This window comes from Thermus caldilimi (genome assembly GCF_004684245.1).
In the GTDB taxonomy this organism is placed as follows: Bacteria; Deinococcota; Deinococci; order Deinococcales; family Thermaceae; genus Thermus; species Thermus caldilimi.
Map to the genome: position 1 here is coordinate 57672 of NZ_CP038452.1, position 53471 is coordinate 111142.

Annotated in this window: 59 protein-coding genes and 1 tRNA gene (2 of these 60 cut by a window edge); 22 read left to right on the top strand and 38 right to left on the bottom strand. The window is 65.6% G+C overall.

Translation table 11 applies throughout. From position 1 onward, the window contains the following. The 7 genes from EBI04_RS13090 to EBI04_RS00320 form a co-directional block, all read right to left on the bottom strand. On the bottom strand, positions 1-69 hold the 5' portion of the coding sequence (locus EBI04_RS13090; protein WP_167481841.1) for a hypothetical protein. Its footprint begins 108 nt before the window's first position; 69 of the gene's 177 nt are visible here — the first part of the coding sequence; the start codon lies at positions 67-69; the stop codon falls past the left edge of the window. Next, positions 66-1814: a putative nucleotidyltransferase substrate binding domain-containing protein gene (locus EBI04_RS00295; RefSeq protein WP_135255549.1), complete on the bottom strand. Its 1749-nt coding sequence runs from the start codon at positions 1812-1814 to the stop codon at positions 66-68. The genes EBI04_RS13090 and EBI04_RS00295 overlap by 4 nt, the downstream gene beginning before the upstream one ends. Then, entirely contained in the window at positions 1768-2136 is a 369-nt protein-coding gene (locus EBI04_RS00300; protein WP_135255550.1) for a hypothetical protein, read from the bottom strand. The genes EBI04_RS00295 and EBI04_RS00300 overlap by 47 nt, the downstream gene beginning before the upstream one ends. Before the next feature lie 38 nt (positions 2137-2174). After that, the gene (locus EBI04_RS00305) at positions 2175-3917 is read right to left on the bottom strand and encodes a sodium:solute symporter family protein (RefSeq protein WP_135255551.1); all 1743 of its coding nucleotides are present in this window, start codon (positions 3915-3917) and stop codon (positions 2175-2177) included. A gap of 9 nt (positions 3918-3926) precedes the next feature. Continuing rightward, on the bottom strand, positions 3927-4175 hold the full coding sequence (locus EBI04_RS00310) for a DUF4212 domain-containing protein (protein ID WP_135255552.1): 249 nt from the start codon (positions 4173-4175) through the stop codon (positions 3927-3929). Positions 4176-4362: 187 nt separating this feature from the next. Next, positions 4363-6246 carry an acetate--CoA ligase gene (locus EBI04_RS00315; protein WP_135255553.1) on the bottom strand — a complete coding sequence of 628 codons (1884 nt, stop codon included), beginning with the start codon at positions 6244-6246 and terminating at the stop codon, positions 4363-4365. Continuing rightward, entirely contained in the window at positions 6224-8755 is a 2532-nt protein-coding gene (locus EBI04_RS00320) for an AMP-binding protein (RefSeq protein WP_135255554.1), read from the bottom strand. Before EBI04_RS00320 ends, EBI04_RS00315 begins: the two co-directional genes overlap by 23 nt. Before the next feature lie 128 nt (positions 8756-8883). On the opposite strand from EBI04_RS00320, the gene acs reads away from it, so the two are divergent. Next, complete coding sequence (acs, locus tag EBI04_RS00325; protein ID WP_135255555.1) at positions 8884-10830, top strand: acetate--CoA ligase; 1947 nt, start codon at positions 8884-8886, stop codon at positions 10828-10830. 83 nt (positions 10831-10913) lie between these two features. Here acs and EBI04_RS00330 read toward each other — a convergent pair whose 3' ends face one another. Genes EBI04_RS00330 through EBI04_RS13095 form a run of 3 tightly spaced genes read right to left on the bottom strand, consistent with a single transcriptional unit; the run spans position 10914 to position 12995 of the window. Then, complete coding sequence (locus EBI04_RS00330) at positions 10914-11300, bottom strand: nuclear transport factor 2 family protein (protein ID WP_135255556.1); 387 nt, start codon at positions 11298-11300, stop codon at positions 10914-10916. A gap of 3 nt (positions 11301-11303) precedes the next feature. Then, entirely contained in the window at positions 11304-12848 is a 1545-nt protein-coding gene (locus EBI04_RS00335) for an acyl-CoA mutase large subunit family protein (protein ID WP_135255557.1), read from the bottom strand. Between the two features lie 9 nt (positions 12849-12857). Further along, complete coding sequence (locus EBI04_RS13095) at positions 12858-12995, bottom strand: hypothetical protein (protein ID WP_167481842.1); 138 nt, start codon at positions 12993-12995, stop codon at positions 12858-12860. A gap of 103 nt (positions 12996-13098) precedes the next feature. On the opposite strand from EBI04_RS13095, the gene EBI04_RS00340 reads away from it, so the two are divergent. Genes EBI04_RS00340 through EBI04_RS00380 form a run of 9 tightly spaced genes read left to right on the top strand, consistent with a single transcriptional unit; the run spans position 13099 to position 19734 of the window. Continuing rightward, positions 13099-13407: a winged helix-turn-helix transcriptional regulator gene (locus EBI04_RS00340; protein WP_135255558.1), complete on the top strand. Its 309-nt coding sequence runs from the start codon at positions 13099-13101 to the stop codon at positions 13405-13407. Then, a complete protein-coding gene (minD, locus tag EBI04_RS00345; protein ID WP_135255559.1) occupies positions 13404-14207 on the top strand; it encodes a septum site-determining protein MinD in 804 nt (267 codons plus the stop codon). The genes EBI04_RS00340 and minD overlap by 4 nt, the downstream gene beginning before the upstream one ends. After that, positions 14207-14425, top strand: coding sequence for a cell division topological specificity factor MinE (gene minE, locus EBI04_RS00350; protein ID WP_015716659.1), 219 nt, complete (start codon positions 14207-14209; stop codon positions 14423-14425). Before minD ends, minE begins: the two co-directional genes overlap by 1 nt. A 6-nt stretch (positions 14426-14431) precedes the next feature. Continuing rightward, positions 14432-15511: a rod shape-determining protein RodA gene (gene rodA / locus EBI04_RS00355; protein ID WP_135255560.1), complete on the top strand. Its 1080-nt coding sequence runs from the start codon at positions 14432-14434 to the stop codon at positions 15509-15511. A 40-nt stretch (positions 15512-15551) separates the two neighbouring features. After that, the gene (locus EBI04_RS00360; RefSeq protein WP_167481843.1) at positions 15552-16622 is read left to right on the top strand and encodes an ABC transporter ATP-binding protein; all 1071 of its coding nucleotides are present in this window, start codon (positions 15552-15554) and stop codon (positions 16620-16622) included. After that, positions 16615-17475 (top strand): ABC transporter permease, encoded by an 861-nt coding sequence (locus tag EBI04_RS00365; protein ID WP_135255562.1) that lies wholly within the window; start codon positions 16615-16617, stop codon positions 17473-17475. Before EBI04_RS00360 ends, EBI04_RS00365 begins: the two co-directional genes overlap by 8 nt. After that, a complete protein-coding gene (locus tag EBI04_RS00370) occupies positions 17472-18251 on the top strand; it encodes an ABC transporter permease (protein WP_135255563.1) in 780 nt (259 codons plus the stop codon). The genes EBI04_RS00365 and EBI04_RS00370 overlap by 4 nt, the downstream gene beginning before the upstream one ends. Beyond that, on the top strand, positions 18248-19306 hold the full coding sequence (locus EBI04_RS00375; protein WP_135255564.1) for a polyamine ABC transporter substrate-binding protein: 1059 nt from the start codon (positions 18248-18250) through the stop codon (positions 19304-19306). Before EBI04_RS00370 ends, EBI04_RS00375 begins: the two co-directional genes overlap by 4 nt. Before the next feature lie 35 nt (positions 19307-19341). Further along, entirely contained in the window at positions 19342-19734 is a 393-nt protein-coding gene (locus EBI04_RS00380) for a c-type cytochrome (RefSeq protein WP_135255565.1), read from the top strand. On the opposite strand, the gene ilvD is transcribed toward EBI04_RS00380, so the two are convergent. Genes ilvD through leuC form a run of 7 tightly spaced genes read right to left on the bottom strand, consistent with a single transcriptional unit; the run spans position 19731 to position 26259 of the window. After that, complete coding sequence (ilvD, locus tag EBI04_RS00385) at positions 19731-21401, bottom strand: dihydroxy-acid dehydratase (protein ID WP_135255566.1); 1671 nt, start codon at positions 21399-21401, stop codon at positions 19731-19733. The two genes, EBI04_RS00380 and ilvD, sit on opposite strands and share 4 nt — an antisense overlap. Further along, entirely contained in the window at positions 21398-22132 is a 735-nt protein-coding gene (locus tag EBI04_RS00390) for an SDR family NAD(P)-dependent oxidoreductase (protein WP_135255567.1), read from the bottom strand. The genes ilvD and EBI04_RS00390 overlap by 4 nt, the downstream gene beginning before the upstream one ends. Further along, positions 22129-22662 carry a Uma2 family endonuclease gene (locus EBI04_RS00395; protein ID WP_135255568.1) on the bottom strand — a complete coding sequence of 178 codons (534 nt, stop codon included), beginning with the start codon at positions 22660-22662 and terminating at the stop codon, positions 22129-22131. The genes EBI04_RS00390 and EBI04_RS00395 overlap by 4 nt, the downstream gene beginning before the upstream one ends. Further along, entirely contained in the window at positions 22659-23198 is a 540-nt protein-coding gene (locus EBI04_RS00400) for a Uma2 family endonuclease (RefSeq protein ID WP_135255569.1), read from the bottom strand. The genes EBI04_RS00395 and EBI04_RS00400 overlap by 4 nt, the downstream gene beginning before the upstream one ends. 5 nt (positions 23199-23203) lie before the next feature. Then, positions 23204-24241 carry a 3-isopropylmalate dehydrogenase gene (leuB, locus tag EBI04_RS00405; RefSeq protein WP_135255570.1) on the bottom strand — a complete coding sequence of 346 codons (1038 nt, stop codon included), beginning with the start codon at positions 24239-24241 and terminating at the stop codon, positions 23204-23206. Then, positions 24238-24843: a 3-isopropylmalate dehydratase small subunit gene (leuD, locus tag EBI04_RS00410; protein ID WP_135255571.1), complete on the bottom strand. Its 606-nt coding sequence runs from the start codon at positions 24841-24843 to the stop codon at positions 24238-24240. The genes leuB and leuD overlap by 4 nt, the downstream gene beginning before the upstream one ends. A gap of 3 nt (positions 24844-24846) precedes the next feature. Beyond that, positions 24847-26259 carry a 3-isopropylmalate dehydratase large subunit gene (gene leuC / locus EBI04_RS00415; protein ID WP_135255572.1) on the bottom strand — a complete coding sequence of 471 codons (1413 nt, stop codon included), beginning with the start codon at positions 26257-26259 and terminating at the stop codon, positions 24847-24849. 168 nt (positions 26260-26427) lie between these two features. Between leuC and EBI04_RS00420 the strand changes: the two genes are divergently transcribed. The 4 genes from EBI04_RS00420 (at position 26428) to EBI04_RS00435 (ending at position 28810) form a co-directional block, all read left to right on the top strand. After that, on the top strand, positions 26428-26898 hold the full coding sequence (locus EBI04_RS00420; protein WP_135255573.1) for a DUF1640 domain-containing protein: 471 nt from the start codon (positions 26428-26430) through the stop codon (positions 26896-26898). 45 nt (positions 26899-26943) lie between these two features. Next, positions 26944-27030 (top strand) — tRNA-Leu (locus EBI04_RS00425). Between the two features lie 41 nt (positions 27031-27071). Continuing rightward, positions 27072-28085 (top strand): tryptophan--tRNA ligase, encoded by a 1014-nt coding sequence (gene trpS, locus EBI04_RS00430; RefSeq protein WP_135255574.1) that lies wholly within the window; start codon positions 27072-27074, stop codon positions 28083-28085. Continuing rightward, a complete protein-coding gene (locus tag EBI04_RS00435; RefSeq protein WP_240695326.1) occupies positions 28082-28810 on the top strand; it encodes a chromosome segregation protein ScpA in 729 nt (242 codons plus the stop codon). Before trpS ends, EBI04_RS00435 begins: the two co-directional genes overlap by 4 nt. Positions 28811-29139: 329 nt before the next feature. On the opposite strand, the gene EBI04_RS13695 is transcribed toward EBI04_RS00435, so the two are convergent. Both EBI04_RS13695 and EBI04_RS13700 read right to left on the bottom strand, forming a co-directional pair. Beyond that, entirely contained in the window at positions 29140-29475 is a 336-nt protein-coding gene (locus EBI04_RS13695) for a glycosyltransferase family 4 protein (protein ID WP_276605486.1), read from the bottom strand. Continuing rightward, entirely contained in the window at positions 29463-29702 is a 240-nt protein-coding gene (locus EBI04_RS13700) for a glycosyltransferase (RefSeq protein ID WP_276605487.1), read from the bottom strand. The genes EBI04_RS13695 and EBI04_RS13700 overlap by 13 nt, the downstream gene beginning before the upstream one ends. Before the next feature lie 151 nt (positions 29703-29853). On the opposite strand from EBI04_RS13700, the gene EBI04_RS00445 reads away from it, so the two are divergent. Genes EBI04_RS00445 through EBI04_RS00455 form a run of 3 tightly spaced genes read left to right on the top strand, consistent with a single transcriptional unit; the run spans position 29854 to position 33092 of the window. Continuing rightward, the gene (locus tag EBI04_RS00445; RefSeq protein ID WP_240695327.1) at positions 29854-30777 is read left to right on the top strand and encodes a glycosyltransferase; all 924 of its coding nucleotides are present in this window, start codon (positions 29854-29856) and stop codon (positions 30775-30777) included. Beyond that, positions 30752-31708, top strand: coding sequence for a glycosyltransferase family 2 protein (locus EBI04_RS00450; RefSeq protein WP_135255576.1), 957 nt, complete (start codon positions 30752-30754; stop codon positions 31706-31708). The genes EBI04_RS00445 and EBI04_RS00450 overlap by 26 nt, the downstream gene beginning before the upstream one ends. A 7-nt stretch (positions 31709-31715) precedes the next feature. Continuing rightward, positions 31716-33092 (top strand): oligosaccharide flippase family protein, encoded by a 1377-nt coding sequence (locus EBI04_RS00455; RefSeq protein ID WP_135255577.1) that lies wholly within the window; start codon positions 31716-31718, stop codon positions 33090-33092. A 4-nt stretch (positions 33093-33096) separates the two neighbouring features. Here EBI04_RS00455 and rfbB read toward each other — a convergent pair whose 3' ends face one another. The 8 genes from rfbB to EBI04_RS13340 are packed head-to-tail and all read right to left on the bottom strand — an operon-like array spanning position 33097 to position 39590. Next, entirely contained in the window at positions 33097-34122 is a 1026-nt protein-coding gene (rfbB, locus tag EBI04_RS00460) for a dTDP-glucose 4,6-dehydratase (protein WP_135255578.1), read from the bottom strand. Beyond that, positions 34119-34667 (bottom strand): dTDP-4-dehydrorhamnose 3,5-epimerase family protein, encoded by a 549-nt coding sequence (locus EBI04_RS00465; protein WP_135255579.1) that lies wholly within the window; start codon positions 34665-34667, stop codon positions 34119-34121. The genes rfbB and EBI04_RS00465 overlap by 4 nt, the downstream gene beginning before the upstream one ends. Next, positions 34655-35371, bottom strand: coding sequence for an SDR family oxidoreductase (locus tag EBI04_RS00470; protein ID WP_240695328.1), 717 nt, complete (start codon positions 35369-35371; stop codon positions 34655-34657). Before EBI04_RS00470 ends, EBI04_RS00465 begins: the two co-directional genes overlap by 13 nt. Positions 35372-35373: 2 nt before the next feature. Then, the gene (locus tag EBI04_RS00475; protein ID WP_135255581.1) at positions 35374-36444 is read right to left on the bottom strand and encodes a glucose-1-phosphate thymidylyltransferase; all 1071 of its coding nucleotides are present in this window, start codon (positions 36442-36444) and stop codon (positions 35374-35376) included. After that, positions 36441-37490 carry a glycosyltransferase gene (locus EBI04_RS00480; RefSeq protein ID WP_167481844.1) on the bottom strand — a complete coding sequence of 350 codons (1050 nt, stop codon included), beginning with the start codon at positions 37488-37490 and terminating at the stop codon, positions 36441-36443. The genes EBI04_RS00475 and EBI04_RS00480 overlap by 4 nt, the downstream gene beginning before the upstream one ends. Before the next feature lie 23 nt (positions 37491-37513). After that, positions 37514-38266 (bottom strand): class I SAM-dependent methyltransferase, encoded by a 753-nt coding sequence (locus tag EBI04_RS00485; protein ID WP_135255583.1) that lies wholly within the window; start codon positions 38264-38266, stop codon positions 37514-37516. Continuing rightward, a complete protein-coding gene (locus EBI04_RS13705) occupies positions 38266-39156 on the bottom strand; it encodes a sugar transferase (RefSeq protein WP_276605488.1) in 891 nt (296 codons plus the stop codon). Before EBI04_RS13705 ends, EBI04_RS00485 begins: the two co-directional genes overlap by 1 nt. Then, positions 39075-39590 (bottom strand): hypothetical protein, encoded by a 516-nt coding sequence (locus tag EBI04_RS13340; protein ID WP_240695329.1) that lies wholly within the window; start codon positions 39588-39590, stop codon positions 39075-39077. The genes EBI04_RS13705 and EBI04_RS13340 overlap by 82 nt, the downstream gene beginning before the upstream one ends. Before the next feature lie 11 nt (positions 39591-39601). On the opposite strand from EBI04_RS13340, the gene EBI04_RS00495 reads away from it, so the two are divergent. Beyond that, on the top strand, positions 39602-40942 hold the full coding sequence (locus EBI04_RS00495; protein WP_135255584.1) for an O-antigen ligase family protein: 1341 nt from the start codon (positions 39602-39604) through the stop codon (positions 40940-40942). On the opposite strand, the gene EBI04_RS13710 is transcribed toward EBI04_RS00495, so the two are convergent. From EBI04_RS13710 to EBI04_RS00530, 8 genes are all read right to left on the bottom strand, one after another. Further along, positions 40925-41056, bottom strand: a complete 132-nt coding sequence (locus EBI04_RS13710) for a hypothetical protein (RefSeq protein ID WP_276605489.1) — start codon at positions 41054-41056, stop codon at positions 40925-40927. The genes EBI04_RS00495 and EBI04_RS13710 overlap by 18 nt on opposite strands. Continuing rightward, the gene (locus tag EBI04_RS00500) at positions 41032-42366 is read right to left on the bottom strand and encodes an O-antigen ligase family protein (protein ID WP_135255585.1); all 1335 of its coding nucleotides are present in this window, start codon (positions 42364-42366) and stop codon (positions 41032-41034) included. The genes EBI04_RS13710 and EBI04_RS00500 overlap by 25 nt, the downstream gene beginning before the upstream one ends. 220 nt (positions 42367-42586) lie before the next feature. After that, on the bottom strand, positions 42587-42949 hold the full coding sequence (locus EBI04_RS13715; protein ID WP_135255586.1) for a type II secretion system protein: 363 nt from the start codon (positions 42947-42949) through the stop codon (positions 42587-42589). Between the two features lie 228 nt (positions 42950-43177). After that, complete coding sequence (locus tag EBI04_RS00510) at positions 43178-44908, bottom strand: hypothetical protein (protein ID WP_135255587.1); 1731 nt, start codon at positions 44906-44908, stop codon at positions 43178-43180. 10 nt (positions 44909-44918) lie between these two features. Continuing rightward, positions 44919-45668, bottom strand: a complete 750-nt coding sequence (locus EBI04_RS00515) for a prepilin-type N-terminal cleavage/methylation domain-containing protein (RefSeq protein ID WP_135255588.1) — start codon at positions 45666-45668, stop codon at positions 44919-44921. Continuing rightward, on the bottom strand, positions 45665-46192 hold the full coding sequence (locus EBI04_RS00520) for a type II secretion system protein (RefSeq protein WP_135255589.1): 528 nt from the start codon (positions 46190-46192) through the stop codon (positions 45665-45667). The genes EBI04_RS00515 and EBI04_RS00520 overlap by 4 nt, the downstream gene beginning before the upstream one ends. Beyond that, on the bottom strand, positions 46189-46662 hold the full coding sequence (locus EBI04_RS00525; RefSeq protein WP_135255590.1) for a GspH/FimT family pseudopilin: 474 nt from the start codon (positions 46660-46662) through the stop codon (positions 46189-46191). The genes EBI04_RS00520 and EBI04_RS00525 overlap by 4 nt, the downstream gene beginning before the upstream one ends. Before the next feature lie 54 nt (positions 46663-46716). Then, the gene (locus tag EBI04_RS00530) at positions 46717-47187 is read right to left on the bottom strand and encodes a GspH/FimT family protein (protein ID WP_135255591.1); all 471 of its coding nucleotides are present in this window, start codon (positions 47185-47187) and stop codon (positions 46717-46719) included. A 70-nt stretch (positions 47188-47257) separates the two neighbouring features. Here EBI04_RS00530 and EBI04_RS00535 point away from each other — a divergent pair, with 70 nt between their 5' ends. Then, a complete protein-coding gene (locus EBI04_RS00535; protein ID WP_135255592.1) occupies positions 47258-48448 on the top strand; it encodes a thiolase family protein in 1191 nt (396 codons plus the stop codon). On the opposite strand, the gene EBI04_RS00540 is transcribed toward EBI04_RS00535, so the two are convergent. Next, positions 48445-48753, bottom strand: a complete 309-nt coding sequence (locus tag EBI04_RS00540) for a DUF503 domain-containing protein (protein WP_135255593.1) — start codon at positions 48751-48753, stop codon at positions 48445-48447. The two genes, EBI04_RS00535 and EBI04_RS00540, sit on opposite strands and share 4 nt — an antisense overlap. Before the next feature lie 19 nt (positions 48754-48772). Continuing rightward, positions 48773-51238, bottom strand: a complete 2466-nt coding sequence (locus EBI04_RS00545) for a BamA/OMP85 family outer membrane protein (RefSeq protein ID WP_135255594.1) — start codon at positions 51236-51238, stop codon at positions 48773-48775. Positions 51239-51283: 45 nt separating this feature from the next. Here EBI04_RS00545 and EBI04_RS00550 point away from each other — a divergent pair, with 45 nt between their 5' ends. Genes EBI04_RS00550 through EBI04_RS00560 form a run of 3 tightly spaced genes read left to right on the top strand, consistent with a single transcriptional unit; the run spans position 51284 to position 53210 of the window. Next, entirely contained in the window at positions 51284-52111 is an 828-nt protein-coding gene (locus EBI04_RS00550; protein WP_135255595.1) for a purine-nucleoside phosphorylase, read from the top strand. 3 nt (positions 52112-52114) lie between these two features. Further along, positions 52115-52750: a YggS family pyridoxal phosphate-dependent enzyme gene (locus EBI04_RS00555; RefSeq protein ID WP_135255596.1), complete on the top strand. Its 636-nt coding sequence runs from the start codon at positions 52115-52117 to the stop codon at positions 52748-52750. Between the two features lie 7 nt (positions 52751-52757). Continuing rightward, entirely contained in the window at positions 52758-53210 is a 453-nt protein-coding gene (locus EBI04_RS00560) for a DivIVA domain-containing protein (RefSeq protein ID WP_135255597.1), read from the top strand. On the opposite strand, the gene EBI04_RS00565 is transcribed toward EBI04_RS00560, so the two are convergent. Next, positions 53152-53471, bottom strand: the 3' portion of a protein-coding gene (locus EBI04_RS00565) for a YdcF family protein (protein ID WP_135257824.1). The gene runs 217 nt beyond the window's last position; only the last 320 of its 537 coding nucleotides appear in the window; its start codon lies beyond the right edge, outside the window; the stop codon is at positions 53152-53154. The two genes, EBI04_RS00560 and EBI04_RS00565, sit on opposite strands and share 59 nt — an antisense overlap.

The window sequence follows — 53471 nt, forward strand, 5'->3', positions numbered from 1 at the left end:
GACCAGGCTTACGGGGAAGAGGAAAAGGAAAAGGGCCAGGAGGAAAAGGGCGAAGGACCTCTCCTTCATCGCAGCTGGAAGCGGCTTGCGGTGCTCTCCTGCACCTCGGCGATGGCCCGGAAGCCCTCGAGGGCCTTCCGCCGTTCCCCGGGGGATAGGCTGGACCAAAGCACCCGGTTGCTCACCTCCTTACTCTCTTCCAGGGCCCATAGCTGGTGTTTCAGGCGCAGGGCGAAGAAGAAGCGGAAGGCCTCCTCGAGGCGCTCCGCCCCCTCCTGGCTCAGGGTGCCGCCCTCCACCGCCGCCTTGAGCCTTTCCACCGTGCCCTTGGCTGGGCTTCCCGCCATGAGGGCGTGGAGCCGGGCCAGGGCCACGATGGGAGCGATGGCGTGGCGTTTGAGGTCCAAAAAGCCCTCCTCCGTGCGCACCCTCCCGAAGAGGCCAAGGGGGGGGCGGAACTCCAGGCTGGCCTGGGCCAGGTGGTAAAGGAAGACCCCCTTCCGGCTTCCCTCGAGGATGGTTTCCTCCAGGGGCTTTAGGGAAAGGCCTCCCGCCGCTTTGCGCAGGTCAAAGAAGATCTGGGTTTCCAGGAGGGGCTGGGGTTCGGGGGCCTCCATCCAGCGGCGGAAGGTTTCCTGCCATTCCCATAGGGTCTTGCGCCAGCGGGTGGCCATGTACCCCCCCTTGCACTCGGGGATCCCAGCCCGCAAGAGCCCCCCCACCACGTGCTCCGCCAGGGCCTGGAAGTAGGCCTCATGGCCGTTACTTTCCAAGGCCAAGGCGTTGTCCTGATCCGTCAGGAGGGCCTGCTCCCGCCTCCCCTCCGATCCGAAGACCAAAAAGGCGTGAGCCACGGGAGGAGGGCCTAAGGCGGCTTCCGCCTCCCGCACCAGGCGGCGGATGAGGGCGTCGTTGAGGGAGGCTACCACCCGGCCGATCTCCACCCCGCCCAGGCCCCTCTGGAAGAGGCTTGCCACCAAGGAGGCCACCTCGAGGCTATACCGCTCCAGTTCCAGCCTCTCGATGCGCCTCAAGAGGAGGAGAGGGCTTTGCGCCTGGTTCAGGAGGAGGTCGGTGTGGGTGACCACCCCCACCAGCCGTTCCCTCTCCGTGAGGGGCAGGTGGTGGATGCCCCGCTCCACCATGGCGGCCAGGGCCTCGTAGAGGGGGGTTTCCGCTGGGAGGGAGAAGAGGGGAGAGGTCATCACCTCCCCCACGGGGGTGGAAGGGGGGCGGCCTTCGGCCAGGACCCGGTTGCGGAGGTCCCGGTCGGTGAGGATGCCCGGGGGTTCGCCTTCCACCAGGAGGCTGGAGATGCCTTCCTGGCGCATCTTCTTGGCCGCTTCCTCCACGGTGGCGGAGGGTGGGATGAAGGCGGGTGGGCGGCGCACCAGCTGGCCCACCGGCGAGAAGAGGGAAGGGGTAGGGGAAAGCCGGAGCCGGACCCGTTCCACCAGGCCCTGCCCGAAAAAACGGGCTGCCTCTGGGTGCGCCAGAAGCCTTTGGAAAGCCTCCTTGGGGAAGGCCAGGACCTTAACCGGCGTTTTGGCCACCACGCTGAAGGCAGGGGGCTCGCCGGAAAGGAGGGAGGGGAAGCCGAAGAACTCCCCCGCCTCGAGGGTCCCCACCTCCTCCTCCCCGTCCAACAGGGCCACGGTTCCCTCCAAGAGCAGGTACAGGGCCTGCGCGGGCCCGCCCCCTTGTTCCAAGAGGAAGGCGCCAGAGGGATGCTCTTCCGCTTGGGCTTCCTTCAGCAGGGCTTCCCGCTCAGCCTCGGGGAGAGCGTTTAGGGGTGGAAGGGTTCTGGGATCCATACTCCGGGGTTAGCCAAGCCAGAAGGGGCACCAGGAGGTGAAGGGCCACCTGGGCCTGCAGGAGGATCAGAAGGCCAATGCCCAGCATGAAGGCCGGGGGGAGAAGCACCACCAGGCGGATCACCCGGCCTATCCCGGGCTCGGGTAAGGGCCAGATGCGGTGGTAAAGAATCCCAAGCCCCACCCCGGCCCCGGCTCCCAGGGCAATATGGAGCAGGGTAACCGGGGTGGGGAAGGGAAGGCCCAGGAGGTAGTGGCCCATGAGGTAGAAGCCGAAGAACACCACCAGGCTTCCCAGGTAAAACCGCAGGTAATGGAGCATGAAGATAGTTTAAGGGGGGCAGAAGCCCCCCTCGAGGTCTAGTGTTCCGCAGCCTGTCCTGCGCCTTTGGGGATGCGGATATCCTCCACCAAGCGCTGGATGGGCTCAGGGGGTGGGGGCGTGGCCCGGGAAACCAGGTAGGCTACCACGAAGTTCAGAATCATACCGATGACACCCACCCCCTCGGCGCTGATGCCGAAGAGGTTCGGGATCACCGGGGCCGGGGCCCCAAAGATCTGGGGTGCCCGCATCATCCCGATCATGACCGCGGTGAAGATGAGACCCACCAGGATGCCGGCGATGGCCCCCTCCCGGTTCATCCGCTTGTCAAAGATACCCAATAGGATGGCGGGGAAGAGGCTCGCCGCTGCCAGACCGAAGGCGAAGGCCACCACCTGGGCCACGAAGCCCGGGGGGTTCACCCCGAAGTACCCGGCCAGGATCACCGCCAAAAGGATCACGATGCGACCCGCCAAAAGGCGCTGGCCCTCGGTGGCGCCCGGGCGGAAGATGCGGTAGTAGATGTCGTGGGAGATGGCGCTGGACATGGCCAAGAGCAAGCCCGCAGCCGTGGAAAGGGCCGCGGCCAGACCCCCCGCCGCCACCAGGGCGATGACCCAGGGAGCCAGCCGGGCCACTTCCGGCGTGGAAAGCACGATGATGTCGTTGTCGATGTAGACCTCGTTCCGGCTCTTGGGGTTGGGCTCGTTGAAGTCGGGCTTCCCCCCCTTTATGACGAAGGCCGGCCCGGGGGCGAAGGTGATCCGGCCGTCCCCGTTTTTGTCCGCAAAGGCCAGGAGCTTGGTCTTCTCCCACTTGGCCACCCAGTCGATCTGGCGCACCTCCTCCAGGGTTTTGCCGTTCAGGGTGGTGATGAGGTTGTAGCGGGCGAAGGCGGCCAGGGCCGGAGCGGTGGTGTAGAGGAGGGCGATGAAGAGGAGGGCCCAGCCGGCGGAGTAGCGGGCGGAGCGCACGTCCGGCACGGTGTAAAACCGGATGATCACGTGGGGAAGCCCGGCGGTGCCCACCATTAGGGCCAGGGTAATGGCCAGGATGTCGATCATGGGCTTGCCCTGAAAGGGCTTGGTGTACTCGGTGAAGCCCAGGTCCACTTGGATCTGGTTGAGGCGGTTCACCAGGTCGCTGAAGGTGAAGGCCAGCTGGGGGATGGGGTTGCCGGTGAGGATGTTGGCGATGGCGATGGCCGGGATCAGGTAGGCGATGATCAAGACCGTGTACTGGGCCACCTGGGTCCAGGTGATTCCCTTCATGCCTCCCAGCACCGCAAAGAAGGCCACCACCGCCACGCCGATGATCACTCCGGTGGCGATGTCCACTTGCAGAAAGCGGCTGAACACGATGCCCACACCCCGCATCTGCCCGGCCACGTAGGTGAGGGAGATGAAAATGGTGGCGATGGCGGCCACGGCGCGGGCGGTGTGGGAGTAATAGCGGTCGCCGATGAAGTCGGGCACCGTGTACTTGCCGTACTTGCGCAGGTAGGGGGCGAGGAGAAGGGCCAGGAGCACGTACCCCCCGGTCCAACCCATGAGGTACACCGCCCCGTCGTAGCCCATGGTGGAGATGAGGCCCGCCATGGAGATGAAGCTGGCGGCGGACATCCAGTCGGCGGCGGTGGCGGCTCCGTTGGCGATGGCCGGCACGCCGCGGCCGGCCACGTAGAACCCTGCGGTTTCCCGAACCCGGCTGGCGTAGCCGATGTAGATGTAAAGGGCAAAGGTGAGGCCCACAAGGAGATACGTCCAGGCTTCAACGCTCATCTTGTCCTCCTACTCGTGCACGTCGTACTGGCGGTCCAGCTGGTCCATCTTCCAGGCGTAGTAGAAGATCAGGATGACGAAGACGTAGATGCTTCCCTGCTGGGCGAACCAGAACCCCAAGGGAAGTCCTCCTAGGCGGATGTTGTTCAAGGGCTCCACCAGGAGGATGCCAAAGACGTACGAAACCAAAGCCCAGACGATGAGCAGGTTTCGTATGAGGGATACGTTGGCCTTCCAGTACCCTTCCAGCTTGCTCATAACTCCCTCCCCCGCTAGGGAAGCGCCTTATGCGCTCCTTTTTTGCCTCCCTCGCGGTTAGGGGCAATCTTAGGGAAGGATGAAGGGGGTGTCAAGAAACGCTAACTTTGCGGGTATGCGCAAAAGGAGGGGTTTTCTCGGTGAGAAAAAGGGGCTGGGTGTTCCCAGCCCCAAAGGTAAGGCGGGGTTACTCCTCGAGGGTAGAGAGATCCCCGGGATCCTTGCCCAGCTCCTGGGCCTTGAGGAGGCGGCGCAGGATCTTGCCCGAGCGGGTCTTGGGAAGCTTGTCCAGGAAGGCGATCTCGGAAGGGGTGGCGATGGGGCCAAGCTCCCGGCGCACGTGGGCGATGAGGCTTTCCTTAAGCTCCTCCGAGGGAGCCTGGCCTAGCCGGAGCACCACGAAGGCCTTGATGGCCTCCCCCTTTAAGGGGTCGGGCACCCCGATCACGGCGGCCTCGGCCACCGCGGGATGGGAGACCAGGGCGCTTTCCACGTCCGCGGTGCCGATGCGGTGGCCGGCCACGTTCAGGACGTCGTCCGCCCGGCCCAGGACGCTAAAGTACCCATCCTCGTCCCGGCTGGCCACGTCGCCCGCCGCGTAGACGTTCCCCGGCACCTCCCGCCAGTACTGGAGGTAGCGGTCGTGGTTGCCCCAGACGGTGCGCATCATGTGGGGGAAGGGGCGCTTCAGAACCAAGAGCCCCCCTTGCCCTGGGGGTACCTCCCGCCCTTCCTCGTCCACCACTGCCGCCTCCACCCCCGGCAGGGCCACCCCGGCGAAGCCGGGTTTGGCGGGGAGGACGAGGGGGGTACCCAGGGTGGGGCCCCCGAGCTCCGTCTGCCACCAGTTGTCGGCCACAAAGCCCCGCCTGCCCCCGTCCACCAGGTGCTGGTAAGCCCAGCGCAGGGCCTCGGGGTTTAAGGGCTCCCCGGCCACGGCCACGAGGCGCAAAGAGGAAAGGTCGTATCGGGCAGGCCACTCGGGGCCGAACTTCATGAAAAGACGCACCGCGGTGGGGGCGGTGAACATCACGTTCACCCGGTAGTGCTCCACCGCCTGCCAGAAGGCCCCGGGGTCGGGGTAGTCGGGGGCTCCTTCCCGAAGGACGCTGGTAACTCCCTCCAGGAGGGGGGCGTAAACGATGTAGGAGTGGCCCACGATCCAGCCGATGTCGCTGGTGGCCCAGAAGAGGTCGTCGTCCTTTACGTCGAAGAAGGTGCGCAGGTGGTAGGTGGTGCCCACCATGTACCCCCCGTGCACGTGGACCACGCCCTTGGGCTTCCCCGTGGAGCCCGAGGTGTAGAGGATGAAGAGGGGGTGCTCCGCCTCCACCATCTCCGCCCGGGCCTCCGGGGGGCTTCCCCAGAGGAGTTCCTGGAAGTCGTAATGCCCCTCGGGAAGCTCCGCCTGGAAGGCCCGCTGGAACCAGACCACCTTTAGGGGCAGGTCCTGGATGGCCTCTTCCGCGATGGAGCGGAGGTCCACCCCCTTGCCCCGGCGGTAGCTCACATCCCCGGCGATGAGGAGCTTGGCCCCGGCGTCCAGGATGCGTTCCCGCAGGGCGCTCACCCCAAGCCCGGCGTAGACCACGCTGTGGATGGCCCCCAGGTAGGCGGTGGCCAGCATGGCCATCACCCCCTCCAGGGTCAGGGGCATGTAGATCACCACCCGGTCCCCCCGTTCCACCCCCAGGCGCCTGAGCCCCGTGGCCAAGCGCCGCACCCGGTCCAGGAGCTCCCCGTAGGTGAGCTTCTCCTCCCGGCCGTCCTCGGAGAGGTAGAGGAGGGCCACCTTGTTCCTCAGGCCCCTTTCCACATTGCGTTCCAGGGCGTTGTAGACGGCGTTGGTGGTGCCTCCTAAGAACCAGCGGTGCTCGGGAAGGTTCCACTCCAGGACCTTTTCAAAGGGCTTCTCCCAGTGGAACCTCCGGGCCCATTCCCCCCAGAAGCCCTCGGGGTCCTCGAGGCTTCGCCGGTACTCTTCAGGAAAATTCTGGAGATTTGCCTTAAGGCGCACCTCCTCCGGGGCCCAAAGCCGCTTTTCCGCCTTAAGAAGCTTTTGCACCGCCATACTCCTCCTCCAATGCCGAAACATCCCCAGGGTCTACGCCCAGGAGTTCTGCCTTTAGGAGCCGCCTAAGGATCTTGCCGCTTCGGGTACGGGGCAGGCGTTCCACGAAGACGATCCGGGGCGGGGGGACCGGCCCCAGATGCCGCAGGAGGTGGGCCTTGATCTTCTCGGCCAGGAGGGCCTTAAGCTCCTCGGGCACCTCCTTTTTGGGAACCGTAAAGACCACGATCTCCTCACCCTCCTCCCCGGGGATCCCGATGGCGGCTGCCTCCGCCACCTGGGGGTGGGTGAGGGCGGCCGCTTCCACCTCGGCGGTGCCGAGCCGGACCTCCCCCACCTTGATGACCTCCTCGGAGCGACCCAGGATGCGGAAGTAGCCCTCCTCGTCCCAGGTGGCGAGATCCCCCGTCCAGTAGAGCCCGCCCCACCAGGGGCTTTCCCCTCCCAGGAGATCCACCATGTGGGCCGGCCCTGCCCTCAGGAGCACCAGGTGGCCCTTGGCCCCTGGAGGGAGGACCTGGCCTTCCGCGTCCACCACCCTTGCCTCCACCCCCGGCAAGGGGACGCCCACGAAGCCCGGCTTGGCGGGGAGGGTGAGGGGGGTGGCCAGGGCAGGGGCTCCCAGCTCGGTCTGCCACCAGTTGTCCAGGGGCCAGGCCAGGTGCTCCCGGGTCCAGCGCCACACCTCGGGGGCCAAGGCCTCCCCCACGCTCCCCACCAGGCGTAAGGAGGTGGGCCGGGCTTCCCCGTGGCGACGCAGGGTGCGGAGCACCGTGGGGGAGGTGAGGAGCACGTCCACCCCGAACCGCCTCAGTCTTTCGTAGAAGGCGGCGGGGTTGGGGTGGTCCGGCCGGTCCTCCACCAGGAGGCTGGTGCCCCCCAGGAAGAGCGGGGCGTACAGGCCGAAGGAATGTCCCACCACCCAGAAGAGGTCGGCGGTGGTGTGGAACACTTCCCCTGGCTTCAGGTCAAAGAGGTAGCGGAGGGCCCAGCTTACCCCCACCATGTACCCGCCGTGGCCGTGGACCACCCCCTTGGGCCTGCCCGTGGAGCCTGAGGTGTGGAGGATGAAGAGGGGATGCTGGGCGGGAACGGGGACGGCGTCCGCGGGCTTTCCCTCCGAGGCCCTTTCCAGAAACTCTGTGGTGCCCCGGGTGTGCCAGAGCACGGGGAGATCCAACCCCGAAAGGGCTGCCTCCACCACCGGCCTTAAGGGGACGAGCTGGCCCCGGCGGAAGTAGCCGTCGGCGGCCACCAGAAGGCGGGCCTGGCTTTGGAGAAGCCGCTCCCTTAAGGCTTCTGGGCCAAGGCCCACGGGCAGGGCCACGTGCACTGCTCCGATCCGCCCCAAGGCCAGGAGGCTCAAGGCAGCCTCCTGCCCCGTGGGCAGGTAGAGGGCCACCCGGTCCCCCCGCTTCACTCCCAAGGCCTGGAAGACCCCGGCGAGGCGGCGGGAGAGGTCTAGGAGTTCCCGGTAGGTCCACTTTTCCAAGTGCCCATCCCCGTCCAGGGTGATGAGGGCCACCTGCTGGGCCTTTTCGGGCAGGTGGCGGTCTAAGGCGTTTAAGGCGGCGTTGGTGCGCCCTTCGCTGAACCAGGTGTGGGTGGCAGGGTCGTAGACCCTTTCCCAGGGGGTTTCCCAGTGGAATTCCCGGGCGAAGTTGCCGAAGAAGCTTTCGGGATCCTCGAGGCTTGCCCGGTAGGCCCCGGGGTAGTCCCGCAGGTTGGCCCGTTCCTTAAGGGGGCAGGGAGGTTCCACCACCTCCACCTGGAGGCTGGGCTCCAGGGGAGGGGCCAGGCTGGGGGGCTCCGGGGGGCGCAGGTGGGCGGACACCCGGGCCACCTCGGAAAGGGCCCGGGCCAGGCGGCTGAAGGCGAAGGGAAAGCGCCTTGTGGGCACCACCACCCCCAAAGCCCCCAAAAGCTCCCCTCTCGGGCTGAAAAGGGGAGCCGCCAGGGCAGAAAGACCCAGGGCGTACTCCTCCATCTCCGCTGCCAGGCCCGATTCCCGGACCCGGGCCAGTTCCGCTTCCAGGGCCAGGGGATCGGTCAGGGTGTAGGGGGTTCTGGGGACGAGGGGAGGCAGGGGCAGGGCCCCGTAGGACAGAAGAACCTTGCCCAGGGCCAGGGCGTGGGCCTCCTCCGGTAGGGTGTCCCCCAGGGGATGGGGCTGGCCCTGCCGGCCCCGGGTTTTGAGCCGGATCCCTTCCGGGGTCAGAAGGGCCAGGTAGCACCGCTCCCGGGTGCGGAGATAGAGTTCCTCCAGGGCCTCCTCGAGGGGTGTGGTTTCCAGCCGGAGGGGCTTGGCCTGGCCCAGGCGGTACCCCCGCTCCGTCTTCACCGCGAAGCCCTCCTCCGCCAGGCTGTTCAAAAGGGCGTAGGCGGTGGAGAGGCTCTTCCCCAGGAGGCGGGCCACCTCCTTCACCTCCACCCCTTCCGGGTGCTCGGCCAGGTAGGCCAGGATGCGCAGGGCCGCCTGGACCGTGGAGAGGCTCCTCTTCCTGGCCATTTGCGTTTATATTCCGTGGGCTAGGCCCCACCTGTCAAGAAAAGGAAGGTTTGGCAAATGGTGAAAAACCCCCTTTTTCTTGACCCCACCCGGGGGCCAGCCTATCCTTAGAGGCCAAGGGAGGGTATATGGACCGGATCGAAGGCGTTCTCAAGGAAGAGCGGGTGTTCTACCCCAGCGAGGAGTTCCGGAGCAAAGCCCACATCAAGAGCGAGGAAGAGTACCAGCGCCTCTACGAGGAAAGCCTGAAGGACCCCGAGGGCTTCTGGGGACGGGTGGCCTCCGAGCTCCACTGGTTCGAACCCTGGCAGAAGGTGCTGGAGGGGGACCTGCCCCATGCCAAGTGGTTCGTGGGGGGCAAGACCAATCTGTCCTACAATGCCCTGGACCGCCATGTCCAAACCTGGCGGCGCAACAAGGCGGCCCTCATCTGGGAGGGGGAGCCGGGGGAAGAGCGGGTCCTCACCTACCACGACCTCTGGCGGGAGGTGCAGAAGTTCGCCAACGCCCTGAAGCGCCTGGGGGTGCGGAAGGGGGACCGGGTCACCCTCTACCTTCCCATGATCCCTGAGGCGGCCATCGCCATGCTGGCCTCGGCCCGCATCGGGGCGGTGCACTCGGTGGTCTTCGGGGGCTTTTCCAGCGGCGCTTTGGCCGAGCGCATCAAGGACGCAGAGGCCAAGGTGCTCATTACCGCGGACGGGGGCTACCGCCGGGGGCAGGTGGTGCCCCTGAAGCAGAACGCCGACGAGGCCCTTAAGGAGGTCTCCACCGTGGAGCACGTGGTGGTGGTGCGGCGTACCGGGGAGGAGGTCCCCTGGACCCCGGGCCGGGACCACTGGTGGCACGAGCTCATGGAAGCGGTTTCCGATCGGTGCGACCCCGAGCCCATGGAGGCGGAGGAGCCCCTCTTCATCCTCTACACCTCGGGCTCCACCGGGAAGCCCAAGGGGGTCCTGCACACCCTGGGCGGCTACATGACCTACGTCTACCTCACCACCAAGCTGGTCTTCGACCTCAAGGACGAGGACGTCTACTGGTGCACCGCGGACGTGGGCTGGATCACCGGCCACTCCTACGTGGTCTATGGCCCCCTTCTGAACGGGGCCACCACGGTGATGTACGAGGGGGCCCCCAACTGGCCCGAGCCCGACCGCTTCTGGCAGATCGTGGACAAGTACGGGGTGAACATTCTCTACACTGCCCCCACCGCCATCCGCGCCTTCATGAAGTGGGGCGAGGGTTGGCCCTTGAAGCACCGCCTGGACACCCTGCGCCTTTTGGGCACCGTGGGCGAGCCCATTAACCCCGAGGCTTGGCTCTGGTACTACAACGTCATCGGTAAGGGGCGGTGCCCCATCGTGGACACCTGGTGGCAGACGGAGACCGGGGGCATCATGATCACCACCTTGCCCGGGGCGCACCCCATGAAGCCGGGCCACGCGGGGAAGCCCTTCTTCGGGGTGGTGCCGGAGATCCTGGACGCGGAGCACCGCCCCGTGGAGAACCCGGAAGAGGGCGGGCACCTCTGCATCGCCCGCCCCTGGCCCGGCATGCTCCGCACCGTCTGGGGGGACCCGGAGCGCTTCCTGCAACAGTACTTCAGCCAGCACCCCGGTAAGTACTTCACCGGAGACGGGGCCCGGCGGGATCAGGAGGGTTATTACCTGATCCTGGGCCGGGTGGACGACGTCTTGAACGTGGCCGGGCACCGGTTGGGCACCATGGAGATCGAGTCTGCTTTGGTGGCCCACCCCGCGGTGGCCGAGGCGGCGGTGGTGGGCCGCCCCGATCCCCTGAAGGGAGAGGCCATCGTGGCCTTCGTAACCCTGAAGGAGGGGCATGCGCCCTCGGAGGCCCTGCGGGACGAGCTCAAGGCCCACGTGGCCAAGGTGATCGGGCCCATCGCCCGCCCGGACGAGGTGCATTTCACGGATGCCCTGCCCAAGACCCGCTCCGGCAAGATCATGCGCCGCCTCCTGCGGCAGATCGCCGCCGGGGAGCAGGAGATCAAGGGGGATACCTCCACCCTCGAGGACCGCTCGGTGGTGGAGCGCCTCCGGCAGGGGGCCTAGCCCTGGGAAAAGGGGAGGGGCCGGGGAAACCCGGCCCCTTGTTATGCCACCCCACCCTGGCGAGAGCCGGGCGGGGACCTAGGCTATCCGGCCGGGCTCTTGTGCACGTGCACCACCTTCCAGCCCTCGGGGAAGCGCACCGCCACCCGGCTTTCGTTCACCGCCCGGTGCTTTAGCCCCCCTTCCGCCTCCACGGTGAGGAGCAGGGTGTAGGTGAAGATGGCCACCTCCCCGTAGCGCTGGAGGCGCTTTTCCAGGAGGTCTAAACGGTGAGGCCTTCCCGAGGTGGCCCAGTTGTGCTCGATCATGAAGCGGTGGAAGGCCAGGCCATCCAGGCGGTGGGGGGTCACGAACCACTCGTAAAGGGAAAGGTCGGGGTGGGTGGTGGCCTCATAGGTGGCCCAGTCCCCTTGGTAGATGCTGGTCAGGTGTTTTTCCAAAAACTCCCAAAGCTGGGCCTCGGTTTCCATGCCTTACCTCCCCGGCTGATACTCCCCCCACTCCTCCCTGAGCACCCCGCAGACCTCCCCTAGGGTGGCCCGGCGGCGGAAGGCCTCCAGCACGTAGGGGAAAAGGTTCTCGCTTCCCCGGGCCGCCTGGCGGAGGTTTTCCAGGCCGAGCCGGACGCTTTCCCCGTCCCGCCCGGCTTTGAAGGCGGCCAGCTCCCGCTTGCGCCGTTCGTGGAGCTCGGGGTCGATGCGCTGCACCGGGGTGGGCTCGTTCAGGGGGCTCTGGGGATCGGTGAAGCGGTTCACCCCCACGATGACCCGCTTGCCCTCCTCCACCTCCTTCTGGAACTGCCAGGCGGACTCCTCGATGGCCCGGCTGAAGTACCCCGCCTCCACCGCGGCCACCGCGCCCCCCAGGGCGTCGATCTCGGCGATGAGCCTTTCCGCCTCCCGCTCCAGCTCATCGGTGAGGTGTTCCACGTAGAAGCTTCCCCCCAAGGGGTCCACCGCCCGGGTGACCCCGCTTTCAAAGGCCAGGATCTGCTGGGTGCGGAGGGCGAGAAGGGCGCTTTTCTCCGTGGGGAGGCCCAGGGCCTCGTCGTAGGCGTTGGTGTGGAGGCTTTGAGTGCCCCCGAGCACCGCCGCCAGGGCCTGGTAGGCGGTGCGCACCACGTTGTTCAGGGGCTCCTGGGCGGTGAGGGTGGAGCCTCCCGTTTGCGTGTGGAAGCGGAGCATCCAGCTTCTCGGGTCCTTGGCCCCGAACTCCTCCCGCATGATGCGGGCCCAAAGCCTCCTGGCGGCCCGGAACTTGGCCGCCTCCTCAAAGATGTCCCCGTGGGCGGCGAAGAAGAAGGAAAGCCTAGGGGCAAACTCGTCCACCTTGAGGTCCCGTTCCAGGGCCGCCTTCACGTAGGCCTTGCCGTCCGCCAGGGTGAAGGCGATCTCCTGGGCGGCGGTGGCCCCCGCCTCGCGGATGTGGTAGCCGGAGATGGAGATGGTGTTCCACTTGGGCACCCGCTGGGCGCAGAACTCAAAGATATCGGTTACCAGACGCATGGAAGGGCCCGGAGGGTAGATGTAGGTGCCCCGGGCGAAGTACTCCTTGAGGATGTCGTTTTGCACGGTGCCCGAGACCTTGTCCCAAGGTACCCCCTGCTCCTCCGCCACCAGGAGGTAGAGGGCCAGGAGCATCATGGCGGGGGCGTTGATGGTCATGCTGGTGGAGACCCGGTCCAGGGGGATGCCGTCAAAGAGTTTGCGCATGTCCTCGAGGGTGGCGATGGACACCCCCACCCGGCCCACCTCCCCCACGCTCATGGGATGGTCGGGGTCCAGGCCCAGCTGGGTGGGGAGGTCGAAGGCCACGCTGAGGCCCGTCTGGCCCTGGGCGAGGAGGTATCGGTAGCGGGCGTTGGACTCCTCCGCGGTGGAGAAGCCCGCGTACTGCCGCATGGTCCAGAGCCTGTCCAGGTACATCCGGGGGTAGATGCCCCGGGTAAAGGGGTACTCCCCGGGGCGGCCAAGCCTTTCCCGGTAGCCTTCGGGTAGGGACTCAAAGAGACCTTCCATGCCTTAGTTTTACAGGAAAACGCGGACCAGGAGGAGGAAGAGGAATAGCACCCCGAGCACCAGGAAAAGGGGCGGCAACAGGAGGCTGTAGACCGCCAGCACGAGGGCTAGGAAGTCCTTCCAGTCGGGTGGGATGCTGTCCTTCATCCTCCCCTAGCATATTCTTTCCCGAGGCCCAAGGCTACCTTTGGCTTTGGCATCCATGGCTTTACCGGTACATAGCTATACCGTTTTTTGCTAGCATTGGGCCATGGCCCTGTCCAAGAACACCCGCAAGGTGCTCAAGGTGCTGGCACGGCGCGGGGCACCCGAGGTGCTCTTCGCCTTAAGCCGGGGAACCTCCCGCTTCTCCGACCTGGAGTCCTTCCTGGGCCTTTCCCCCCGCACCTTGGCGGAGCGGCTTCGGGAGCTTAACCTCTTGGGCTTCGTGCAGCGGCAGGCTTACCCCGAGGTTCCCCCCCGGGTAGAATACCTCTTGACCCCGCGGGGCAAGCGGGTTTTGGATTTCCTGAGCGAATTGGATGAGATATTGGATACGGTGCAGGAGGGGAAGCGGTGAAAGCGAAAGCCATCGTGGTGACGTCGGGTAAGGGCGGGGTGGGGAAGACCACCACCACCGCCAACCTGGGGGCGGCCTTGGCCAAACTAGGGGAGAAGGTGGTGGTGGTGGACGTGGACGTGGGCCTCAGGAACCTGGATGTGGTCATGGGCCTCGAGGGGCGGGTGGTCTTTGACTTGATCGACGTGCTGGAGGGGCGGGCCAAGGTGCGCCAGGCCTTGATCCGGGATAAGCGCATAGAAAACCTCTTCCTCCTCCCTGCCTCCCAGACCAAGGACAAGGAGGCCCTGGACCCCGCAAAGTTCCGGGAGTTGGTCCACCAGCTTTTGACGGAGGAGGGGTTTGACCGGGTGCTCATCGACTCCCCTGCCGGCATCGAGAAGGGTTTCCAGACCGCTGCCACCCCGGCGGAAGGGGCCTTGGTGGTGGTGAACCCGGAGGTTTCCAGTGTGCGCGACGCCGACCGCATCATCGGCCTCCTCGAGGCACGGGAGATCCGGGAGAACTACCTGGTCATCAACCGCCTAAGGCCCAGGATGGTGGCCCGGGGGGATATGCTCTCCGTAGAGGACGTGGTGGAGATCCTGGGGCTTAAGCCCATCGGCATCATCCCGGAGGACGAGCAGGTGCTCATTTCCACCAACCAGGGCGAGCCTCTGGTGCTGAAGGGGACCAGCCCCGCCGCCATCGCCTACATGGACACCGCCCGCCGCCTTAAGGGCGAGGAGGTGCCCTTCCGCAACCTGGAGGAGGCCCAGGGGCTGTTTTCGGTGATCCGCAGGCTCTTCGGAGGTCGCTGATGTGGTGGCGCAAACGGAGCAAGGAGAAGGCCAAGGAGAGGCTCAAGCTGGTCTTGGCCTACGACCGGGCCAAGCTTTCCCCGGGCCTGGTGGAGAGCCTGAAGCGGGACCTTCTGGAGGTGTTGCGCCGCTACTTCCCCGCCCAGGAGGAGGTCAATGTGGCCCTGGAGGAGCGGGGGGAGAAGATGGTGTTGATTGCCGATATCCCCTTGCGGTAGCCGCACATGGTTCTAAGGCGTCCGAACCTTCTGGCCTACGACTGGGGTTTAATCCTCCTGACCCTGGCCATAACCGTTCTGGGTTTGTTTAACCTCCGAAGCGCCGCCCCGGACCCGGGCCTCCTGAACCGCCAGCTTGTGGCCTTTCTCCTGGGCCTCCTCCTGGCGGTGGGGGTTCAGTTCTTTTCCCGCCGCACCGTCTTCGCCTTGGCCTACCCCCTTTACGCCCTTTCCCTTCTCCTTTTGGTGACCGTCTTGGCCGTCGGCCGGGAGATCAACGGGGCCAAGGCCTGGTTTGTGCTGGGCCCCGTGCAGTTCCAGCCCCTGGAGCTGGCCAAGCTGGGCTTGATCCTGGCCTTGTCCCGGCTCCTCGAGGGCCGGGAGGTGCGGCGGGTGTGGGATTATGTTCTGCCCGGGCTCCTGACGGCCCCCGTGATCCTCCTCCTCCTCCTCCAGCCGGATTTGGGGGGGAGCCTGGTGGTGCTCTTCGGCGTCTTTGCCATCTTGTTCGTGCGGGGCCTGCCCTGGAAGCACATCTTGGTGGGCCTTCTCGCCCTGGTCATCCTGGTACCCACCGTGGTCTGGCCCAACCTCAAGCCCTACCAGCGGGAGCGGGTCCTCATCGTTTTGGATCCCTACCGGGATCCCCTGGGCCAGGGCTTCCAGGTGATCCAGTCCACCATCGCCATCGGCTCGGGAGGACTCTTCGGCAAGGGGTATGGCCAGGGTACCCAGACCCAGCTGGGCTTCGTTCCCTTCCGCCACACGGACTTCGTCTTCGCCGTCTTTGCCGAGGAGTGGGGGTTTGTGGGCTCCGTGGCCCTCCTGGGGCTTTACGCCCTCCTTCTGGTGCGCCTTCTTAGCATGGCCCTGGAGTGTCCCCGCCTCTCCGACCGCCTCTTCCTGGCCGGGGTAGGGGGGATGCTGGGCTTCCAGGTGCTGGTGAACCTGGGGGTGGCGTTGGGGGTGATGCCGGTGACCGGGTTGACCCTTCCCCTTTTTTCCTACGGGGGTTCCAGCCTTGTGGCCACCCTGCTCTCCTTGGGTCTGGTCCTTTTGGTGCACCGGGACCGGGCGGCTCCCTAAAGGCTTGAGCCTGGGAGCCACTCCCCCTAAACTGGGCCCCGTGGCCGGGGAAGTGCTGGTTCGCCTCTTGGGGGTGCGGAAGGGTTTTGTCGGGGTGGTGGCCTTGGATGGCGTGGACCTCGAGGTCAAGCGGGGAGAGTTCTTCAGCCTTTTGGGGCCCTCGGGCTGCGGCAAGACCACCCTCCTCAGGCTTCTCGCCGGGTTTGACACCCCGGATGCGGGGCGGATCGAGATCGCCGGGAAGGACATGACCGGGGTTCCCCCCTACGCCCGCCCCGTGAACACCGTCTTTCAGAACTACGCCCTTTTTCCCCACATGACCGTGGAGGGAAACGTGGCCTTTGGCCTCCGCATGAAGGGGCTTCCCGCAGGGGAGGTTCGCAAAAAGGTGGCCTGGGCCCTGGAGCTGGTGGATCTCCTGGGCCTGGAGAAACGCTACCCCCGGGAGCTTTCCGGGGGGCAGAAGCAGCGGGTGGCCTTGGCCCGGGCCCTGGTGCTGGAGCCCGAGGTGCTCCTTTTGGACGAGCCCCTTTCCGCCTTGGACCTGAAGCTCCGCCAGGAGCTTAGGGTGGAGCTCATGCAGCTTCAGCGGAGGCTTGGCACCACCTTCATCTTCGTTACCCACGACCAGGAGGAGGCCTTGGTCATGTCCGACCGGATTGCGGTGATGCGCTCGGGGAGGGTTGAGCAGGTGGGCCTTCCCGACGAGGTCTACGAGCGGCCCAAAAACCGCTTCGTGGCGGATTTCCTCGGCCGTTCCAACTTCCTCTCCGCAAGGCCCCACCCAAAAGGGGCGGAAACCCCCCTTGGGATTTTGCGCCTGAAGGAGCCCCTTTCGCAGGAAGCCCACCTGGTGATCCGGCCGGAGAAGATCCGCCTTTACCCGGTGGGCAACGGGGCTCCTGCCCGGGAAAACCTGGTGCGGGCCAGGGTGGAGGAGATCGTCTACACGGGAGCGGAGAACCAGTACTACCTGCGGGCGGGGGAGGTGCGGCTTCTGGCCTATACCCTGAACCAGGACCTGCAGGAGCCTGGGGCCGAGGAGTTCACCTACGGGGAGGAGGTGTTCTGCTACCTTCCCCCGGAGAACCTGGTGGTGATCCATGAATGAGGCGGCTACTCCCTGGCAACGCGCCCTCCGGGTCCTGGTTACCGTGGGCCCTGGGGGCCTTTGGCTTTTGGTCTTCGTCCTTCTTCCCACCCTTTTGGTCCTTATGGCCTCCTTCCTCACCCGGGGGCCCTATGGGGAGCTTAGCGGGCCCTGGGGCTTCCACAACTACGCCAAGCTCCTCCACCCCGTCTACCTCGAGGCCTTCGCCCAAAGCCTTCTTGTGGGGGTCCTGGCCACCTTGATCTCTGCCTTGCTGGGTTATCCCCTGGCCTTCTACATCGCCCGCCATCCCCAGCGGGACCTCCTCCTTTTCCTTCTCCTCCTTCCCTTTCTCACCAACTTCCTGATCCGGGTCTACGCCTGGCTGGTGCTGTTGCAACGGGAAGGCCTGGTGAACGCCCTTCTTGGGACCTTCGTCCTGGGGCCCCTGGTCCTGTATCCCTCCTTCTTCGCCGTGCTCTTGGCCACGGTGTACACCTTTCTGCCCTTTTTCGTCCTGCCGGTGTACGCCAGCGTGGAGCGCCTCGACTGGCAGCTCTTGGAGGCGGCCTACGACCTGGGGGCTAGGCCTGTTAAGGCTTTCTTGCATGCGGTCTTGCCCCAAACCTACCCCGGGCTTTTTGCGGGAAGCGTCTTGGTCTTCATCCCCGCCATGGGCACCTTCGTGGTGGCGGACCTCCTGGGGGCGGGGCGGGTAGTTCTGATCGGGAACCTCATCCAACAGCAGTTCGGCATCACCCGGGACTGGGCCTTTGGGGCTGCTCTAAGCGTGTTCTTGATGGGGTTTGTGCTCCTTTCCCTCTACCTCTACGCCCGCCTGCAGGGGGAAAGGGGCCTAAAGGACCTGGTATGAGAAGGCTCCTTACCCTCCACGCCCTCCTCGTCTACCTCTTCCTCTACCTACCCATTCTGGTCATCGTGGCCCTCTCCTTCAACGAAAGCCGCCGGGGGGTGCGCTTTACCGGCTTCACCCTGGACTGGTACCGGGCCCTTTTCCAAGACCCCAGGGTGCTGGAGTACTTCCTGAATACCCTCCTGGTGGCCTTCTTCTCCACCCTGGTGGCCACGGTTTTGGGGACGCTTTTGGCCGTGGGCCTTGTCCGCTACCGCTTTCCCGGCAAAGGCTTCCTCTCCTACCTCCTTTACATCCCCGTGGTGGTGCCCGATGTGGTCATGGGGGTGTCCCTTCTCCTCCTCTTCGCCCTGGCCCGGGAGGTTTTGGGGTTTCCCCGCCTTTCCCTCCTCACGGTGACCCTGGGACACATCACCTTCCAGGTGGCCTTCGTGACCCTGGTGGTGCGCTCCCGCCTGCTTCTCCTGGACCCGGCCCTGGAGGAGGCCGCCCGCGACCTGGGGGCCCGGGGCTGGCAGACCTTCTGGCACGTGACCCTGCCCCTGGCCTGGCCGGGGGTGGCGGCGGGGGCGCTCCTCGCCCTCACCCTCTCCCTGGATGACTTCGTGGTCACCTTCTTCACCGCCGGTCCCGGGGCCACCACCCTTCCCCTTTACATCTATTCCAGTGTGAAGCTAGGGGTGAGCCCCAAGGTGCACGCCCTTTCCACCCTGATCATCGGCCTTAGCGCCCTCTTCCTGGCCTTGGGGTATGCTTTAACCCGGAGGAGGGTATGAAGCGTTGGGGCATTCTGCTTTTGGTTCTGGCCCTGGTGGTCGTGGGGTTCCTCCTTTTGCGGCCGAGGCCGGCTTCCCAGGCCGGCGGGACCCTCTACTTCCTCAACTGGGCGGACTACATTCCCGAGGAGCTCCTAAAGAAGTTTGAGGCGCAAACCGGGGCTAAAGTGGTCCTGGACACCTTCGAGTCCCCCGAGGCCATGCTGGCCAAGCTGAAGGCGGGGGCGGACCGGGAGTTCTCCCTGGTGGTAGCCCCCGACTACTACGTGCTCCAGATGGCCCGGGAGGGGCTCCTTGCTTCCCTGGAGAAGGGAAGACTTAAGAACCTGGCCAACCTGGATCCCTTCTTCCTGAACCCCCCCTATGACCCTGGCCTCCAGTACTCCGTTCCCTACCTCTGGGGCACCACGGGCCTGGCCTACCGGGGGGATTTGGTGAAGGGTCCGGTGGATTCCTTCGCCGTCTTCTTTGACCCTGCCAGGCAGGTGGGGCCCTTCCTCCTTCTGGACGAGATGCGGGAGACCATCGGGGCGGCCTTGAAGTACCTGGGCTACTCGGTGAACACCACGGATCCTAAGGCCCTGGAGAAGGCCAAGGAACTTCTCCTCGAGGCCAAGGGCCGCTCCGTGGGCTTCGCCGGGGGTGTGGAGGCCTTGAACCGCATCCTGGCGGGGGATGCCGCCCTCACCCTGGCCTACTCCGGGGATGTGCTCCAGGCCAGACGGGAGGATGAGAGGCTTCACTATGTCATTCCCAAGGAAGGCGGCACCCTTTGGACCGACGCCATGGTGGTCTTAAAAAGGGGTCCCGGCCAGGATCTCGCCTACCGCTTCATCGACTTTTTGCTGGAACCGGAAAACGCCGCCGCCTTAGCGGAGTACACCCGCTACGCCACCCCCGTGGCCAAGGCCCTTCCCCTTCTTCCCGAGGAGATGCGCCGGGATCCCACGGTTTTTCCCCCGGAAGAGGTGCGGGCCAAGCTTGAGTACCTCAAGGACCTGGGGCCGGACATCGCCCTTTACGACCGGGTCTGGACCGAGGTAAAGGCCCGCTAAAGGCCCTACAGGTCAGGGCCCCCTATACTGGTTTCATGAAGCGGCTCTTGCCCCTCCTCTTCCTTCTGGGCTTGGGGGCGGCCCTGGCCCAGGGGACGGAAGGGCTTTGGGCCAAGACCTGCGCCGTCTGCCATGGGGAGAAGGCCCAGGGGGTGCGCCCCTACCCCGGCCTTCAGGGGCTGGGCCCCTTTTTCGCCACCCCGGAGGGCCGGCGGTACCTGGTCCTGGTGGTCCTCTACGGCAAGAAGGGGGAGGCCGGGCTCATGCCCGGCTTCGCCCAGCTCAAGGACGACGAGCTTGCCGCTTTATTGAACCACCTAAAGGCCCTTCTCCAGGCCAAGGGAGACCCCTTCACCCCGGAGGAGATACGTAAGGGGCGAGGCTTGAACCTCACCCCCGATGCGGTCAAGCGGCCGGAGAAACCCTAGGCCTCGGGGTCCTTCAGCACTGCTCCTTGGTCCGCCTGCTCCACCAAGGCGGCGTAGCGGGCAAAGAGGCCGTGGCGGAAGGCGGGGGGCCTGGGTTGCCAGCGCTCCTGCCGCCTCCTCAGCTCCTCTTCGGGTAGGAGCACCTCCAAAAGGCGCTTCGCCACATCAATCCGCACCCGGTCCCCGTCCTCCAGAAGGGCGATGGGCCCTCCCACGAAGGCCTCGGGGGCGATGTGGCCGATCATGAGGCCGCGGGTGCCGCCGGAGAAGCGGCCGTCGGTGAGGAGGGCCACCTCGGGGCCCAGGCCCTCCCCCACGAGGGCGCTGGTGACGGAAAGCATCTCGGGCATCCCGGGAGCGCCCTTGGGGCCCACGTAGCGGATCACCACCACGTCACCGGGGCGGATCTCCTTGGCCAGCACCTTTTCCATGGCGGCTTCCTCGGAGTCGAAGACCCGGGCCGGGCCCTCGAAGTAGGTGCGCTCGGTGCCGGCCAGCTTCAAGACTGCCCCCCTCGGGGCCAGGTTCCCCTTGAGGACCACCAGGCCCCCTTGGGGCTTCAGGGCCTGTTCCACGGGGAAGACCACCTGCTGGCCTGGGCTTTCCCGGTAGGCCCGTTCCACCTCCTCGGCCAAGGTGTTGCCGGTGAGGGTCCTCTCCTCCCCGTAAAGAAGCCCTGCCTCCAGGAGCTTTTGGAAGACCAGGGCGGTGCCCCCGGCCTCGTAAAGCTCCCAGGCGGTGTAGGTACCCCAGGGGAGGAGGTCGGCGATCACCGGGGTTTTCCGGGAAACCTGGTCAAAGTCGTCCAGGCTCAGCTCCACCCCCACCTCCCGGGCGATGGCCAGGAGGTGGAGCACGGCGTTGGTGCTCCCCCCGGTGGCGGCCACGGCGGCGATGGCGTTGAGGAAGCTTCTGCGGGTGAGGAAATCCTGGGGTTTCCAGTTTCGCTCTATGGCCCGGGCCAGGATGTGGCCCGCCTCCCGGGTGGCCTTGGGCTTTTCCGGGTGCACGGCGGGGATGGCGTTGTAGCCGATGGGGGAGAGGCCGAGGGCCTCGAGGGCCATGGCCATGGTGTTGGCGGTGTACTGGCCGCCGCAGGCCCCGGGGCCGGGGATGGCGTGCCGCTCGATCTCCAAAAGCTCCTCGTCCGTGATCTTCCCCGCGGCCCGCTGCCCCACCGCCTCGAACACGGAGACGATGGTGAGCTTCCTGCCCCGCCACTCCCCGGGGGCGATGGTGCCGCCGTAGAGGACCACGCCGGGAACCCCACTGCGGATCACCCCCATGGCCCCGCCGGGGATGGTCTTGTCGCAGGCGGAGAGGACCACCATCCCGTCGTAGAGGTAGCCCTGGGCCACCAGTTCCACGCTGTCGGCGATCACCTCCCGGCTTATGAGGCTCGCCCGCATCCCGGGGGTGCCCATGCTGATGCCATCGGAGATGGCAGGGGCCCCGAACTCAAAGGGGAAGGCCCCGGCCTCCCTAAGCCCCGCCTTCACGTCCAGGGCCAGCTGGCGGAGGTGGTAGTTGCAGGGCATGCCGTCGGTGAAGGTGTTCACCACCCCCACGAAGGGCCTCTGGAAGTCCTCATCCCCCACGCCCACCGCCCGGAGCATGGAGCGGGCGGGGGCCTGTTGCAGTCCCTTTTTGATGCGGTCGGATCTCATGCGTCCCTCCAGGATGCGATCTTTCCATGGAACTGGCGCGCCTTGGGCAGAAGGCGCACCAGGGCCTGGGCCGCCTCCTTGGGGCTTAGGAGGCGGCCCTCCTCCTTGTACCCGCGGAAAACCTGGTGCAGCACGGGGGCAGCGCTCCCCTGGGCCTCCCGGGCCTGGCGCTGCATCTCCGTCTCCACCACCCCGGGGCGGTAGACGAAGCAGGCCACCTCCGGCACCTCCGCGGCCAGCTGCCGGGCCAGGTGCTCCTCCGCGGCCTTGGCCACCGCGTAGGCCCCGATCCCGGGAAGGTTGGACTCTGCGGCCCCGGAGCCCACGTAAATGGCCACCCCTTCCCCTTTTGGCCGCAGGAGGGGGTAGGCGAAGCGGGCGAGCTGGTAGCCCGCCAGGAGGTTGGCCTCCAGCACCTCCAGGAAAAGCGGCTCCGCCATCTCGTAGATCCAAGGCCCCGGGTGCAGGACCCCGGCGTTGTGGACGTAGCCGTAAAAGTCCCCAAGCCCCTCGGCCTTCCGCACCAGGGCTTCCGCCACCTGGGCCTTCCCGGCGCTCCCCGCCACCCACTCCGCCCTGGCCCCTAGGGCACGAACCTCCTCGGCTACCTCCTTTAAGGGCCCTTCCGAGCGGGCGTTCAGCACCAGGTCGTAACCCGCCTGAGCCAGCTCCAGGGCCAGGGCCCGGCCGATGCCGCGGCTTGCCCCGGTGAGGATCAGGGTTTTCCTCATAGGAGTTCCTCCACGGGGATCTCCACCCCCATAAAGGCCAGAGTGTCCTGGGGTCCCAGGGTTCTGACCTCCTTATAGCCTCCCTCCCTGGGCTCTCTGTGCACCAGAAACCGCCCGCCTTCCAGGTCTACCACCCAGACCTCGGGCACGCCCCCTTTGACGTAAAGGGGTACCTTCACCTCAAGGTCGTAGCGGAAGGAGGTTTCCGCCACTTCCACCACCAATAATGCGTCTTCTGCCGTGGGTAGCCCCTCCTCGTAGAAGTCGGACCGGGGTTGCAGGAGGGCGAGATCGGGGTAGAGCTCCGAGCCCCCCACCACCAGGGGGTTTTGCACGAAGAGGATGGCCTTGTGGGGCACGAGGGGGCTAAAGAGGGCGGTGAGCCTGGCCACTTTGGCGGCGTGGCGTTTTCCAATGGGACTCATCTCCAGCAGCTCTCCTTCCACCAGTTCCAGCCTCAGGTCCTCGGGAAAAACCCCGGCCTCCACCATGCGGTGGAACTCTTCCAGGGAGATCCGGTGGCGGGTCATGGCAGGACCTCCTTCACGGGTACCCTGAGCCCCAGGACCTCCAGCTCGCCCCCCTCGAGGGCCTCCCGCTCCCCATAGCCCTCCCCGGCGGGCTTGCGGAAGACGTGCACCCGGTCCCGGGCCAGGTCCACCACCCAGACCTCCGGCACCCCGGCCTGGGCGTAGAGGGGCACCTTGACGTTCAGGTCGTAGTCCAGGGAGGTGTCCGCCACCTCCACCACCAGGAGGGCATCCCGGGCCTCGGGAACCTTGTCCCGGTAGAAGTCTTCCCGGTGGGCGAGGAGAACGAGGTCGGGTTGGGGTTCGCTTTCCGGGGAAAGCCTCAGGGGGTCCTGAACCTGCAGAAGGGCTTTCCTCGCCTGTTGCAGGGGAAAGAGCAGGTCCATAAGCCGCTTAACCGCCGCCATGTGGCGCTTGCCTACCGGGCTCATGGTGACGATCTCTCCCTCTACCAGCTCCACCCGGGCGTCCTCGGGGAGGATGCCGGCCTCGTGCATGCGGTGGAAGTCCTCAGTGGTGAAGCGGTGGCGGAGCATTTCCCCTATTGTAGACGGCGGAGGACCTCCTCCGTGAAGGCCTCCGTGCCCGCGCTTCCTCCCAGGTCGGGCGGAGGGGTTTCCCGCAAGGCACTCGCCACGGCCTCCTCCACCCGCCGGGCGAGCTCCACCAGGCCAAAGGCGTGCTCCAGCATCATGGCCGCCGAGAGGATGGCGGCGGTGGGGTTGGCCACCCCTTTCCCGGCGATGTCCGGGGCGGAGCCGTGCACCGGCTCAAACACCGGGGTGCCCCGCCCCAAGGAGGCGGAGGGGAGAAGCCCCAGGGAGCCGGGCAGCACCGAGGCCAGGTCGGAGAGGATGTCCCCGAAGAGGTTCCCCGTCACCACCACGTCGAAGCGTATCGGGTTCTTCACCAGGTGCATGGCCATGGCGTCCACGTACTGGTGCTCCAAGGCCACGTCGGGATAGCTCTGGTGGACGTCCTCCACGGTCTTCCGCCAGAACTCCCCCACCTCCAAGACGTTGGCCTTGTCCACGCTCACCACGTGCTTCCGGCGCTTCCTCGCCGCCTCAAAGGCCACCTGGGCCACCCGCTCCACCTCGAGGCGGGCGTAGCGCTCCGTGTTCCAGGCCTCGGCCTCGGACATCCCCCGGGGCTCCCCGAAGTAGATCCCCCCGGTGAGCTCCCGTACGATGAGCACATCCACCCCGCGGGCGATCTCCTCCTTGAGGGGGGAAAGCCGTTCCAGGCCAGGGAAGACCTTGGCCGGGCGCAGGTTGGCGAAGAGGTCCTGGCTTTTCCTTAGGGCGAGAAGCCCGGTTTCCGGGCGGATCTTGCGGGGGAGGTGGTCCCACCTGGGCCCCCCCACGCTCCCCAAGAGCACCGCCTGGGCCCTTTCCACTCCCTGGCGGGTTACCTCAGGGAAGGGTTCCCCGAACTGGTCTATGGCCGCCCCGCCAAAGGGGTAGACCTCGTAGGCGAGGCCCAGGCCGTGGGCCTCGTCCAGGGCGCAAAGCACCTTCAGGGCCGCTTCCGTCACCTCGGGGCCGATCCCATCCCCCGGAAGGACCGCAATCCTCATTCCGACCTCCTGGGGTAGGGAAGGCGACGGTCGAACTCGTCCAGAAGCTCTCCCGCCTGCAATAGCTCCCCGATGGGGTCCCAAAGCCCTGCCACCAGGGCTTCCCGGGCCTCCTCAGGGATGAAGAGAGGAGCCACCCGCCCTCCAAAGCGTACCTCCTTGTTCACTAAGTCCACCTCTACCTCCAAGCTGGGATCCTCCTCCACCGCCTGGAAGAGGACCGCTAGATCCTCAGGGGAGAGGATCACGCAGGGAAGGCCAATGGCGGTGGCGTTGCCGAAGAAGATCTCGGCGAAGCTCTCCCCGATGATGGTCCTAAACCCTGCTCGCTTGATGGCCTGAGGGGCGTGCTCCCGGCTGGAGCCGGAGCCAAAGCCCGCCTCCACCAGGAGGATGCTGGCCCCCTGGTACCTGGGGTCGTTCAAGGGATGGGGCTTGGGCTGGCCCTTTTCGTCAAACCGCTCGTCGTAGAAGAGGTACTGGCCCAGCCCCTCAAAGGTGAGCACCTTCATGAAGCGGGCGGGGATGATGCGGTCCGTGTCGATGTCCTCGCCCCTTAAGGGCACTGCCCTACCGCGGATGGTGGTGAACCTTTCCAGCATGGCTTACCTCCCGATCCCAAACACTTCCCGGGCGTCGGCGATCTCGCCCGCCACCGCCGCCGCCGCCACCATAAGGGGGCTCATGAGCACCGTGCGCCCCCTGGGGCTTCCCATGCGCCCCTTGTAGTTGCGGTTGGAGGAGCTGGCGGCCAGTTCGTCCCCTTCGAGGCGGTCCGGGTTCATGGCCAGGCACATGGAGCACCCGGGGTTCCGCCACTCAAACCCCGCTTCCTGGAAAATCTCGGCGATGCCCTCTTCCTCCGCCTTCTTGGCCACCCACTCCGAGCCCGGCACCACCAGGGCCCGCACCCCCTTCTTCACCTTGTGGCCCTTGAGGAAGCGGGCTACCTCGCGAAGGTCGGAAAGCCTGGCGTTGGTACAGCTTCCGATGAAGGCCACCTGGATGGGCACCCCCTTGATGGGCTGCCCCGGCCTCAGGCCCATGTAGGCCAGGGCTTCCTCGGCCACGGGGCGCTCTTCAAGGGAAAGCTCCTCCAAAAGGGGAATCCTCCCGTCTATGGGCACCGCCTGCCCCGGGTTGATGCCCCAGGTGACCGTGGGGGGGATGTCCTCCGCCCGGAAGGTGACCACGTCGTCATAGTGGGCGTCCGGATCCGAAGCAAAGCTCCGCCAGCGCCGCTTGGCCTCCTCCCACTCGGCTCCCTTGGGGCTATAGTGGCGGCCTTCCAGGTAGGCGAAGGTGGTTTCGTCGGGGTTCACATACCCGATGCGGGCCCCGCCCTCGATGGACATGTTGCAAAGGGTCATGCGGCTTTCCATGTCCATGGCCTCCACCGCGCTTCCCCCGTACTCGTAGGCGTAGCCCAACCCTCCCTTCACCCCCAGGTGGCGGATGATGTGGAGGATCACGTCCTTGGCGTAGACCCCGGGAGAAAGCTTCCCTTCGATGTTGATGCGCCGCACCTTCAGCTTCTGGGCCGCCAGGGTCTGGGTGGCGAGGACGTCCCGCACCTGGCTGGTGCCGATGCCGAAGGCCACGGCCCCGAAGGCCCCGTGGGTGGAGGTGTGGGAATCCCCGCAGGCGATGGTCATGCCGGGTTGGGTTAAGCCCAGCTGGGGGCCGATCACGTGCACGATGCCCTGGTTCCCGCTTCCCAGGTCAAAGAAGGTTATCCCATGCTCCCTTGTGTTTTGCCTAAGGGCCTCCAGCATGCTCTGGGCCAGAGGATCCTGGAAGGGCTCGGTGCGGTCGTGGGTGGGGACGATGTGGTCCACGGTGGCGAAGGTGCGGTGGGGGTAGCGTACCTTAAGGCCGAGGTCCCTCAGCATCCCGAAGGCTTGGGGACTGGTGACCTCGTGCAGGAGGTGGAGGTCTATGAAAAGCTGGCTTTGCCCGCTTCGGAGCTTCCTGACCTCGTGCGCCTCCCAGACTTTCTCGTAAAGCGTTTTTCCCATGCTCCCTCCCTTACAAAAATCCCCCGGGTTTTGGGCCCGGGGGAAGGCAACGGGGCTTCCCTAAGCCGGGCCCGCCCGGCCTAGGTCTAGCAGGATGCCCCGCCGCATTGCCCTATAGCCTACGCTGCCTTTGCCTTAGGGTCAAGGGCTATGCTAGCCTGAAGGCAGATGACCACCGAGGAGCGGCTTTACAAGCTGGAGGGAATCGTGGAAGGGGTGATGGCCACCCTTCCGGAGCGGATTACCTCCCTGGAAAACCGCATGGACCTCCTGCGCCAGGAGATCAAGGGCGACATAGTGGGCTTGCGCCAAGAGCTTAAGGGCGAGGTGGTGGCCTTGCGCCAGGAATTCAAGGCGGAGATGGCCGCCTTACGCCAGGAGTTCAAGGCGGACATGGCCGCCTTACGCCAGGAGCTCAAGGGAGACATGGCCACCCTTCGCCAGGAGCTCAAGGGAGACATGGCCGCCTTACGTCAGGAGCTCGAGGGCAATATGGCCTCTTTACGCCAAGAGCTCAAGGAGGACATGGTTTCCTTGCGCCAGGAGCTCAAGGGGGACATCAATACCGCCTTAAACCGCCTTATGCTCTACTTCAGCGCCCTGGCGGTGATCCTGGCCCTCCTCACCCTTTGGCGCTAGGGCTTGACGGGAAAAGGGCCCTTCCGTACAATGACCCTTGCGTCTGCCGGGGTGGCGGAATTGGTAGACGCGCACGATTCAGGGTCGTGTGTCCTTGCGGACGTGCGGGTTCAAGTCCCGCCCCCGGCACCAGGAGGCCCCGCTTATGCGGGGTTTTTGCTATTCTTAAGGGCATGACGCGGGTTCTTTCCGGCATCCAGCCCTCGGGGGAGATCCACATCGGCAACTACCTGGGGGCCATCAAGCAGTGGGTGGAACTAGGGGAGAGGTTGGGCCGGGAGGCCTTCTTCTGCATCGTGGACTACCACGCCCTCACCAACCCCCTGGCCTACGACCCTAGCACCTTGGCCCAGCGTACCTTTGAGGCCGCCCTGGTGAACATGGCGGCGGGCCTTAACCCGGAAAAGGTCACCCTCTTCGTCCAGTCCCACGTGCCCGAGCACACGGAGCTTTCCTGGGTCTTCACCACCATCACCCCCCTGGGAGACCTCACCCGCATGACCCAGTTCAAGGACAAGGCCGCCAAGCAGGAGGCGGTCTGGAGCGGTCTCCTCATGTACCCAGTGCTGCAAGCGGCGGACATCCTCATCTACAAGGCGGACACCGTCCCCGTGGGGGAAGACCAGGTGCAGCACATCGAGCTCACCCGGGAGATCGCAAGGCGCTTCAACGCCCTTTTCGGGGAAACCTTCCCCGAGCCCGAAGCCCTTCTTAACCCCGAGGCCCCCAGGGTGCCGGGCATCGACGGCAAGGCCAAGATGAGCAAGTCCCTGGGGAACACCATCGGGCTTCTGGAGGACGAAAGGAGCATCTGGGAGAAGATCCGCCACCTCCCCGACGACCCCCAGAGGATCCGCCTTGCAGACCCCGGGGACCCGGAGCGCACCATCGTCTTCACCTACCTCTCCTACTTCGCCCCCAAGGAGCTGGTGGAGGCCCTGAAGGAGGAGTACCGCAGGGCGGGCATCGGCACCCTGGTGGTGAAGCGGATCCTCTTCGAGGAGATGATGAAGGTCCTCCGCCCCATCCGCGAGCGGGCTGAGGAGCTCAAAAAGCACCCCGACTACGTGATGGATGCCCTCTTGGAAGGGGCCAAGCGGGCCCGGGCGGTGGCCCAGGCCACCATGGAAGAGGTGCGGGAGAAGGTGGGGCTCCTTCTCCCCACGAAGCGCCCGGTGTACCGGTGATTCGGCTGGAGTTCCCCGGGTTTTCCGGTACACCACAGGAGCTGAGGGAAGCCCTGAGGCGGGGGCGGGTTTCCCCCAGGGCCTTGCCCGTGCTTTCCATCGTGGAGCAGGCTCTTTCCCAGGTTCCCGAGGACCTGAGGGCAAGGAGCGAACTCCTCCCCATCCTGGCGGAGTTGCTGGTCCTTAAGCTTTCCCCGGAAAAGGCCCTTACCCCAAGGGAGGAAGGGGAGGAGGCTCCTTTGGTGCGGGTGCTTTTGGATTTTTCGGATACCGTGGCCTTTCTGGAGGAGCGGCTTAGAAAGCGCTCTCGGCTGATTCCTGTTCCCCCTCCTCCCTTACCCAGGCCCGCCCTGCGGCTTCCCCCCAGGGTCCTGGCCGAAGCGGCAAGGCCTTTCAGGAGGGCGATCCTGGCCTTAACCCCGGAGAGCTTTGGCCTCGTGGAGGCCTGGGCTCGGCTTCAGGGCTTCTTGAAAGGGCGCCTTCCCTTCCACCTTCTTCCCTTAAGAACCTGGCAGGAGAAGGCCATGGGCTTCGCCGCTCTCCTGGAGGCCTATCGGCTCGGGCGGGTAGGGCTGGAGCAGGAGGAGAACTTTGGCCCCCTTTGGGTGGAGGCGGCACAGGGTGGGTCCGGGGGGTTATCCGAGCAGGGAAGCGGTGATCCAGCCGCAGAGGCGATAGACAATTTTCCTGAAGCGTTCAGGGGAAATCTCTCCAAGCTTGTATAAGAGCTTTTCTTCCACTACAGCAAGGCGGCTTAAGCGCACCACACTGAACCGTTTGAGCCCTGTGGGGGGAAAGTCTGGGTCTCGTTCGTGGATGACCTCGACCAGTCCGTGCACGGCCTGGTGCATTTGGCTGGAGATCATGTAGCCCCTTAAGTTTTTCACCGCCGTGGATACCTGGCCTGGGAAGAGGCCCAGCCCGAGTGGCACGAGCTGGTGGAGGGGGTGCCCTACGCTATGACTAGGGCCACCTTCTTCTATCCCGACCTCATGCTGGTCTGTTTCGGTGCTCCTCCCCACACCCGGAGGAACGGGTTTTAGGGTGTATAGCCCTAGACCGGGGGCTTGTGGCTTGCTTGGAGGAGGCGGTAGAGGTCAAAGGTGCGCTCCACCATTCCCTCTAGGCCCCACTTCCCCGTCCAGGCGTACCCCCTCTCCGCCAGCCTCCCGGCCAGGGAAGGCTCCCGCAACACCGCTTTCAAGGCCTCGGCTAAGGCCTCGGGGCTCCCGTCCTCGGCCACCAGGGCCAGCCCTTCCGCCCTAAGCCAGGGGCCAAGGCCGGGCGTGGGGGCGCTCACCACGGGCACCCCCAGGGCGAGGGCCTCGAGGACCACATACGGTATCCCCTCGTAGGCGCTGGTGAGGAGGAGGGCATCTAAGGCAGGCAAGAAGGTTCTAGCCTCCCGCCCCCCAGGAAATGCACCCGCTCCCCCAGGCCCAAGGCTTCCACTTGGGCCTCCACCTTCTCCCGCAAGGGGCCATCCCCCACCACCGCCAGGCGGGTTTGGGGAAGCTCCTTGGCAAGAAGGGCGAAACGGGTGGAAAGGTTCTTCCTGCCGGGCCTATCTCTGCACCTCGTCCCGTCAGGCCCAAGGCGGAATCCAAGATGTGGCACCTACCTCATTCCCCCAATGCAGAAGCCTTGCCCCCTATAATCGCCTCAGGAGGTCATGGATACCCTCACCCGCCCTCGATTTGGCGAAGAAAGGCCCAAAGTCATTGCGATTTCCGTCACGTATGGCAATCGCTTTTCCTTAGCGCAACGTATGGTTGCAGCGGCTCTTCGGGCGGGAGTGAGCGCTGTCGTTCTTGTGGACAACGCATCTGAAGATCCCAGCGCTCGAGCCCTTAAAGAGCTCGAACGAAACCTGGATGGAGCTCTTATCGTTCTCCGCCAGGAGGAGAACCGGGGTTCGGCAGGTGGGTACGCCACAGGTATCCTGCACGCCGTCAAAGAGGGGGCGGAGTTCCTGTGGCTCCTGGACGACGACAACGCTTCCCTACCCGATGCCCTAGAGCGCCTTTGGTCGGCTTACCTTTACCTAGGAGCGGATCCCCGCAATGTGCTTTTCAGCCACCGCCTGGCTCCGGCTTTTGGCAAAGACCAACCCGCAAAAGCCCCTATCTCCCTACGCCCCAACGCCTTTCTCAACTTCCATTTCCTCAATGTTCTACCGTACCTTCTACGGCGGGTTTCCTGGATTGGCCAGAAGGGAAACGTAGGAAGCTCCTTTCCCATTCAGGCCGTGGACCACGCCCTCTACGGGGGCCTTTTCTTCCACCGCTTTTGGGTAGAGAAGATCGGGCTCCCCAGGGAGGACTTCTTCGTGTACGTGGACGATCTGGAATACACCCTGCGCTTTGCCCAGGCAGGGGGGCGGCTGTACCTCTGTGCCCTCTCCCGCATCGAGGATCTCCAGCCCAGCTGGAACCACAAGGGGAATCCCTGGCTGGCCCCCGATGCGGACGAAAAACGGCTTTTCTACATTGTGCGCAACGGCATTTGGCTGAGTAAACGGCGGGCCACCTTTCTCCCCTTTTTCCTGGCGAACCTGGGGCTCTTCCTGGGTTTTCTCACTTTGAGCGCCATGAGGCATCGGGTTAGACCAGCCCTTTTCGCAAGGAGATTGGGCCTTTTTTGGCGGGCTTTTCAGGAGGGATGGCATGGGCGCTTGGGAAAGATCCGCTGAAGGGGAAGCCAAAGGGGTAGCCCTTGTGGTCCCTACCCGCAATGCCGGTCCTCGATGGGACAGGTGGCTGGAAGCTTTTCGCCAGCAGACCCTTAGGCCGGAGCGCCTGGTACTTCTCGACTCGGGTTCCACCGATGGAACCCCAGAAAAAGCCCAGAAGTACGGCTTTGAGGTCTGGAATGTCCCCCCTGGGGCTTTCGATCACGGGGGAACCCGTCAAATGGCCCTTGAAGCCTTGACGGATGCCCGGATCCTGGTCTACATGACCCAGGATGCGGTGCTGGCTTCCCCCGAGGCCCTTGAGAAACTCCTTCAAGCCTTCGCTGATCCCAAGGTGGGGGCGGCCTACGGGCGGCAACTTCCCCGTCCTGGAGCCCGCCCCTCGGAGGCCCACCTGCGGCATTTCAACTACCCCCCCACCCCCTCGGTGAGCGACTTGGAGGTTGCCAAGACCAGGGGCCTGAAGGCCGCTTTTCTCTCCAACAGCTTTGCCGCCTACCGCCGCACAGCCCTAGAGGGCGTGGGAGGCTTTCCCCGAAGGATCGTCATGGGGGAGGATGCCGTGGCCGGGGCAAAGCTCCTCCTGGGGGGATGGAGGATCGCCTACCAAGCTGAGGCCATGGTCTACCATTCCCACGGGTACACCCCTTGGCAGGAGTTCCGCCGCTACTTTGACATCGGAGCCTTCCACGCCCAGGAGTCCTGGATGCTGGAACGTCTGGGCAAGCCGGAGGGTGAGGGTCTGCGCTACGTGCGCTCGGAGCTTGCCTTCCTCTGGCGGAACGCTCCCTTGGCTATACCCGAGGCCCTTCTCCGTCTGCCCCTCAAGTACCTGGGCTACCGCCTGGGGCGGAAGCAGGCCCGCCTGCCCCTTTGGCTCAAGCGGCGGCTTAGCGCCAACCCCGCCTTCTGGAACGGGAAGGGAGGCTAGGGGGGCCTTGCGGGAAGAGGTTTCCAGGGGAGGGGCTTTCCTGGCCCTGAGGCAAGGCGTTGGGGCCCTTCTGGGGGCCTTGAGCTTGCTCCTGGTGGCTAGGGTCATTGGCCCTGAAGCCTACGGCACCTTTGCCTTGGGGCTCGCTACGGGGCAGTTTGTCCACACCGCCCTGGGGCTTGGCCTGGGGGCCTACCTCGTCCGTGCCCCTACCGCAGGGGAACGCCACCGGGATACCGCTTTTGTCTACCTGCTCCTGGGGGCCGCACTCTCCTTGACCTTAGCCCCCCTTCTGGCCCTGATCACGGTACAGGTGGCCCGCCTGGACCCTGGGGCTTTTTGGTCCCTGACCCTGCTTTACGCCGCCCTTCCCCTGCAACTCCTAGGGGGGTTGCCCCTGAGCTTCCTGGAGAGACGGCTGGACTACCGCTTCGTGGCCTTGGGGGAGAACCTCTCCCAGTTTCTTGGCCTCCTGGTGGCCGCCCCGCTGGCCCATGCGGGCTTGGGTGCCCTGGCCCCCACCTTGGGCTTCCTGACCCAGCAGGGGGTTTTGGCCGCTCTCGCCTGGTGGCGGTTAGGGGAGCAGCCCCGAGCCGCTTGGGATAGAGAGGTCTTCCGGGAGATGGCCTGGCTGGGGGTAGCCTATTCCCTGAACGCCTGGCTGGCCCAAGCCCGCCTGCCCGTAGCTCTGGCCCTGGTGGGAAGGGCTCTGGGAGCTGAGGCCGTGGGCTCCTTAGCCCTTGCCCTGCGGCTGGTGGAGTACGCTACCCTCTTCAAGGTCGCAGTCCAGCGGGTTTCCCTAGCGGTTCTGGGGCGCCTTCAAGCAGAACCTTCCCGCTTTCTCCGAGCCCTGGAGGAGGCCACCCTTTTGCAGACCCTAGCCATCTGGCCTCCCCTCCTGCTTCTGGTGGCCCTTTTCCCCTGGTTAGGCCCCCTCCTCTTTCCCGAGTGGAGGGCGCTAGAGGAGCTCCTCCCCCTCCTTGGGGTTGCCCAGCTCCTCGGCACCCCCTCGGCTTTCCTGAGCCTCGCCCTGGCGGCTTTAGGGCGTGGATGGGATCTGGTGCTAGGCACCGCCTTTTCCGTGGGCTTTTCTCTCCTGGGTTACATCTTCTTCCTGCCCCGGATGGGGTGGGGGGCTGTGGGGGTGGCGGAAGCGGCTACGGCCCTGGGCTTTCCCTTCCTCTATCGGGCGGTAGCTGGGGCGGTCGGGCACCCCTGCTACCGCCTGGTCCTAGGCTGGACCCTTGTGGGGGCTTTGAGCGTGGCCTATCCCCTTTTGGGCCCCCTGGCCCTGGTGCCCTTGGGGATCTGGCTTTTTCTCCCGGCCTCGAGGCCCACCTGGGGGATGCTCCTCCGCCTTATCGCCCCCCTGTGGCGGCGGTAACCCCTTAGGGGGAGGGGGCAAAGCGGGGGGTGTAAAGGGCCCGCTCCAGATGGCGGAAGCCCGACCGCCGCTTGAGGGGACGCCACCATTCGGGATGGGCGGTGTACCACTCTGCGGTTTGCCGCAGGCCCTCCTCAAAGGACCAGAGCCGGGTCCATCCTAGGGCCTCCGCTCTCGTGGGGTCCACGCTATAGCGGTAATCGTGGCCGGGGCGGTCCTCCACGAACCGGATGAGGTTCCTGGGCTTGCCCAAGAGGTCCAGGATCATCTCCGCCACCTGGAGGGCGGAAACCTGTAGGCGGGCTCCCAGGTTGTACACCCCGCCCCGTTCCCCCTGGTGCAGAACCAGGTCGATCCCCCGGCAATGGTCTTCCACGTGGAGGTAGTCCCGCACGGCGCTCCCATCCCCATAGACGGGCAAGGGTTTGCCCTCCAGGGCGTTGGTGAGGAAGAGGGGGATGATCTTCTCTGGGTACTGGTAAGGGCCGTAGGTGTTGCTCCCCCGGGTGATCACCACATCCAGGTTGTGGGAGTGCCCATAGGCCAGAACCAGATGGTCGGCGGCCGCTTTGGAGGCGGCGTAGGGGGAGCGGGGCTGAAGAGGATCCTCCTCCTTGGCGCTTTTGGAGGTGTGCCGCCAGTCCCCGTACACCTCGTCCGTGGATATCTGAAGGAAGCGCTGGACTCCTGCCCGCAGGGCTTCCGAGAGAAGAACCAGGGTGCCCTCCACGTTGGTGCGCACGAAAGGCCTGGGATCCATGAGGGAGCGGTCCACATGGCTTTCAGCCGCAAAGTTGACCACGGCTTCCGCTCCCTGTAGGGCTTCCCGTACCGCACGGGGGTCGGCGATGTCCCCCCGGAGGAAGCGGATCCGCCCCTCCAGCCCCCGCAGGTTCTCCAGGTTCCCCGCATAGGTGAGCTTGTCCAGAACCACGATCTCCCACTCAGGGTGAGTTTGGAGGGCATAGCGCACAAAGTTGGAGCCGATGAAGCCCGCCCCTCCGGTCACCAGCACGCGGCGGAAGCTCATCCCCGATCCTCCTCCCAAAGCTCCTTGCCAAAGTAGTCCCAGGGCAGGCGGCCCTCGTTGGGATCTTCCCGGTTAAAGGTTTCGCTCATGGCGTAGAGGAGCAAGGCCCCCTCCAAAGAGGCTTTGTACCCATGGGCTACCCCAGCAGGGATGAAAAGCCAGCCGGGCTCCTCGCCCGAGAGGACAAACCGTTGCCGTACCCCCTGGGTGGGGGAGCCTTCCCGCACATCCACAAGCCACACCAGCAAGGTGCCTTCCAGAACGCACCAAAGCTCGTGCTGGGGTTCCTTGGGGTGGATGTGGAAGGCGTTGATGCGCCCCGGAAAGGCCCGGGAGAGGGAAACCTGCTTCGCCTCGAAGGGGAAGGAAAGACCCTGGACCCGCCCTTCCCGGAGGCGGAAAGCCTCCATGAACCACCCCTCGAGGGCCCGGTGCTTCTTGAGGGGCAGGTAGAAGACATCGGCTATGGTCGGGCCCTCCCCATAGGTCTGAAAGGTGAGGTCGGCCCGCACGTTGGGGTCCAAGGGTACCTTCACTTCAGCCACCTCCTCTTGAGTTCCTGCCACCTTCTGGTGTCCAAAGACACATCTTCAGGTAGGGCAATAGGGGCTTCCCGCCTGCTGGCGGGGCGCACGTCCGGCCTGCTTTGCCTTGCCAGCTCGTAAACGCTCTTGCGTTCCGTGGCGATGTGCAGGGTGTCGTAGGGGATGTCCCGGTACCGTTGCACCGCCAGGGCGATCTCGGGGGCGATGAGGTCGAGGTAGTCCTGGCTGGTGTACATGTCGGTGAAGGCCACCGGGTAGGGCCAGGGCCGTGTGCGGAAGCTGGTGCGGATGACCAAGTGAGCGGGCAGGGCTCGAACCGCCTCCTCCGCCACCAGTTTGGTAAGGGCGTAGTAGTTGCGGACTGGACCAGGGGTGTCCTCCTCGGCGTACATGCCCTGGGTGCCCTCGAACACGTAATCGGTGGAGATGTGGATGAAAAAGGCACCCCACCTCTGGGATGCCCGCACCAGGTGGCGGGTGCCCACCACGTTGACCCGCCAGCAAAGCTCCCGCTCCACCTCGGCCCTGTCCACCTTGGTGTAGGCCGCTGCGTGGACCACCACCTCCGGCCTGTAACGCCGGAAGGCCGCATCCACGGCCTCGGGCTGGGTGATGTCCATCTCCTCCCGTGTGGGGGCGATGAGGCCGGGAAGGAGCCTCTGAAGCTCCTGGCCCAGGCGCCCGGTGCCGCCCGTAAGCAACATCCTCATACCCGCACCTGGCTCCGATCTCCCAGGACCATGCCAGCGGTGAAGCGGCGGGGCCCTTCCCCTTTGCCCACCACCACCGCTTCCCGTCCGAGAATGGAAGCGTCGAGGAGATGGGGTAGATCCTCCACTTTGGCCCGGTCCAGGAGGATGGAGTACTCCACTTCGCTCCGGCGCACCACCGCTTCCCGCCCTATGGAGGTGTAGGGGCCCACGTAGCTGTCCTCCACCACCGCCCCGGCAGCGATGTGAACCGGGCCTCGGATACGGGACCGGACCACCTTGGCCCCTTTTTCCACCACCACCTCGCCCGCCAACTGGCTCTCCCGCACCTCACCTTCTATTTTCCCGGTCAGACGGGAGAGGACCAGGCGGTTGGCCTCGAGGAGATCCTCGGGCTTGCCCGTGTCCTTCCACCAGCCCCGCACCTGGAGGGCCTCGATCCTCAGGCCGCTGTCGATGAGGCCCTGGATGGCCTCTGTGATCTCGTACTCCCCCCTGGGCGAAGGGTGGAGGCCTTCGATGACCCCGTGGATTTCAGGAGGAAGGATGTATACCCCCACCAGGGCCAGGGAGGAGGGAGGGTGGCTGGGCTTTTCCACCAAGCGCCTCACCCGTCCCGCCCCGTCCAGTACCGCCACCCCGAAGGCTTGGGGGTTTTCCACCGAGGCCAGGAGGATAAGGCCATCGGGTGCCTGGCGGCGGTAAGCTTCCATGGCCTCTCCCAATCCCCCAGAGAGCAGGTTGTCCCCCAGGTACATGACGAAGGGGTCTTCCCCCAGGAAGGGGCGGGCCACCTTTACCGCATGGGCCAGCCCCAGGGGTTTCTCCTGGAGGATGAAGGTGAACCGGACCCCAGGAAACCCGTGCCCCCTAAGGGCTTCCTGCACCTCCCCTCCCGTTTCCGGACTGATCACCACCCCGATGTCCTCGATTCCCACGGCCAAGAGGTCTTCCACCGCATAGAAGAGAACGGGCTTGTTGGCCACGGGGATGAGTTGCTTGGCCTGGGTGAAGGTGAGAGGGCGAAGCCGGGTGCCCTTGCCACCGGAAAGGATCAGCCCCTTCATGCCGTTTCCTCCTTTGCCTGCGCATTCCCTGCCTCTTCTCCCGGAAGGGGGTACTTCTTCCCCAAACGTCCTGCCCGGCCATCCCGAACCGCCTCGAGGAGGAAAGCCAACCTCCGGAGAACCCGACGGGGATCCCGCCACAGGCGGAGCCCCTTGAGGAAGAGCCAGGCCAGGTGAGCCCCCTGGTTGAGGAGGACCCAGGCGGTGTGGGAGCGGGTGCGCCACTCCAGATAGGCCAGGTTGCGGGTGCGGTAGTAGAGCATGGGTTCCTGGGACTCGGGGGCGAACCAGCCCCCGTTTTGCCAGTGCCAGGAGGGTAAGAGATCCCGCACCTCGGCCTGGCTGGCCAGGTAAATCCGCCCCCCCTGCTCGGCGATACGCAAGGTGAACTCCGTATCGTCCTCGTAGAGGACCAAGCGGGGATCCGGCAAGCCCACCTTTTCCACCCAGGAGCGGTGGAGGAGAAGACCTCCATAGGGCGCTGCGCCCAACTGGGCCAGGGGGAACCTTGGTGTGCCCTTTGTTTGATCCCGCTCCAGGACAAAGAGGCGGATTAGGGCTTTCTCGGCTTTGAGGGCCAGGTGAAACCCCAAGAACCCATCCCGCACGAAATCCAGGGGACGGCCCTGGTGGGCGAGTTTGGCGAAGGCCTTGCCCAAACCCCCTTCCCGCATGGGTACCAGCACCACCTGGGGATCGCACCCTAAGTGGACATAGGCCCAAAGGAGGCGCTCCAAGGCCTGGGGGGTGGGCTCGTTGTCGTCATCCAGAAGCCAGAGGAGTTCCGCCCCCTGGTCGTAGGCTTCCTGGATGCCCCTGGCGAAGCCTCCCGCTGAACCCAGGTTTTCCTCGAGGCGCACCCGTAGGCAACCCCTTTGTTGCCCACAAAAATCCCTGAGGCGTGCGGCATTTTCCTGGGGCGAGCCGTTGTCCACCAGCACCACACCCCCCACGCCGTTTTGGAGGGAGGCTTCCACCACCCGGCGCACCACCTGGTGGCGGTTGCCGTAGGTGACCGTTACCACCCAGACCGCCTTGGGTTCCAAACAGAGCCCCACGGTTTACCCCCTTACCGCTTCAAGGCCACCCCATAACGCTGGGCAAAGACCGCTGGCCTTAGCCCTTGCTCCTGGATGAAATCCACAAAAGCTAGGGTCCAGTCTTCGTTCACGTCGTCCGCCATCAGCAGACCCCCCCGCCTCAGGCGGGGGAACACTACTTCTAGTTCCATGCGTACTTGCTCCGAGGTGTGCAGGCTGTCGTGCAGGAAAAGGTCCACTTCCCCAATACTTTCCAGAAGTTCGGGAAGGAGGAGCCGGGCATCTCCCATATACAACTTCCAGCGGCCTTTGAGCCATTCAGGCACCAACCATCCTGTCGAGTACCCAGGGGGCAGGTAGGTGCCAATTCTGCTATTTACTATGTCTTTGGGATACAGCTTCATGTCCCCTTCGGGTAGGTCTATGGAAAAGAGCCTCCCCTTCTCGTTCTTTTGCATGACGTAAAGGATAATGCGGCTACTGCCTCCGGCGGCAACCCCCGTTTCCACGGCCACGGAAGGCTTGAAAAGCCTGACCAAGGCATACAAAAGCGCTTGCCCAAAGGGGGTGAACCAGCCGCCAATGGGGCTGCCTTTTGCGGCTTGCTTTGCCTCTTCGATGCGAGCGTGAAAATCCCTCAGAAAAGTTTTATCCGAGAAATATTCCGCCATGTACCTGACAAGTTTTGCGATTTCTTTGGGTGTTAGCCCCGCCTTTTGTGCATTGGATAGCAAGTTGTATCCCTGACCGATCCTTTTGGCAACGCCCCTTAGCGGTTTCATCACCACGCTCCCTCCTTGCGGCACACCGCCCAGGCGGTCCTCGCCAGCAGGTACAGGTCCAGCCACACCGACCAGTTCTGCACGTAGTAGCGGTCCAGGGCCACCCGCCTCTCGTAGGGCACCCCGTTCCTGCCGGAAACCTGCCAGAGGCCCGTGAGGCCGGGCCTCACCCTCAGGTAAAGCTCCAAGGCTTCTCCGTAGCGCTCAAGCTCCTCCTCCGTCACCGGCCTCGGCCCCACCAGGCTCATCTCCCCCCTGAGGACGTTCAGGGCTTGGGGAAGCTCGTCCAGGGAGAGGCGCCTGAGCCACCTGCCCACCCGCAACACCCTGGGGTCTTCCCGGAGCTTCCTCTCCCGCATCCACTCCGCCTGGGCCTCCGGGTTGGCCTCCAGGTGGCGCCGCAACACCTCCTCCCCGTCTTGGCGCATGGTGCGGAACTTGAGGGCAAAAAACCGCCTTCCCCCCTGGCCCACCCGCAGGTGGCGGTAGAGGACGGGCCCAGGGTCTTCCAGCCGTAGGAGGAGGGCCACCACGGGGTAGAGGAGGAGGAAGGGTACGAGGAGGACCACCCCGCCCACCAGGTCTAAGGCCCGCTTCAGGAGGAGGTTCCCAGGCAGGAGGAGGTTCTGGCGCACCTCGAGGGCCCCCACCCCTCCCAGATCCCGCACCTCCGCCCAGAGGAGGCCGTGCGGCCCTGAGGGCACCACCAGCACCCTGGGGAAGCGGTGGAGGAGGGCCAGGGCCTCCTCCCCGGAGAGGCTTCCCGCCACCAGGAGGGCGTAGGCCCCTTCCGGGCGCGAAACGGGCTTCAGGCCCAGGAGGGGGGCCTCCTGAAGGAGCCTCGCCAGGGCCTCCTTGCCCTCCCCGGCCACCACCACCCCGCCCCCCACCAGGCCTTCCGGGCGAAGAGGTGGCGGAGGAGGGCCCGCCCCAGGGGGAGGAAAAGGAGGGCCAGGGCGAAGGCCAGGAGGAAGGAGAGCCGGGAGTAAAGGGGCCCCGACTTGGAGAGGAAGGCCCCGGTGGCCAGGAGGAGGAAGCCCAAGGCGGTGGCGGTGGCCAGGCGCCGGAGTTCCTGCGCCGGGTGCAGGCCCAAGGCGGGGTAGAGCCCGAAGGCCCCGAAGAGGAGGGGGAAGACCAGGAGGGCGGGGAGGAGGCGGAGGTAGAGGAGGGGATCGATGCTTCCCCCCGTGGCCGCCCGGAAGAGGAGGGCCAGGCCCCAGGCCAGGAGGAGGGCCAGGAGGTCGGCGAGGAGGAGGGCGAGGGCGGTGAGGCTTGGCAGGGGGCGGGCTTTTGCAAGGGCGCCGCGTTTCCAAAGGGTACCCATATTATGGTTCCATGATACTCAAGCACCTCTGGCCCCTCTTCGCCTTCCTCTACCCCTTCGCCGTCTTCCCCGGGCTTCCCACCCACCCGGGGGTGGTCCTGGTCAAGCACGCTTTCGTCCTGGCTTTCCTCCTCGTGGGAGCCTTCCTGGAAATGCTGGCTCATCCTCAGGCCCGTTTGCGGGATCTTCTCCTCTTGTCCCGGCGCCTCCGGGCCCAGCCTGCCCTGGCCTTGCTCCTAGCCCTAGCCCTGGTCATGGTCCTAGCGGCCTTGCTCTCTCCGGAACGGGCCGTGGCCCTCACGGGTTCCCTCGCCGACTACACGGACGGGTTGGGCTGGGGCCTGATGATGCTGGGGGTGGCCCTCCTGGTTTACCTGCGTGCCCGGGAGGAACCGGAAGCCCCTCGGAGGGTGGCCCAGGGCCTGGTCCTTGGGGGTAGCCTCCTAAGCCTTCTAGCCCTTTGGGAGGTCCTGACCGGACGGCCCATCTTCTACCCTCTGGCTAGCCCCGCCGACCTGCCCACGGTCACCTTCCCCCAGAAGGGGCATCTTTCCGGTTACTTTGTCCTCGCCGCCGGGGCGGCCTTGGGATTGCGGAGCCCCTGGGGGCTTTTCCTCGGGGCCTTGGGGGTGGGCCTGGCCTTCAACCGGGCTGGGCTTCTGGCCTTGGGCCTTTTGGCCTTTCTCGCCCTCCTGCGGGCTCCCCGGTACGGCCTGGTGGCAGCCTTGAGCCTGGCCCTAGGGGTGGGGGCCGGTATGGCCGTGGTGCGCCTTTCCGCCCAGGGGCCGGTGCAGGGGGGCGGGGCGGTGCGGCAGGTGGCCGATGCCAGCACCTTCCTCAACCGGCTTTTCTACTGGAAGGCCGCCTTGGGGGGTATAGCCGCAAGGCCCTTCCTGGGCTGGGGCGGGGGGGTGTTTGAGCACCGCTGGCCTGCCCATCTAAGCCCGGAGGACCTGGAGGCCTTCCTGCGGGCGGAGTTCGGGTACCGGGACGCCCGCTTGGTGGAGGTGGCCAACGCTCCGGAAAGCGACCCCGTCTTTCTCCTGCGCCAGCCCAACGGGGACCTGGTCGTGCTCCGGGTCTACAGCTTCCGGGCCCACAACCAGTTCCTGGAGGTGGCCCTGAAGTGGGGCTTGTTGGGCCTGGGGCTCTACCTGGCCCTCCTCTTCCTGGCCCTGCGGGGCCTTCCCCAGCTCCACCCCGCCGCCACTGGCCTCTTCGCCCTGCATGTCTTCTTCCTCTTCTGGTTCGCCATACCCGAGGGGGAGGGGGCCCTGTGGGCCCTCTGGGGGGCGGCCCTGGGGCAGGGGGCCTTGGCGTGGGGCAGGGTTGGGCTAGGGCGGGGCGGGTAGCCCTTCCAGCTGGCGCAGGGCCGACGAGCCGGGAAAGCGCTTCAGGCCCAGGGCCAGGGCCTCCTTGGCCTCTTCTTCCCGGCCCGCTTCTAGGGCGCTTTGGACCCAGAGCACATAGAAGCTCTCCCGGGCGTAGGGGAAGCGCCGGGCCAGCTCCCGGGCGAGGCCCAGGCGCGCCTCCGGGGTCTCGGCGTAGCGCAGGGCCAGGGTGAGGGGCCAGGGGGAGAGGGGGTAGCGCTCCTTTGCCTCCTCCAGGAGGTGCATCCGCTCCTCTGGGGCCGCTTCCGCCACCGCCTGGGCGGTGTACGGGGGGAAGTAGAGGTGCCGGGGGGCGCAGGCCGTTCCCTGGCAGGGCCAGTACCAGAGGAGGGCCAGGAGGGCGGCCACCAGGGTTCCCAGCAGGGAGAGGGTGCGGGGCGCGGGTTGGGGGCCAGGGCCCCCAGGGGCAGAAAGGCCAGGGCCAGGTAGCCCGGGTAGTACCCGGAGACGTCAAAGAGCATGGGCCCCCAGAGGCCCAAGACGCTCAGGGCCCAGGGCCAGTCCCGCCCGAAGAGGGCCCGCGCCGCCGGCCAGAGGAGGAGGAGGAGAAGACCCAGGCGCACCCAGCCCCCGGTGGCCAGGGTTTCCAGGAGGTAGTTGTGGGGGCTTCGGGACCAGACCCCCTGGAGGCCTGGGTAGTCCATGTAGGCCTCAAACACCTGGCTGTAGCTCCCGTTCCCGGTGCCCAGGGGGTGGTCCAGGGCCAGGCGCAGGCTCAAGCGCCACATGAGGAGCCGGGCCTCCACGTTGCCGATCTGCGGGGCCTCCACCCCACCCCCGCCCTGGCCCACGCCTGGGCTTTGCACCTCCTGCTGGGTGATGGCCGCCTTGAAGCTCAGGGCGTTCAGGACGGCGTTCCCGGGCACCAGGGCCTCCAGGAAGGCCACCCCTCCTCCAAGGCCCAGGAAGAGGACGAGTGCCCGCCAGGGGCCTAGGCCCTCCCGGGAGAGCCTGAGGAAGGCCAGGGGCAGGAGGAGAAGGAGGGGTAGGTACACCGCCCGGGCCCCGGAGATGAGGGCGGCGTAAAGGGCCAGGACCGCCAGGAGGAAGGCGGCCAGGGGATAGGGCCCCCCGCGCCCCGCCTGGGCCAGGAAGAGGGGCAGGGCCCCCAGGGCCAAAGCCCCCAGGAGGTAGTGGTGGGAGCCGGAAACGTAGCTCACCAGGCCAGCTTGCCACAGGGCCAAGGCGGTGTAGAGCCCGTCCAGGAGGAGGAAGCCCAAGAGGACCAAGACCCCCGCCCGCCACCTCCCCGCCGCCAGGGCCACCAGCACCCACACCTCCCACAGGGAGGCCACCAGGGCGTGCCCGGGGGCCAGGCTCCAGAGGACACTCAGGAGCCCCCAGCCCCACCAGGCCCAGGCCAGGGGGTGCAGTCCCTGGCCCATTAGGAGTAAGGATGCTAGACCCCAGGTTGTGGTCCAGAGAGGAGGGCTGTGAAAGACGTGGAAAGGCTCCCTCCAAAGCAGGAATACCCCGAGGAAGGCGCTTCCAACGATAGGCCACTGTATGCCAGAGGGGTGCTTGGTCAAAGTTTAACCCCTGTCCTTGCAAACGGGTGGCGGGAGGTTGCCTCCCGCCACCTAGCAAAGGGCAGCCAACCGCAGGCTATTGTCCAACAGTCTGGCTGTTACCAGCGGCGCCGGTCCAAGTTACTGTGACCGATTGGGTGGTCGAGTTAAAAGAGACAGAGCAGTCGCTAATCGTGCCAGGTTTGCTTCCCGTGGAGTAAGAACCCGCGGAGTACCCGGCCGGTTGGTTGCAATCGGTTGGGATTGAAGCTACATTGGGATTCTCAGCGATATAGGCGTTAGCCACCTTGTACACGTTCTGAGCATACGCCTGCTCCGCCCGGACTTGGGCCGTCCTGCGGGCCTGGAGCAGGTTGGGAACCAGCACAGCCGCCAGGATGCCGATGATGGCGATGACGATCAGAAGCTCAATCAGGGTAAAGCCTTTCGCGTTCCGCATACCTTTTTCTCCTTCAGATTTCCCGCGCCTTTATCTATTGCGCGGCCATGAGTGCCTGAAGCCTGTCGCCGACCTGCCTCCTTCGCCTTCCCGGCTTCCTACCTTCCTCTAACCCCGCTCTCACCTCCCCTTGGGTTGTATTCTCAGCGCTCCCCTTTGCCCCTGTCAACCCCCCTTTTTGGGGGGGCAGCCTCAGGATGGCAGGGGGGTGTGAAAGGGGCGTGAAAGCTAGCGGCGCTCATAGGTTAGTTGCCCGAAGAAGGCGCTGGTGGTGTTGGGGGCCAAGTTGAACCCTGGGGGAAGGTTGAACTCCAGCCCGGGTACTTGAACGATGCTGGTATTCCCCGAGCCTGCGTTGCAGTTGTTGGAGGTGCAGACCTCCCTGGCTACCACGGTGCCGAAGACCGTGGAGTTCTGCTGGATGATGGCTCGCTGTCCCGCGTAAAAAAGCCCCATAACGACCTGTTGTCGGGGTGAGCTGCCGGGAAGATTTTGGGTGTCGCCCGTGATCGTCAGGGTGTTTTCCGCAATGAGGCCCAACACATCCCGGTCGGGAAAGCTTTGTCCGGGAAGGAGATTGCCATCCAGGGTGATGTTGCCCCCCTGGTTTTGTTTGGCTTCCACGAAGAGGGTGGCCTTGTTGGTGTAGCGGACCACCACGTCCTCTTTGAACTCCAGATTGTATCCGCGGAGGTTGACCGTACCGTACACAGTAAGCGTTCCCTGCCTTGCGGTGGGATCATAGGTGTAGACAAAGCCCCTAGCGTTGGGAGGCGTACCATCCAGGCAGGTGATGGGGGTCTGGCCGAAGGTCAGCGTACTCCCCGAGAGGATGGTGTTGAGGTTGCAAACCAAACTTGAGGGTATGGAAGATGCCCCGCTTTCCAGCACCACGCCCTGGGTGGCTGCGAGGTTGCGCAGGCACTCGCGCCAGGTTTGCCCTGCATTGGTGCAGGGCCCCGACAGGCTGGGAATCGCCGGGGGATTGGCGTAGGGGAAGGCCCCTATGCCCCCCGAAGTGTAGAGGTTGGCCCCTCCGCCCACGCACACATCCGGCGCCTCGCTCACATTGTTGCATTGCGTTCCCTGGGTGCCGCTTCCCACATAAACCCCGTCCACCTTGGGGTTCCAACCTTCCGTGGGGTTGAGACCGCTAGGCAAGGAGGAATCGCCAATCTGGGAGTTGCCCCAGATTTTCACCTTGCCGCCTGTGACGCTTAGGGTGGCGCACATGTCTCTCTGCTCCATGGCCTGGAGCTTGAGAAAGTTGCGGATCTGGTCTACAGTGAAGTTGTTGCCAAAGAGCTGGGCCAGCTGGGTGGCGGTGTAGTAGTTGTGCATCTTAAAAGCGCCGGAACTCCCGATGACGAAATCGCTCGGGTTGGTGGCTTGTGCATACACCGAACCCCAAATTTCCAGGTTGCCGTTTAAGGTGCCTACTCCGAGGCCAGTGGCGATGGCGTTAGAAAAGATGCCTTTGGAACTGACCCGCGCCACGGCGGTCACCGTGGCCTGAGCCCCGCCGTACTGGCCGACGGAGCGCAGGGTCAGATAGGAGCCGGAAACGGAGAGGCTTACGGTGTAGGTGCCCTGGCTTCCGTCGGGGAAGCTAACGCTTTCGGTGAGGGTGCCCCCATTGGGCAGGTCGGTGCCTGGCGCGATGATCCCGTCCCTGTTGAGATCGAGGCCGATGGTGAGGAGGTTGCCGCACTGGGCGTAACGGGCAAGCTCGCTTCCGTAAGCGTTGATGTTGTTCAGGTAGTAGCGAAAGGCCTGAAAGGCCAGGGTCTTATACTTCTGGATGCCCGCTTGCGCCACGGCGTAAGCTTGATTAGCGGTCACGTCGTTTCGGGTGGTCCAGATTTCCAGCTGTGTGGTGAAGAAGGTTCCAAAGACGAGGATGGCTATCACCACCACCACGGCCAGGGTGGCTACCAGGGCAATTCCTTCTCGGCGCACGGAGTACCTCCTACTGGTCCTTCAGGCTGGGCAGTTCAACCCTCTCGCTGGTGCCAAAGCATATCCGCCCCGACGGGCAGTTTTCGGTCAGAGTGGAGTTGCCCGACTGGACGCTGAAAGCCATGGCCTCAGGGGGGTTTCCTGGCGCTTGCGCTAGGGAAAATCCCACCACCGTGATGTGCGCTGCACGCGCGTAGCGGTTGTTTGTGCAAGGTGGACTGCCGGCATCGGCAGAGCTCCCGTCCGAACACTCAAAACGCACGTTGAGAACAAGGATGTTATCCGCCAGAGGCTGAGGGCTGTCTGCGGTTGCGGAGCAGCTTACGTCGCTTCGCTGGAGAGTGTATGAGTTGAAGCTGTACACTACCCTTCGGCAGGCATCCGATGTTGCCCTGAGGCTGGTGATGTAGCGAACGGAGAAGCTATCCCGAAGGCTGGTGGAGTTGCCAGCGTCGGCCGAAAGGCAGGGGTTGGTGCTGGAACAGGCGGTCCAGCCCGCAATGCTTTCGGTGACGCCGGCAAGAAACGAGTTCGCAGAACTGGCGGAGAAGCTTACGTACCGGCTGCTTCCAGCCATCATGAGGTCCTGCTTTACCAGCTCCATAACCATGCGTACGCGATCCTGGACCTCGCTTCGGGCTTGCGTGCGCCGGGTCAAATCGGCCTGGTCCACCAGGGCACGGGTCACCAAAGCGCCAAGGACGACCAAAATGGCCGAGGCCAGCAGGAGCTCCAGTAGGGAGAACCCTTGGCGTTTCATGGGCGGCCTCCTCCAGAGGCGGAAGGGTTAGGGCATGGAGCGGGGGCATCCCGGGTGGGGGAAGGGTAGACATCGTAGCAGGAAACCCGGCGGACCAACACCACCCGGGGGGATGTGGCCAGGTTGGCTATGGAACCCGCGGCGGTCAACAGGATAAGCCCTTCTCCTGTAATGCCGCTTTCTCCCCTCACGCTCCAGGCCACGGTGACCCGCCCCACCGTGCTGTTGCCAGAGCAGGCCACGGAGTTGAGGGGCCTGCCGATGATGCTGGCCGCGTTGGCAACAGCGGTAGGGCACCCCCAGTAATAGTCGTCAAAGGCGTAGATGGAGCCGCTTTTTGCCAAAACCTCGGCGTTTTTGGCTTCGAGGACCTGCGTGAGCGCCGACTTAATTTCGGTGACCAGTCGCATGCGTGCGGAAGTGCGCAGGTTGGATAGCTGGTTGAAAAGCAAGGCTCCAAACGCGATTCCCAAGATGGCCAGGGCGATAAGAACCTCGATGATGGTAAGGCCCTTTCCTTTCATTGCACGCTCGCCCTCCCTTGACCGGAGATCTGCACGGTCTTGCTGTACGTTCCCGCCCGGTTGCCCAGGGTGACGGTGGATGGGGTGAAGGAGGTGGGGATGCCGCGTGGATCAAAGACCAGGGTTGAGGCTCCCGAAACGGCGGTAAGCCGCACCCGGGCCCAGTCCCCTTGGCCGAAGGTGACGCTTTGGACCACGGTTTCCCCGGGGTTGAAGGTTCCATCCCTGTTGGCATCCACGAAGACCACGTACCCCCCAAAGCCCTGGGTGCCGAATTGGATGCCCACAAAGCTGTTCCGCCGGATGGCTTCCAACCTGGCCCTCGTCACCTGGGCCGCCAGGCTTTGCGCAGCCTGGTTCACGGCGAGGCGGTCCGAGCCCAGGTAGCCTATGCCCAGGGCCAGGAGGACCCCCAGGATGGCGATGATGATGACCAGCTCAATAAGGGTCAGGCCACGGGGCTTCCTCATTCCCTTCTAAGGGTAGGCGAAAGGGGTGGGGTTCGCATCCCCCAAACGGGGGGGCTACTCTAGGCGGGCCCGGCCCTGCTGGCTTACGATCACCTTGCGGGTTGCGCTTCCGGAAGCGAGAGCTATGGTGGCGGTGATGGGCTTGGTGGGTACTCCGCGGGGGTCGAAAAGGAGGGGCAGATTCCCCAGGCGGCTTTGCCCCTGGTCCAGGCGCACCCGGGCCCAGTCCCCCTCCCCGAAGCGCACCACCTGGACCTCCTCCCCTGGGGCATAGCGGCGGTCGCCATCATGGTCCACGAAGATCAGGTAGCCCCCTGCCCCCTCGGTGAAGACGTGGAGCCCGGCGAAGGCGTTACGCCGAATGGCTTCCAGCCGGGCCCTCGTCACCTGGGCCGCCAGGGAGCGGGCGGCAGCGTCCAGGGCCAGGCGGTTGGGGGAAAGGAGGGGAAGCCCCAGGCCCAGAAGCACGCCCAGGATTGCCAGGATAACCAGAAGCTCTAGAAGGGTAAAAGCTTCCCTGCGCATGGACCTGTAACCAGTCTAGCGGTGTCGTGTTCTTCCCTGGGTGCGTTTGGCCAAGGAGTATGATGACCCCATGAACGAGGTCTATATCGTTTCGACGATGCGTACCCCCATCGGTAGGTTCGGGGGGGCCCTGAAGGACGTGAGCCCGGTGGAGCTTGGGGCCCACGCCATGCGGGCCGCGTTGGCGCGGGCGGGGGTGGAGGGGAAGGCCCTGGACCTCTACGTGTTCGGGAACGTGCTCCGGGCTGGGCACGGGCAGCTCCTTCCCCGGCAGGCGGCCTTCAAGGCGGGCATCCCCAAGGAGGTGGACGGGTACCAGGTGGACATGGTCTGCGCCTCGGGGATGATGGCCGTTATGAACGCCGTGCAGTTCCTGCGCACGGGGGAGGCCCACCTGGTGCTGGCCGGGGGGATGGAGTCCATGAGCCAGGCGGGGTTCTACCTCTCCCACCGGGCGAGGTGGGGGTACAAGTTCCTCATGGGGGCGCCGGAGAGCCTGCAGGACATCCTCCTCCAGGATGGCCTCTCCGACCCCTTCACCGGCGAGGCCATGGGGGAGCAGGCGGAAAGGCTGGCCCAGGACTACGGAATCACGCGCCAGGAGGTGGACGAGGCCGCCTACCACTCCCACCGGCGGGCGGCGGAGGCCACGGAAAAGGGCTTCTTTGCGGAGGAGATCGCCCCCATGGAGCTTCCCGGGAGGAAGGGGCCGGTGGGGGTGGATAAGGACGAGGGGATCCGTCCTGAGACCACCCCGGAGTCCCTGGCCGCCCTCAAGCCCGCCTTCCGCAAGGACGGCATCCTCACCGCGGGGAACGCCAGCCAGATCTCCGACGGGGCGGCGGCGCTTCTCCTGGCCTCGGAGGAGGCGGTCAAGGCCCACGGCTTGAAGCCCCTGGCCCGGGTGCTGGGCGGGGCCTGGGCGGCGGGGGAGCCCTGGCGCTTCCCCGAGGCCCCCATCCCCGCGGTGAAGCGTCTGCTGGACCGGCTTGGCATGCGGATGGAAGACTTCGGCCTCTTTGAGAACAACGAGGCCTTCGCCCTCAACAACGTGCTCTTCCACCGCCTCCTGGGGGTGCCTTACGAGCGCCTGAACGTCTTCGGGGGAGCCGTGGCCCTGGGCCACCCCATCGGGGCCAGCGGGGCCAGGATCCTGGTCACCCTCCTGAACGCCCTGAGGCAGAAGGGGGAGGAAAGGGGCCTTGCCGCCATCTGCCACGGCACCGGGGGGTCCACCGCCTTCGCGGTGGAGCGGGTCTAGACCAACCCGTCCAGCTCGAAGGCCTCGAGGTGAAAGGCCTCGAGGGCTATCCTAAAATCCCCCTCGCGGGCCAGGAAGCGGGCGGCCTCGCGAAGGGTTTCTTCCACCCATGCGGGGTCGTTGCCCAGGACGCTCAGGCCCACCACCTCAAAGCCCCAGGCGTCCAGGCCGTAAAGCCTGGCCGCGCTGACGGGGAAGCGGGCCTTCACCCGTTCTAGGGCCGGCTTGATGAGGGCCCGTTTCTCCTTGAGGCTCCGGGCCGGGGTCTCCAGCCGGGCGGTGTAGAGGCCGAGGTAGGCTTTCATGGCGGGCCCTAGGCCCAGTTTAGAACATGGGCCCGATGCGGAAGTGAAGCCTTCCCGTGGGGCTTTCCGGGCTGAAGGCGTAGTCCAGGCGCAAGGAGGGGAGAAGGGCCCCAAAGAGGTCCAGATCCAGCTGGAAGCCCAAGCCCGCCCCCCACTTCACCCCGCCGGTGTTGTCGGCGATCCCCAAGTCGGTGAAGAGGATGCCGTAGAGGTTGGTGCCCCCCTGGGGGGAGAGGTTGAAGTTGTAGCGGTACTCCACGCTGGCCGTGGCGAAGGAAAGCCCCCCGTACTTGCGGTCCTCGTAGCCCCTGAGGAGGAAGGCCTCGGAGCCGCCCCCGGAGAGGAAGAAGCGCTCGCTTTCCGGGGGGAAGCCCAAGAGGGTGCCGGCGGAGAGGCGGAAGGCCAGGGCCTGCCGTTTCTCCTGGTCCAGGCCGTAATAGGTCTTGCCCGTGGCCACCAGGGGCACGAAGAAGCTGCGGCCCCCCGTGTCGGGGAAGGAAAGACCAAGGCCGGTGCTGAGGCCCGCCTCGTACCCCTGGGTGCGGAAGCGAAGGTTGTCCACCTCCGTGTAGGTGACGCCGGTGTCCAGCCTCAGGGTCCAGCCCGGGGTGGGGAGGAGGCTTTGGGCCAGGCTGGGGTTTTTGTACCCGGTGCCGTCGCAGTACTTGGGGTCGTTGGGGTCGGTGACGGCGGGGTTGCAGGGGGCGTTCGGGTCGTAGATCTCCAGGGCGTAGGTGGAGCGGCGGGCGGAAAGCCCCAGGGAGAAGCGCAGGTTTTCCAGCTCCTGGGAGAAGGGACGGGAGAGGGAGAACCCAGCGCCGGTGCGCCTTTCCGTGTACTCCCAGCCGGTGTCCGTGCTGCCGTCCAGGAGCTTGTTGTTGCCGATGGGGGTGGAGAAGAGGCTGAAGGAAAGGCTGGTGCGCACTTCCTTAAGGTCCCAGTAGTCCAGGTAGAGCCAGGGAATGGCGTAGCTGACCGAGAGGGAAAGGTTGTCTTTGGCGTCGTTTTGCACAAAGGCCAGGTCCACCCCCGCCTGGTGGGCCAGGCCGAAGAGGTTGGTTTCCTTGAAGGACACGCTTCCCGACCACCCCTCCAGGGAGCTCCAGCCCAGGGCGGGCTGGAAGAGCCCGGTGCGGGCCTCCTTCAGGGAGAGGACCACCACCACCTGGTCCTCCTTCTCCCCGGGCAGGAGGCGCACCCCGGGAGGTTCGGAGAGAAGACCTGTGGCCATGAGGCGGGCGATGCCCTGGCGCAGGGCGGGAACGCTGAAGAGGCTTCCCGGCTTAGGGAGTTCCCGTAGGATCACCTCCTCCTGGGTGCGGTGCTCGCCCTGCCACTCCAGGCGGTAGCCCCCGATCTTGAGCTCCACCACGTGCAGGCGGAAGACCCCTTCCTGGAAGCCAAAGCGCACGTCGGCCACCTCGTAGCCGTTTTCCTGGTAGTAGCTGGCGAGGCGCCGGGCGTCCTCCTGGGCCAGGGCCGGGGTGTAGACCTCCCCCGGCTTCAAGCGGAGGAGGGCTAGGAGGGTTTCCGTGGGGAAGGCGGTGTTGCCGCTGATCTCCACCCGCTCGATCACCCCGCCTTCCGGGCCCAGCTGAAGCTCCACCGCCACCCCCTCCCCCTCGGGGGTGAGGTTGAAGTTCACCACCCGGGAGAGCTTTTTGGAAAGCGCCTGCACCCCTTCCAGAAGGAGGTCGTAGCGCAGGTAGTCCCCCGGCTTGAGGGGAAAGCCCGTAAGGTCCAGGCCTTCTCCTTGGATGCGCACCACCTTAAGCTCCCGCACCCGCACGGTGAGGACCCCGCCCTCTAGCACGCTCCCCGCGGGGTCGGGGCCGCTAAAGCGGTAGCCCGCCCGCTCGTAACGGGAGGCGATGGCCTTTAGGGCCTCCTGGTACTTGGCGAAGTCAAAGGGGCCCTTGAGGGGTTCCAAGGTCTTTAGGAGTTCGGCCTCGGGTAGAAGGCTCACCCCTGTGAGGCGGACCTCCTTCACCTCCGGGCTTTCCTCCACCCGGAAGGTGAGGGCCATCTTGCCCGCCTGCTCCTTGGCCTCCACCTCCACCTTGGGGGAGAAGGGGAAACCGTTTTGCCGGTAGGCCTCGGCCAGGGCCTTGGCGGCTTCCCCGGCCCGGATGGGGTTATAGGTGGCCTCCGGGCCGATGGCGAAGTTCTGCTCCAGAAAGCGCAGGAGGCCTTCCTGGGGGAAGGCCTTTCCCTCCACCTTCACCTGGCCGATGGGGGGGTAGGGGGTGAGGCGGACCCGCAGGACATCCCCTTCCAGCTGGACCTCCACCTGCTGGAAGTAGCCGGTGGCCAGGATGGCCTTCCTGGCCTCCTCGAGGTCCCCTGGCTCATCCCCTGTCCCAAAGGGCAAGGCCGCCCGGGCCAGGGCCTGGAGGACGGGATCGCCTCCCTCCACCACCACCTCGCGGATGGGGGCCGCCAGGGCCAGAAGGCCCATGAACACCAGGGCAAAAAGCCGCTTCATGGCCGAAAGCTTACCAGAGGCGGGTGAAGGGGGCGTGAGAGTAGAATGTTCGCCATGGAAGTCTACGACAAGATCCAGGAGGCCGTGGGCTACATCCGCTCCAAAACCGGGTTTGTGCCGGAGGTGGGGATCGTCCTTGGCTCGGGGCTTGGCCCCTTGGCGGAGGAGGTGGCCAAGGAGGCGGAGATCCCCTACGGGGAGATCCCCCACTTTCCCCTTTCCACCGCCCCCGGGCATGCGGGGAGGCTGATCCTGGGGGAGCTGGAAGGCAAGCGGGTTCTGGTCTACCAGGGCCGGGTCCACTACTACGAGGGCTACAGCGCCGAGGAGGTGGTCTTCCCCGTGCGGGTGGGGTATTTCCTGGGGGCCAGGACCTTCCTCCTCACCTCGGCGGCCGGAGGGCTTAACCCCAGGTTCCAGGCCGGAGGGATCATGCTCCACCTGGACTACATCAACTTCGCCGGGGCCAACCCCCTTAGGGGGAAAAACGACGAGCGCCTGGGCCCCCGGTTCCCCGTGATGTTCGGGGCCTATGACCCGGGTCTCATCGAGCTGGCCCGCAAGGTGGCCAGGCGGCAGGACCTGCACCTCTTTGAGGGGGTCTACGCCTGGTTCATGGGGCCCAGCTTCGCCAGCCGGGCCGAGCTGAAGGCGCTCAGGGATCTCGGGGCCGATGCCATCGGGATGTCCACGGTGCCCGAGGTCATCGCCTTAAGGCACCTGGGGGCCCGGGTGCTGGGGCTTTCCACCATCACGGACATGGCGGTGCCGGAAAGGGAGCACCACGCCACCGAGGAGGAGGTGCTGGCGGTGGCGGCCAAGACCGGGCCCATCTTCCGCCGCCTGGTGCGGGGCATTCTGGCCGAGCTTTAGCCCATGGGTCTGCACCAGGTCTTGGAGGCCATGGCCGCCGCCTGCCGCCGCGCGGGGCGGGATCCCAAGGGGGTGCGCCTGGTGGCGGTGACCAAGGGGAGGAGCGTGGAGGAGATCCGGGAGAAGGTCCTCCGCTACGGTTCCTTCCCCCTGGGGGAAAGCCGGGTGCAGGAGGCCTTGAAGAAGATGGAGCTTCTGGAGGCTGAGTGGCACCTCATCGGTCCCCTGCAGCGCAACAAGGCCAAGTTCGCCCCCCGGTTCGCCCTTATCCACTCCCTGGACTCCCTACGCCTGGCGGAGGCCCTGAACCGGGTGGGGGAGAAGGAGGGGGTGAGGCTTAAGGTCCTGGTGGAGGTGAACCTGGGCCGGGAGCCCCAGAAGCATGGGTTTTGGGAGGAGGAACTGCCCGAGGCCCTGGCCCGGGTTCGGGAGATGGCGCACCTCGAGGTCCTGGGCCTCATGACCGTGCCCCCGATGGGCCCTGAGGCCGTGGTCCGCCCCATCTTCCGGAGGCTTTCCGAGCTCGCCGACCGCTATGGCCTTCCCGAGCGCTCCATGGGTATGTCCGACGATTTCCCCATCGCCATTGAGGAAGGGGCCACCCTGGTGCGGGTGGGCCGGGCGCTTTTTGTAGACTGAGGTGCACATGGACCTAACCCCCTTGGACGTGCGCTACCAGGAGTTTCCCACGGGGCTTCGCGGCTACCAGAAGGAGGCGGTGAGGAGCTATTTGGCCCGGGTGGCCGAGGTCATGGAGGGCCTCATCCAGGAGAACGAGGGGCTCAAGGAAAGGCTTAGGGCGCTGGAGGAGGAGGTGGCCCGCCTGAAGGAGGCGGAAGGGGAGCTGAAGCGGGCGGTGGTGGCGGCGGAGAAGATCGCCCGCGAGCTCAAGGCCCAGGCGGAGCGGGAGGCGGAGCTGATCCGGAGGGAGGCCCTGGCGGCCAAGGACCAGGTGCTGAGGGAGGCGGCGGAGGAGCTTAAGCGTTTGAAGGGGGAGGTGGAACGGGTTAAGCAGGAGAAAACCCTTTTCGTGGCGCAACTCAAGGCCCTTTTGCAGGGGTACCTGGACTCCTTGAAGCCTCTGGAGGAGGGTTCCTGAGGCCGTGCCCTCTGGGGAGGGGTTTCAGGCCCAGGTAGAGCCAGAGGCGGTAAAGGGTTTCCTTCAGCCAGTACCCCAGGGGGTAGGGTCCCTCCACGGGGTGGCCCTCCGCCTTTAAACCCAGAAGCCGGGCCAGGAAGAGGGCCCGGGGCAGGTGGGGGGCATCGGTCACCAGGAGGATGCGCCCGGAAAGATGGGGCTTGAGGAAGAGGAGGTTTTCGTAGGTGGTTTGGCTTTGGGTTTCGCAAAGGAGGGCTTCCC

Excerpts from the sequence above, each read along its gene's own strand:
- EBI04_RS00315 (WP_135255553.1), bottom strand. The coding sequence starts at position 6,246 with ATGGCGGTGCAAAAGCTTCTTAAGGCGGAAAAGCGGCTTTGGGCCCCG.
- EBI04_RS00495 (WP_135255584.1), top strand. The coding sequence starts at position 39,602 with ATGATACTCAAGCACCTCTGGCCCCTCTTCGCCTTCCTCTACCCCTTC.
- EBI04_RS00470 (WP_240695328.1), bottom strand. The coding sequence starts at position 35,371 with ATGTTGCTTACGGGCGGCACCGGGCGCCTGGGCCAGGAGCTTCAGAGG.
- acs (WP_135255555.1), top strand. The coding sequence starts at position 8,884 with ATGGACCGGATCGAAGGCGTTCTCAAGGAAGAGCGGGTGTTCTACCCC.
- EBI04_RS00555 (WP_135255596.1), top strand. The coding sequence starts at position 52,115 with ATGGGTCTGCACCAGGTCTTGGAGGCCATGGCCGCCGCCTGCCGCCGC.
- EBI04_RS00545 (WP_135255594.1), bottom strand. The coding sequence starts at position 51,238 with ATGAAGCGGCTTTTTGCCCTGGTGTTCATGGGCCTTCTGGCCCTGGCG.
- EBI04_RS00370 (WP_135255563.1), top strand. The coding sequence starts at position 17,472 with ATGAGAAGGCTCCTTACCCTCCACGCCCTCCTCGTCTACCTCTTCCTC.
- EBI04_RS00320 (WP_135255554.1), bottom strand. The coding sequence starts at position 8,755 with ATGGCCAGGAAGAGGAGCCTCTCCACGGTCCAGGCGGCCCTGCGCATC.
- EBI04_RS00525 (WP_135255590.1), bottom strand. The coding sequence starts at position 46,662 with ATGAGGAAGCCCCGTGGCCTGACCCTTATTGAGCTGGTCATCATCATC.
- EBI04_RS13340 (WP_240695329.1), bottom strand. The coding sequence starts at position 39,590 with ATGGGTACCCTTTGGAAACGCGGCGCCCTTGCAAAAGCCCGCCCCCTG.
- EBI04_RS00380 (WP_135255565.1), top strand. The coding sequence starts at position 19,342 with ATGAAGCGGCTCTTGCCCCTCCTCTTCCTTCTGGGCTTGGGGGCGGCC.
- EBI04_RS00535 (WP_135255592.1), top strand. The coding sequence starts at position 47,258 with ATGAACGAGGTCTATATCGTTTCGACGATGCGTACCCCCATCGGTAGG.
- EBI04_RS00335 (WP_135255557.1), bottom strand. The coding sequence starts at position 12,848 with ATGGAAGGTCTCTTTGAGTCCCTACCCGAAGGCTACCGGGAAAGGCTT.
- EBI04_RS00365 (WP_135255562.1), top strand. The coding sequence starts at position 16,615 with ATGAATGAGGCGGCTACTCCCTGGCAACGCGCCCTCCGGGTCCTGGTT.
- EBI04_RS00445 (WP_240695327.1), top strand. The coding sequence starts at position 29,854 with ATGGTTGCAGCGGCTCTTCGGGCGGGAGTGAGCGCTGTCGTTCTTGTG.
- EBI04_RS00390 (WP_135255567.1), bottom strand. The coding sequence starts at position 22,132 with ATGAGGAAAACCCTGATCCTCACCGGGGCAAGCCGCGGCATCGGCCGG.
- EBI04_RS00560 (WP_135255597.1), top strand. The coding sequence starts at position 52,758 with ATGGACCTAACCCCCTTGGACGTGCGCTACCAGGAGTTTCCCACGGGG.
- EBI04_RS00330 (WP_135255556.1), bottom strand. The coding sequence starts at position 11,300 with ATGGAAACCGAGGCCCAGCTTTGGGAGTTTTTGGAAAAACACCTGACC.
- minE (WP_015716659.1), top strand. The coding sequence starts at position 14,207 with ATGTGGTGGCGCAAACGGAGCAAGGAGAAGGCCAAGGAGAGGCTCAAG.
- EBI04_RS00515 (WP_135255588.1), bottom strand. The coding sequence starts at position 45,668 with ATGAAACGCCAAGGGTTCTCCCTACTGGAGCTCCTGCTGGCCTCGGCC.
- EBI04_RS13715 (WP_135255586.1), bottom strand. The coding sequence starts at position 42,949 with ATGCGGAACGCGAAAGGCTTTACCCTGATTGAGCTTCTGATCGTCATC.
- EBI04_RS00305 (WP_135255551.1), bottom strand. The coding sequence starts at position 3,917 with ATGAGCGTTGAAGCCTGGACGTATCTCCTTGTGGGCCTCACCTTTGCC.
- EBI04_RS00300 (WP_135255550.1), bottom strand. The coding sequence starts at position 2,136 with ATGCTCCATTACCTGCGGTTTTACCTGGGAAGCCTGGTGGTGTTCTTC.
- EBI04_RS00420 (WP_135255573.1), top strand. The coding sequence starts at position 26,428 with ATGACCACCGAGGAGCGGCTTTACAAGCTGGAGGGAATCGTGGAAGGG.
- EBI04_RS00395 (WP_135255568.1), bottom strand. The coding sequence starts at position 22,662 with ATGACCCGCCACCGGATCTCCCTGGAAGAGTTCCACCGCATGGTGGAG.
- EBI04_RS00540 (WP_135255593.1), bottom strand. The coding sequence starts at position 48,753 with ATGAAAGCCTACCTCGGCCTCTACACCGCCCGGCTGGAGACCCCGGCC.
- EBI04_RS00475 (WP_135255581.1), bottom strand. The coding sequence starts at position 36,444 with ATGAAGGGGCTGATCCTTTCCGGTGGCAAGGGCACCCGGCTTCGCCCT.
- EBI04_RS00340 (WP_135255558.1), top strand. The coding sequence starts at position 13,099 with ATGGCCCTGTCCAAGAACACCCGCAAGGTGCTCAAGGTGCTGGCACGG.
- EBI04_RS00400 (WP_135255569.1), bottom strand. The coding sequence starts at position 23,198 with ATGCTCCGCCACCGCTTCACCACTGAGGACTTCCACCGCATGCACGAG.
- EBI04_RS00500 (WP_135255585.1), bottom strand. The coding sequence starts at position 42,366 with ATGGGCCAGGGACTGCACCCCCTGGCCTGGGCCTGGTGGGGCTGGGGG.
- leuD (WP_135255571.1), bottom strand. The coding sequence starts at position 24,843 with ATGCTGGAAAGGTTCACCACCATCCGCGGTAGGGCAGTGCCCTTAAGG.
- rfbB (WP_135255578.1), bottom strand. The coding sequence starts at position 34,122 with ATGAGCTTCCGCCGCGTGCTGGTGACCGGAGGGGCGGGCTTCATCGGC.
- EBI04_RS00450 (WP_135255576.1), top strand. The coding sequence starts at position 30,752 with ATGGGCGCTTGGGAAAGATCCGCTGAAGGGGAAGCCAAAGGGGTAGCC.
- rodA (WP_135255560.1), top strand. The coding sequence starts at position 14,432 with ATGGTTCTAAGGCGTCCGAACCTTCTGGCCTACGACTGGGGTTTAATC.
- EBI04_RS00530 (WP_135255591.1), bottom strand. The coding sequence starts at position 47,187 with ATGCGCAGGGAAGCTTTTACCCTTCTAGAGCTTCTGGTTATCCTGGCA.
- EBI04_RS00520 (WP_135255589.1), bottom strand. The coding sequence starts at position 46,192 with ATGAAAGGAAAGGGCCTTACCATCATCGAGGTTCTTATCGCCCTGGCC.
- EBI04_RS00485 (WP_135255583.1), bottom strand. The coding sequence starts at position 38,266 with ATGAAACCGCTAAGGGGCGTTGCCAAAAGGATCGGTCAGGGATACAAC.
- EBI04_RS00295 (WP_135255549.1), bottom strand. The coding sequence starts at position 1,814 with ATGGATCCCAGAACCCTTCCACCCCTAAACGCTCTCCCCGAGGCTGAG.
- ilvD (WP_135255566.1), bottom strand. The coding sequence starts at position 21,401 with ATGAGATCCGACCGCATCAAAAAGGGACTGCAACAGGCCCCCGCCCGC.
- EBI04_RS00375 (WP_135255564.1), top strand. The coding sequence starts at position 18,248 with ATGAAGCGTTGGGGCATTCTGCTTTTGGTTCTGGCCCTGGTGGTCGTG.
- leuB (WP_135255570.1), bottom strand. The coding sequence starts at position 24,241 with ATGAGGATTGCGGTCCTTCCGGGGGATGGGATCGGCCCCGAGGTGACG.
- leuC (WP_135255572.1), bottom strand. The coding sequence starts at position 26,259 with ATGGGAAAAACGCTTTACGAGAAAGTCTGGGAGGCGCACGAGGTCAGG.
- trpS (WP_135255574.1), top strand. The coding sequence starts at position 27,072 with ATGACGCGGGTTCTTTCCGGCATCCAGCCCTCGGGGGAGATCCACATC.
- EBI04_RS00310 (WP_135255552.1), bottom strand. The coding sequence starts at position 4,175 with ATGAGCAAGCTGGAAGGGTACTGGAAGGCCAACGTATCCCTCATACGA.
- EBI04_RS00550 (WP_135255595.1), top strand. The coding sequence starts at position 51,284 with ATGTTCGCCATGGAAGTCTACGACAAGATCCAGGAGGCCGTGGGCTAC.
- EBI04_RS13095 (WP_167481842.1), bottom strand. The coding sequence starts at position 12,995 with ATGAAGGACAGCATCCCACCCGACTGGAAGGACTTCCTAGCCCTCGTG.